Consider the following 55,053-nt stretch of genomic DNA (forward strand, 5'->3'; position numbering starts at 1 on the left):
CATGTTGAGATAGACCTGGCGCCAGACGTTGTCCAGTTGCGCCGCGAACAGCGAGCCGCTCAGGTTGTCGCTGGCCGCTAGGCTGGCGCCGGCGAAGCCGATGGCGCTGCCGGCGGTGCTCGCGCCGTAGCCGTCGAAGTCGCCATGGCCGGAGCTGGAGGCCTGTTCCTTGAAGGCGGTGAAGCGCCCGGCCTGGATCCGCACGCGGTCGAGGTCGTCGCTCTGCAGGAAGAAGCCCCTGGCGTACTGGGGTTGCAGGCGCTTGTCGCTGGTATCGAAGACCGGGGTCTCGACGGTCATCTCGCCGACCTTGAGCAGGCTCTCGCCGAGCCGCAGCTTGAGTGCGGCTCCGGCGTCGGAATACTCGCTGGCGTTATCGCCGGATGAGTCCAGCGGCAACAGGCCGGTGCCGGCATGGCCACGTCCGCCGTCGAGCTTGAAGCCGGCGAAGCCGTGGAGATCGAGGCCGAAACCGACGCGGCCGGGAGTATAGGCCGACTCCAGGTCGGCGATCAGGCCGTGTGCCCATTCCTTGCGGTAGCCGCGCCCGGCGTCCGCGCGGCGATAGTCGTTGTAGAGGAAGTAGTTGCGGTTGAGCAGGCGCCACTCCAGGTAGTCGGGCGCCTTGGCTTCCTGTGTCGCGGCGTGGCACGGCGAGGTGCCGCCCAGCGCCAGGAAAAGGGCCAGGCGGCCGACCGGTCGAACGCGGATCATCGGGAAAACTCCGGGCGAGGCGGGCCGCGAAGGGCCCGCCCGGGTACGTCAGAAAGCGAAGCAGGAACAGCCGAATGCGCCCCAGAAACCCTGGAAGTCGCTCACCGGTACGTTGGAGTGGCGCGCGCGGTTGTGCTCGTGGGCGTGTACCGCGCAGGCACCGACGCACTGGTGGACCTGGGCGGTCAGCGGCGCGCCTTGCCGCCAGTGGCCGGGTACCTTGGCCACCGGCGACCAGTCCGGCAGCACCGGCGGCGCCGGCGGACCGAGCTTGTCGAACTCGGCGGCGGCATAGACGACCTTGCCGTCGACCACCGTGAGCACCGACTCGATCCACTTGATGGCCTCTTCCTCGACGCCGAAGAAGTCCGCCGACAGCGCCGCCAGGTCGGCGAGCTGGCCAACCTTGATCTGTCCTTTCTTGCCCTGCTCGCTGGAGAACCAGGCGCTGCCGTGGGTGAACAGCTGCAACGCGGTTTCCCGCGGCAGGCCCTGCGGATACAGGGCCATGCCGCCGACGGTGCGACCGCTGACCAGCCAGTACAGCGAGGTCCAGGGGTTGTAGCTGGAGACCCGGGTGGCGTCGGTGCCGGCACCCACCGGCACGCCCTCGGCGAGCATGCGCTGGATCGGCGGCGTGGCCTCGGCGGCCTTGGCACCGTAGCGGTCGACGAAGTACTCGCCCTGGAAGGCCATGCGGTCCTGGATCGCGATGCCGCCGCCGAGTGCCCGCACCCGCTCGATGTTGCACGGGGTGATGGTCTCGGCGTGGTCGAAGAACCAGGGCAGGCCGTTGAACGGAATGTCGCGGTCGACCTTCTCGAACACGTCGAGCATCCGCGAGATCGATTCATCGTAGGTGGCGTGCAGGCGGAACGGCCAGCGCTGCTCCACCAGGTGGCGGACCACCGGCTCCAGCTCCTGCTCCATGGTCTGCGGCAGGTCAGGGCGCGGTTCGAGGAAGTCCTCGAAGTCGGCGGCGGAGAACACCAGCATCTCGCCGGCGCCGTTGTGGCGGAAGAAATCGCTGCCCTGGCCGTACTTGACGCTGCCGGTCCAGTTCTTGAAGTCGGCGAGTTCTTCCTTCGGTTTCTGGGTGAACAGGTTGTAGGCGATGCGTACGGTGAGCTGGCCCTGGTCGGCCAGTTCGCGAATCACCTGGTAGTCGTCCGGGTAGTTCTGGAAGCCGCCGCCGGCGTCGATCGCGCTGGTCAGGCCGAGGCGGTTGAGTTCGCGCATGAACTGGCGGGTGGAGTTGACCTGGTACTCCAGCGGCAGCTTCGGTCCCTTGGCCAGGGTGGCGTAGAGAATCATCGCGTTGGGCCGGGCGATCAGCATGCCGGTGGGTTCGCCGCTGCTGTCGCGGACGATCTCGCCGCCGGGCGGGTTGGGCGTGTCCTTGGTGTAGCCGACCACGCGCAGGGCGGCGCGGTTGAGCAGGGCGCGATCGTACAGGTGGAGGACGAACACCGGGGTGTCCGGCGCGGCCTTGTTCAATTCCTCCAGGGTCGGCATGCGCTTCTCGGCGAACTGGAACTCGTTCCAGCCGCCGACCACCCGCACCCACTGGGGGCTGGGCGTGCGTTCGGCCTGGTTCTTGAGCATGCGCAAGGCGTCGGCCAGGGAGGGCACGCCTTCCCAGCGCAGCTCCAGGTTGTAGTTGAGGCCACCGCGGATCAGGTGCAGGTGCGAGTCGTTGAGACCGGGGATCACGGTGCGCTTCTGCAGGTCGATCACCTGGGTGGCGCTGCCGCGATGGAGCATCGCCTCGGCGTCGTTGCCGACGGCAAGGAACTTGCCGTCCTTGATCGCCACGGCGGTGGCGGTGGGGTTGTCGCGGTCCACGGTGTGGAAACGGCCGTTGTGCAGGATCAGGTCGGCGGTCATGGAACCTCCTGGGTTGCTTGCGGGAGAAAGGCTGGCGGCGTTGGCGAAGGGCAGGGCGGACCACAGGACTCCGGCGGCGCCCAGCACCGAACTGGTAGTGAGGAAATGGCGGCGGTCCTTGCTCGGCGGATCGTGGCTCATGGCGTGCTCCTGGCAGCGGGGCGGAATCGGTCAGCGAGGGCGGCGGCGAGAGAGGCCACCGGACAGGATAGGTGCGGCGGAAAACGTACGGGACGAAAGAGCGGTTTTCCCGAATGACGCATCCTCCTGCAAGCGCAACTTGCTGGTGGTCGATAGCAAGTAAGGCGCGAGACATGTCCTGAACTTCATGGGGGCTTTTTCTTATAGGGCGGACTGTCGATTCTGCTAGCTGGTAATCCTTCTTTTATTGTCTCTGTGTGCGCTTTTTGTATGGATGTGTCGAATATTTTGAATATCGCCGTTCAACTTTATCCGGGGCCGCAGTTCAGTGATTTATTTTCTCGAAAAGTTTGTTTTTTCCAATATTCATGCTTCATAGTCTGGCCGGCCACGGGAAATTATCTGTTGGCCCGCGTGCTGTTGTGCGCAACAGCTGGAATTCATCGTTCGTTGTCAGGAAACAATCATGAGCCACTATCTCGAAGTTCTAACTCCGCAGAACAGCCAGATCATCTTCATCGACCAGCAGCCACAGATGGCATTCGGCGTACAGTCCATCGATCGCCAGACGCTGAAGAACAACGTAGTGGGCCTGGCCAAGGCGGCGAAGGTATTCGACATCCCGGTCACCATCACCACGGTGGAAACCGACAGCTTCTCCGGCCCGACCTATCCGGAGCTGCTGGCGGTGTTCCCCGAGCAGAAGATCCTCGAACGCACCTCGATGAACTCCTGGGACGACCAGAACGTGCGCGACTCGCTGGCCGCCGCGGGCCGCAAGAAGGTCGTGGTCGCCGGGCTGTGGACCGAGGTCTGCAACACCACCTTCGCCCTCTGCGCCATGCTCGAGGGCGGCTACGAGATCTACATGGTGGCCGATGCCTCGGGCGGCACCTCCAGCGACGCCCACAAGTACGCCATGGACCGCATGGTCCAGGCCGGCGTGGTACCGGTGACCTGGCAGCAGGTCCTGCTGGAGTGGCAGCGCGACTGGGCCCGCCGGGATACCTACGACGCCGTGATGGCCATCGCCAAGGAGCATTCCGGGGCCTACGGCATGGGCGTGGACTACGCCTACACCATGGTGCACAAGGCGCCCGAGCGGGTGACCCACGGCGAACGCATCGGCCCGAATCCGGCCAAGTGAATGCCGGCCGTGCCGCTCCGGTCCGCCGGGCGGCACGGCCGCGAAGGAGAACGAAGATGAAGCTCTACGTATTGTCGCTGGGCGCCGGACTGTTGGTGGGGATCGTCTACAGCCTGCTGCAGGTGCGTTCGCCGGCTCCGCCGCTGGTGGCGCTGGTGGGGTTGCTCGGCATCCTGCTCGGCGAGCAGGTCATCCCGGTCGGCAAGCAATTGCTCGGCGGTTGCGCGTTCGCCTCGGCCTGCGACAAGGCGGGTTCGGTCGGCCATGTGCTGGGGCAACTACCGGGTCGGCATCGCCTCGACCAGGCCGCTGGCCCGTCGGAAAAGGAAAAGGGTTGAGCGTTATATCATCGAGTAACAGCGCAGTAATCTGGTAGTTATCTTCGTCGGTTAGATTTCCCCGGAACGGCTCCCTCGGATTAATCTCTGGGGGAGCTTTCGTGCGTCGTTTTTCGCGTCGAGAGAAAAGTGTCACGAGATCATCAGGCGCATGGAATCAGGGGGAGTCATGACTGTTGCCATAGACAGAACAAAGGGCGACCAATCCACGCCAGGGAACATCATAAGGGGAGAAGGGTACGCCTTGATTCGCAATAGTGAGGCGACTCCCGATCCGGACAAGGTGATCCATATTCCTTGTGCCGATTCGTTTTCCGTCATCGTGCAGTTGCGCGATTTCAATTCCCATCGTCTCTGGAATGGAAACAAACTGGTTTTCGATGGCGGACATCCACGGAAAAGTATCTCCATCGCCTATCTTGGCGATGAAATAAAGTGCCAGCACCGGACAACTTACGACAATGTCCGCTTCATGTTGCCGCGCGCTTCGATAAAGGAGTTTCTCTACGAAGAAGGGCAACGCGCGTCCGCCGAGCCGGAGCGGATCATCGGTGTCGACGATCCGGTGGTCTATCACCTGGCGCTGGCGCTGCTGCCCAGCTTCGCCAGGGCGGGCGAGCGCAACGAACTGTTCATCGAGCAGGTCATGCTGGCGCTGTTGACCCACGTTCAGGATCGCTTCGCTTCGACCCAGGTCCCGGTCTGCACCGGCAAGGGCCTGGCGCCCTGGCAATTGCGCAGGGCCAAGGAGCTGATCGCCGGGCATCTGGCCGAGGGCGTGTCGGTGGCGCGCCTGGCCGAGGAGTGCGGGCTCTCGCGCAGCTATTTCACCAAGGCCTTCAAGTGCAGCACCGGTGTTTCGCCCCACGAATGGCTGATGCGCATGCGCGTCGACCGGGCCAAGGAGCTGATGCTGGGCAGCGACGAACCGCTTTCGCAGATCGGCGTCGCCTGCGGCTTTTCCGACCAGCCGCATTTCTCGCGGATCTTTCTCCGGCTGGCCGGTGCCTCGCCCTCGACCTGGCGTCGGGTCAAGCGGCAGCGCACCGACGCAGCGCTGTGAACCGCGACCGTGCGTGACGGACGGTACGGAAGCCGCCGGATGCTCGGCTAGAATGCCCTGGCTTCGGCGGTCGCCATCGGCCGCCCACTTCGCAACGGAACAGGGAATCGCAGATGAAAGCAGTACGCCAGGGTCGCGGCGTAACGGGGTTGCTCATGCTCCTGGCGCTGGCCGGGTGCAGTTCGCGGTCGGCGGAGCCGCCGCCGCCCAACCCCGACGAAGTACGGGCGAAGATCGTCCGCCTGATGCCGGCCACGGTGCGCGATCGCCAAGGGTGGGCCAGCGATATCTACGCGGCCTTTTCCGCCCAGCAGATCTACCCCAGCGACGAGAATCTCTGTGCGGTGCTGGCGGTGACCGAGCAGGAGTCCACCTACCAGGTCGACCCGCCGGTGGCCGGCCTGGGCAGGATCGCCACCCGCGAGGTCGAGCGTCGTGCCGGCAAGCTGCACGTGCCGGCGTTCCTGGTCAGCTCAGCGCTGAATATCAAGTCGCCCGATGGCCGCACCTACAGCCAGCGCCTGGCCGCGGCGCGCACGGAGAAGGAACTGAGCGAGACATTCGACGATTTCATCGCCATCGTGCCCATGGGCGGCAAGCTGTTCGGCGGCTTCAACCCGGTACACACCGGCGGGCCGATGCAGGTCAGCATCGCTTTCGCCGAGCAGCACGCGGACGGCTATCCCTATCCGCTGGACGGCAGCATCCGCCGCGAGGTGTTCAGCCGGCGCGGCGGCATGTATTTCGGCATCGCCCACCTGCTTGGCTATCCGGCGGACTACCCGGCGCCGCTGTACCGCTTCGCCGACTTCAACGCCGGCTGGTATGCCAGTCGCAACGCCGCGTTCCAGAGCGCGGTGAGTCGCGTCTCGGGGATTCCGCTGGCGCTGGATGGCGATCTGATCCGCTACGGCACGCGCACGCCGGGCTCCACCGAACTGGCCGTGCGCAGCCTCGGCAAGCGCCTGGACATGAGCGACGCGGCGATCCGCCGGGCGCTGGAGCAGGGCGACAGCCCGGAGTTCGCCGACAGCGCGCTGTACCGCAAGGTCTTCGCCCTGGCCGAAAGCGCCACCGGCAAGACATTGCCCCGCGCCGTGCTGCCGGGGATCGCCCTGGAGAGCCCGAAGATCACCCGCAAGCTGACCACCGCCTGGTTCGCCAAGCGCGTCGACGAACGCTACCAGCGCTGCATGGCGCGCGTGCGGAAACGCTGAGTCCATCGTCGCGCGGGTCGAACCTGGCGCCGCCGCGGGAGTCTGCCGTCCTGTCAGCCAAGCTCATGGAGAAGCAGCGTATGAAGACCCGATACAGCGCCGAGGCACCGGCGCGCGACGAACTGGACCGGCTCGCCGGTCCGACGCTGGTGGAGTTCGGTACCGACTGGTGCGGCCATTGCCAGGCCGCCCAGCCGCTGCTGGCGGAAGTATTCAGCGACTACCCGGAGGTCGGCCACCTGAAGGTCGAGGACGGTCCCGGGCGCCGCCTGGGGCGCTCGTTCCAGGTCAAGCTGTGGCCGACCTTCGTCTTTCTTCGCGACGGCCGGGAGGTGGCGCGGGTGGTCCGCCCCGGCAGCGCCAGCGTGCTGGAAGAAGCGTTCGAGAGCCTGGTCGGCGAGGGCTGAGGACCCGGCCCGCGGGCCGGGCGGCGTTCAGGCCGGCATCGCGTGATCCACCTGTTCGCGGATCTCCTGGTAGCGCAGTTCCATCAGCTTGCGCTGCTCGCGCCGGGCCAGGGCCTGGGCGTAGCGGCGTTTCTCGATCGCGGTCTCCGGTTCCAGCGGACGCACCGCCACCGGCCGGCGCTGGTCGTCCATCGCCACCATGGTGAAGAAGCAACTGTTGGTATGGCGCACGGTGCGCTCGTGGATGTTCTCGGTCATCACCTTCACCCCGACCTCCATCGAAGTGCGCCCGGTGTAGTTCACCGAGGCGAGGAAGGTCACCAGTTCGCCGACATGGATCGGCTCGCGGAAGATCACCTGATCCACCGACAGGGTCACCACGTAGCGTCCGGCGTAGCGCTTGGCGCAGGCAAAGGCCACTTCGTCGAGGAGCTTGAGCAGCGCGCCGCCGTGGACGTTGCCGGAGAAGTTCGCCTTGTCGGGGGTCATGAGCACGCTCATGGTCAGTTGGTAGCTGCCAGGTTCCATCGTTCACCTATCACGCAAGTTGGTCACGGGCCATTGCAGTGGGCCGGCGGCCGCTCTGCGGCGGCCTCTGGCGATAGGGTAGGGAGAAACGCCGGCGCGATTAGCACCGCAGTCGACAATGGTGTTTTCCGCGAAACGGGCTTGCGGCGCCGCTCCGTATGCGCCAAGGGCTAGTCGCGGGAGCCGCCGCGTCCTTCCCGGCTGGCATCCATCCAGCGCAGCACTTCTTCGCCGAACTCCGGTGGCGCGATACGCCCCACCCGGCGTACCAGGTCGAGGATGGTCTGCTGGGCCAGCGCTTCTTCCATGCGCTTCTGCGCGGTGAGCATCACCGCGTGGATCGAGCAGGTGTTGCGGGTCGCCCAGGAAGGCGGGTTGCCTTCGAAGATCGCGCAGCGCTCGCGGACCTCGCGGCATTCGAAGATCGATTTGTCGCCGTCGATGGCGCGGACCACGTCGAGCACGCTGATTTCGTTGGCCGGCCGTGCCAGGCGGAAGCCACCGCGCACGCCTTCGGTGGCAGCCACCAGGCCGGCCTTGGCCAGGCGGGTGAAGACCTTGGCCAGCAGTTCCGGCGGCACGCCCTGCAACTCGGCGAGGGTGCGTACGCTGGACTCGCGGCTGTCGCCTTTCTCGTCGGCGAGGAACAACAGGCAGTGGATGCCGTATTCGACGCCGGCGCTATAGAGAGCCATCACTAACTCCGATAGAAATATTCGCAATATTCTGCGCGGTTTTCAGGTCGCTCACAAGGACAGGTCGTTCGCTGTCTTCCGCCTCGAAGCGCTCTATCTCCGATCCTTTTCGTATGTTTTCGACGTCTTTTCCTCTCTTTCACGGCGAGGGGCGATTGCCTGTCGGAACGCTTTTCGGGGATTGATCTTCTTAACTACGACAAATATAGTCGTAGTTACGGAGAGGCTTTTCTCCGGATATCCCGTCCTTTCCCTCCAGGAGCCCCCAATGAAACAACGTATCCTGATCGTCGGTGCCGGATTCGCCGGCATGTGGAGCGCGCTGAGCGCAGTGCGCCAGCTCGACCGCCAGGGCCGCGACGACGTCGAGGTCGCGGTGCTCGCGCCGCAGCCCGAGCTGCGCATCCGCCCGCGTTTCTACGAGCCTGACGTGCAGCGCATGGCGGCGCCGCTGGGCGAATTGTTCGCCGCGGTCGGCGTGCGTTTCGTGCAGGGCAGCGCGCAGCGCATCGACGTGGCCGGCAAGTGGGTGGAGTACCGCGATGCCGAGGGCACGCTGGCGCAACTGGACTACGACCGCCTGGTGCTGGCGGCCGGCAGCGGCGTGTGGCGTCCGGCGAGTGTCGTCGGCATCGACGCTGCCTTCGATGTCGACCAGTTGGAAGACGCCCTGCGCCTAGAGGCACACCTGCATGCCCTGCGCGACTTGCCGGATTCACCGGCACGCAACACCGTGGTGGTCGCCGGCGGCGGCTTCACCGGCATCGAGACCGCCACCGAGATGCCGGCGCGCCTGCGGGCGATCCTCGGCGAGAAAGCGGCGCTGCGAGTGATCGTGGTCGACCGCGGCGCCGCCATCGGCGCATCGATGGGCGCGGACCTGAGCGGCTTGATCGCCGAGGCCTCGGCGGAACTGGGCGTGGAGTGGTGCCTGGGGCGTTCGGTGGCGGCGGTGGATGCCGAGGGCGTGACGCTCGACGACGGCCAGCGGATCGAGGCGAAGACCGTGGTCTGGACCGTGGGCGTGCGGGCCAGCACCCTGACCGGGCAGATTCCGGGCGAGCGCGATGCCCAGGGTCGCCTGCATGTCGACCGCAACCTCAAGGTGCTCGGTCTCGACGATGTCTACGCCACCGGCGACGTGGCCCGCGCGGCTACCGACGACCTCGGCAACCATGCCCTGATGACCTGCCAGCACGCCATCGCCCTGGGTCGCTCGGCCGGCAATAACGTGGCCGCCGACCTGCTCGGCGTCGAGCCGATTCCCTACAGCCAGGTGAAGTACGTGACCTGTCTCGACCTCGGCGGCTGGGGCGCGGTGTTCACCGAGGGCTGGGACCGCCAGGTACGGTTCGTGCGCGAGGAGGGCAAGAAGATCAAGACCGAGATCAATGGCGTGTGGATCTACCCGCCGGCGGCGGACCGCGCCGTGGCGCTGGCGGCGGCCGACCCGCTGATTCCGGTGGTGGCGTAGGGCGATTTTCCCTCACCCCAACCCTCTCCCGCAGGCGGGAGAGGATGCCGTGCAGCGTAGAGGGATGCAGCGGCGCGCGGATGCCTGGCTTCCGGTAGGGCGAATAACCGCGAAGCGGTTATCCGCCGTTGCCTCGGTTCTCTTGGGAGCGTGCGTCTTCAGCGCTGGCGTTCCACCGCCGGACGGGCGAGCAGAAGGCGCAACGAGGCCCCCAGCGTTTCGCCATGACCCAGGCCGTCGAGCGGCTGGAAGTCCAGCGTGAGCCCGGCAACCCGGCGCAGGTCATCTACCAGCCGCGCCATCGCCTGGCCCGGCTCGGCTTTCAGCGAGCCGCGCGGGCTGGCCGGTTCGGCGCTGCCGCGCCAGAGCAGGAGTTCCGCGCGCTTTCCGCGCAGGCGCTGTTCGAGCCCCGCTCGTTCGCCGAGGATCGCCCCGTCGCGCCACCACAGCGACGGGCTGGCCGCGGCGTAGCGGGCGAACTCGCCGGGACGGGTGAACAGTGCGTGGAGCACCAGCAAGCCGCCGTAGGAGTGTCCCCAGAGGGTTTGTCGCGCAGTGTCCAGGGGCGCCTGCGCCGCCACGGCCGGGCGCATGCCGTCGCGCAGCAGGTCGAGGAAGGCGTCGGCGCCACCGCTGGGCAGGCCGTTGAGCGGGTCGCGCTGATCGGCCTGGCCGGGACTCGCGGGGGTGTAGTCGAAGGTACGCCCGGCGCGGTCGATGCGCAGCGGCGTGCGGTAGCCGATGGCGACCAGCAGCGGTGCGTCGCCGTCGGCCAGGCGTCTCAGGGTTGACTCGTCGAGGGCGCCGACGGCGGCGTTGCCGTCGAGCATCCAGACCACCGGGTAGCCGGCGGCGGGCGGTGCCTGCAGCGGTCGGCCGAGCCACAGCCGGTAATGCCGCTGGCCATCGACGGAGTCCAGGTCCACGGCGCTGAAGCGATAGGGCAGGTCCTGGCGTTGCAGCAGGCTGCGGTCCATGGTCGCCTCGGGGTCCGGTTGCGCCAGCGGCGCGCCGCCGGGCAGGGCCGCCGCCAGGGCGAGGCCCAGGGCGGCGACGAGCAGGGAGGTTCTCATCAGGCTTTCTCGTTATGGCTCAGAACGACGCGGTCAGGCTGGTATAGAAGGTCCGTCCGGGCTCGTTGTAGGTCGCCGCGCCGGCCCCGTCGATGCCGACCACGCCCTGGGCATTGCCGGCGCGGAACAGGCGCTTGTCGAACAGGTTGTCGACGCCGGCGCCGAGGCTCAGGTTCTTGCTCAACCGATAGGTGCCGCCGAGGCCGGCGATGGCGTAGGGCGAGAGCTGGTCGTTGGCGCTGCCGGTGACACGGTCGCCGTGATAGTCGTATTTCTTCGGCTTCTGCTTGCCGTACCAGGTGACCGTGGCTTGCAGCGAGAGGTCGTCGGTGGCCTGCCAGTCGAGCATCGAGTTGAGGGTGTAGCGCGGCGTCACCGAGAGCACGTCGCCGGTTTCCTTGTTCTTCGATTGCAGCATGTAGGTGAAGTTGTTGCTCCACTTCAGGCCGTCGGCCAGGGGCAGGGTCAGGGTGCCTTCGAGGCCCTCGACCACCGCCTTGGGCACGTTCTCCCACTGGTAGATCGCCGCGTTGGCGTAGTCGCCCTTGCCGCCGCTGGCGTGGTCGACCGGTGACAGGCCGGATTCGATCTTGTTCTTGTAGTCGTTGCGGAAGTAGGTCAGCCCCGCTACCAGGCCGTCGTGGCTGTACTCGATGCCCAGTTCCTTGTTCACGCTGGTCTCGGCCTTGAGGCCGTCGTTGCCGCGCAGGTAGCAACTGGTGCTTTGCCCGTAGCAACCCTGGCCACGGCTGTAGAGCAGGTAGTCGGGGTTCAGCTGGTACAGGTTGGGGGCCTTGTAGGCGCGGGCGATACCGGCCTTCAGGGTGACCCGCTCGGTGAGCGCGTGGGACAGGTTCAGCGATGGGCTCCAGTTGTCGCCGACGATGTCGTGGTGGTCCCAGCGCAGGCCTGGGGTGAGCATGGTGCCGGGCATCAGCTCGATGTTGTCCTCGGCGAACAGCGAGAAGATCCGCGCTGAGGAACTGCTGCTGCGGTTCTTTCCGGCGAGACCGGGGATCGAGCCGCCTTCCTCGGTGTTCTGGGTGTTGGAGCTGGGGTCGTCGAGCTTCTGCTCGGTCCACTCGCTGCCGAGGGTCAGGGTCTGCTCGTAGCCCAGGTGCAGCGGCAGGTTGACCTCGCCGTGGGCGGTCAGGTCGCGCAGGGTGGCGGTGTAGAAGCCGGCGTTGTTGGGGTCGAAGATACCTTCGGTGCCGCCGGCCAGGCCTTCGTTGATCCGGCTGTTGCGGGTCTTCTCGTACTGCAGGTAGGCCAGCGAGCTGCCGAAGTCCCATTCGCCGCGATGGGTGACCGAGTAGGTCTCGCGGTACATGCGGTTGGTCTCGTGGCCGAGCATCTGCTTCACGTAGTTGTTGCTGTTGGTGTTCTGCGTGTCGCCGGTGTAGATGTTGCCCTGGCGGCTGAAGCCGGCCTCGAACTCGAGGGTCTGCTCGGGCGTCAGGCGCCAGCTGAGCAGCCCGTCGATGTCCTTGTTGCGCACGCCTTCGCGACCGGCGGGGAGGGTGCCGGCCTGCTTGCCGGTGCGATTGGATTCGTGGCCGGCGTTGATGTCCCAGTCGTCCGAGTCGGTCTTGGCGATGTTGCCGTAGACGCGGTAGCTGAGGTTTTCCGTGAGCGGCCCGTTGAGACCGAAGCTCATCCGTTCGCTGGCGCCTTCGGCCTTGTGTTGCGGGAAATTGCTGTAGACGCTGAGATTACCGTGGGTTTCCGCGCCGGCCTGCTTGGTGATGATGTTCACCACGCCGCCCGCCGCGCCGTTGCCGTAGCGCGCCGCCGCCGGGCCGCGGATCACTTCGATGCGCTCGACCTGGTCGGCCGGCACCCAGTTGGTGTCGCCGCGGCTGTCGCGCTCGCCGCGCCAGCCGTAGCGCACCGAGTTGCGCGAGCTGACCGGCTTGCCGTCGACCAGGATCAGGGTGTTCTCCGGGCCCATGCCGCGGATGTCGATCTGCCGGTTGTTTCCACGCTGGCCGCTGGAGCTGTTGCCGGTCAGGTTGACCCCCGGCATGGTCCGGATGATCTGCGACAGGTCGTTGCTCGGCGGTCGCTTGGCGATGTCCTCGGCGGTGATGATGGAAACCCCCGGCGCCTGCTTGGTTTCCTCCTGGGCGGTGGCGACCACGGTCTGCTCGCCCAGCTCGATGACGGAGCCGTCGCCCTGGCCGGCGGCGTGTACGGCGTTGGCGAGCAGGCAACTGGACAGCAGCAGGAAGGGAACGGCGGGAAGGGCGCGTGAGGACATCGGTGATCTCCGGGCAATGCAGCGAAATGCAAGAGATCACAAATGATATTGATTGTTATTTGAGAGTAAAGCGCATTAACTTTCTAAACACTTCGCCCTCAGGCGGCCGCCGGCAGCCACAGGTGCAGGCACAATCCGGGCTTGCCGTTGCTGGCCCAGAGCCGGCCGCCCTGTAGCTCGATGGCGCGCCGGGCGATCGCCAGGCCGAGGCCGAAACCTTCGCTGGCGCTATCGTCCAGGCGCTGGTAGGGGAGGAAGATGCGTTCCAACTGGTCTTCCGCCACGCCAGGGCCCTGGTCCTGCAGGCGCAGGTGCCAGAAGTCGCCCTCGCGCTCGCCGTCGAGGCTGACCGTGCCGTCCTCGGGCGAGTGACGGATGGCGTTGCGCAGGAGGTTTTCCATGGCCTGGGCCAGGCTGTCCAGGTGTACCTCGACGCGACAGTCGACGCCCAAGCGGCAGGGTAGCCGCGCCGGGTCCCAGCCGCTTTCGAAACAGGCGTCATCGCGCAGCGCTTCCCACACCGACAGCGCCAGCACCGGCTCGGTGGGCAGTTGCGGGCGCTCGGTGTCCATCCAGGCGAGGTCGAGGGTGTCTTCCAGCAGTCGTTGCATGTCGCCGATTTCGCGATCCAGGCGCTGGCGCAACTGTTCCGGCGGTAGCTCGCTGTCGTGGGCGATGCGCAGGCGCGCCAGCGGCGTGCGCAGTTCGTGGGACAGGGTGCGCAGCAGCAGGCGCTGCTGGGCGAGACTCAGGCGCAGGCGCTCGGCCATGTGCTCCAGGGCCTGGGCCAGCTCGCCCAGTTCGTCGCGGCGGGCCGCCAGCGGTGCGGCGAGGGGAGTGCTTTCCAGTTCGTCGGCGCGCAGGGCGTCGGCGCGATCGCGCAAGCGGTTCAGCGGCACCACCAGGTGGCGATAGAGCAGCAGGCCGAGCAGGGCGGCCAGCAGGGTCGGGACTATGCCGTGGGTGACCAGGTGGGTCCAGGGGGTCAGCCCGCCGGGCAGCAGGCGCTCCGGTAACTGGATTACCAGCCGGCCCTGCTCGGGATGTCCGGGGAACTCGATGCTGACGTACGGCAGTTCGTCCTGCAGGCGCCGGCTCATCGGCCAGTCGAGCTTGCGCATGAAGGTCAGGTGGCTCGACTCCTCGGCGCTTAGCGGCGTGCTGCCGAGGCTTTCCAGGTGCGGTCCGACCAGCGCCACCCAGGTATCTTCCTTCGCCGACAGTTCCTTGCGGAAGCGTTCGGCGCCCGCGGCACCCTCGCTGCGCCAGGCATCCTCCGCCTGCCGCGCGTAGTCCGCCAGGTAGCTGCGGTCGGCCGGGGCGAGGAAGTAGGTGCTGCGCTCCACCGACAGGCCCCAGGTGTAGATCAGCCAGGTCAGCAGCAGGCAGAAGCCGACCTGCAGCAGCGCCAGTTTCCATAACAGCGGGTGCCTGCGCATCAGGGGTGTTCCGTCTCCACCAGCAGGTAGCCCTGGCCGCGTACCGCCTGGATCTGCAGGTGACGGACGGCGACCGCGGCGAGTTTGCGCCGCAGGTTGCAGACGTGCACGTCGAGACCGCGGTCGAGGCGCGTGTAGCTGCGGTGCAGCACGCTCCGGTAGAGGAACGGCTTGCTCAGCGCCTCGCCAGCGTGTTCGCGGAGCGTCGCCAGGAGGCGGTACTCGGATGGCGTCAGCCCCGCCGGAAGGCCCTGATGGAGCACATCCTGGGCCTGGTCGTCGAACACCAGCCGGGTATCCCGCCGCTGCGCCGACGGCAGGCGGTCCAGTCGTACGCGGCGCAGCAGGGCGTCGGTGCGGGCATCCAGCTCGGCCAGGCTGAACGGCTTCGGCAGGTAGTCGTCGGCGCCGCGGGTGAAGCCGCTGATGCGATCCTGTTCGGCGCCCAGGGCCGACATCAGCATCACCGGCGTGGCCTGCTCGCGGCGCAGCGACTCCAGCAGCGCCAGGCCGTCGAGGCCGGGTAGCATGATGTCCAGCAACACCAGGTCGAACGCTTCGCGCCCGGCGGCTTCCAGTCCGTGCGAGCCATCGCCGCAGACGGTTACGCGGAAGCCGCGCCGGCGGAAATGCGCGTCGAGATCCTCGCGTAGGCGCGGGTCGTCTTCGACCAGCAGCAGGCGGGGAGATGGGATTGAAATATGAGAATGATTCACGTTCGTGAATATCTCATTTTTGCCGGGTATCGGGCAATGGGCCAATGCGCCGCAGCGTGCTCGGAGCGGAAATACTTTTCGACAAAGCCGTCGTTGCTTCGGCTTTGGTTCTGGCTTAGGGTCGGCGGGTCCGCAGGAGGCGGGCAGGAGTGTCGTGGCTATTGGCCAGCCTTTCGCGACGGCACTGGGTTGTACGATCATCTGGCGCGCTGCTGGCGCGTTGTTCGGGCCGCCCGCCGCAGGTGACTATCAAGGAAGATTCCCCATGCTGTTCTCCCAACACACCCGCCTGGTACACGTGGACTCCCCGCTGGGACCCGAGGTCCTGCAACTGCAACGGCTGGAGGGTCGCGAAGAGCTGGGCCGGCTGTTCAGCCACGAGCTCGAACTGGTCTCGAGCAATCCCGCCTTGCCTCTGGATGCCCTGTTGGGCAAGCCGATGAGCCTCGCGCTGGAACTCCCCGGCGGCAGCCGGCGGTATTTCCACGGCATCGTCGCGCGCTGTAGCCAGGGCGCCGGCGCCGGCCAGTTCGCCAGCTACCAGGTCACCCTGCGGCCCTGGCTGTGGCTGCTGACGCGCACCTCCGACTGCCGCATCTTCCAGAACCAGAAGGTCCCGGACATCATCAAGCAGGTGTTCCGCGACCTTGGCTTCTCCGACTTCGAGGACGCCCTGAGCCGCTCCTACCGCGAGTGGGAATACTGTGTGCAATACCGCGAGACCAGCTTCGATTTCGTCAGCCGGCTGATGGAGCAGGAAGGCATCTACTACTGGTTCCGCCACGAAAAGAAGCGCCACATCCTGGTGCTCTCCGATGCCTACGGCGCGCACCACAGCCCGGCCGGCTACACCAGCGTGCCCTATTACCCGCCGAGCCTCGGCCATCGCGAGCGCGACCACTTCTTCGACTGGCACATGGCGCGCGAGGTCCAGCCCGGCTCGCTGAGCCTCAACGACTACGACTTCCAGCGTCCCGGCACCCGCCTGGAAGTGCGCTCCAATGTCGGGCGCGCCCATGCCGCGGCCGACTACCCGCTCTACGACTACCCTGGCGAGTATGTGCAGAGTCAGGACGGCGAACACTATGCACGGACCCGCATCGAGGCGATCCAGACCCAGTACGAGCGAGTTCGCCTGCGGGGATGCGCCAGGGGTATCGGGGCGGGCCATCTGTTCCACCTGAGCAACTACCCGCGCCTGGACCAGAACCGCGAATACCTGGTGGTTGGCGCCGAGTACCGGGTAGTCCAGGAACTCTACGAGACCGGTAATGGCGGGGGCGGCGCGCAGTTCGAGAGCGAGCTGGACTGTATCGACGCCGGCCAGGCTTTCCGCCCCTTGCCGTCGACCCCGGTGCCGGTGGTGCGCGGCCCGCAGACCGCGGTGGTGGTCGGGCCCAAGGGCGAGGAGATCTGGACCGACCAGTATGGCCGGGTCAAGGTGCATTTCCACTGGGACCGCCACGACCAGTCCAACGAGAACAGCTCCTGCTGGATGCGCGTCTCGCAGGCCTGGGCCGGGAAGAACTGGGGCTCGATCCAGATCCCGCGGATCGGCCAGGAAGTGATCGTCAGCTTCCTCGAAGGCGACCCGGACCGGCCGATCATCACCGGGCGGGTCTACAACGCCGAGCAGACGGTGCCCTACGAGCTGCCGGCGAACGCTACCCAGAGCGGCACCAAGAGCCGTTCGAGCAAGGGCGGCACGCCGGCCAACTTCAACGAGATCCGCATGGAGGACAAGAAGGGCGCCGAGCAGTTGTTCATCCATGCCGAGAGGAACCAGGACATCGAGGTCGAGAACGACGAGACCCACTGGGTCGGCCACGACCGGACCAAGACCATCGACCACGACGAGACGGTGCATGTGAAGCACGATCGCACCGAGACCGTGGACAACAACGAGACCATCACCGTGCATGCCAACCGCAGCAAGACGGTCGACCGCAACGAGACGGTCAGGATCGGCATGAACAAGACGGAAACCATCCTCATGGCCTCGTTGCAGAACGTCGGCATGGGGCGCATGGAAAACGTCGGGCTCGGCTACAGCCTGAACGTCGGCATGATGATGAACACCGTGGTCGGGCTGAACCAGAGCACCCAGGTGATGAAGAAGAAGACCTTGTCGGTGGGCGATAGCTACGAAGTGAGCGTGGGCGGCAGCGACGATGGCTCTAAGATCACCCTGGACGGTCAGAGCATCACCCTCGGCAGCCAGCGCATCGAGCTGACCGCCGACCGCGAGATCCTCTTGCGCTGCGGCCAGAGCACGATCCGCCTGACGCCGGGGGAGATCGAGATCCTCTCGCCCAATGTCGATATCAACTGTTGAGCGGCGGGCGGATGTCCTGTCGCGGCTTTTCCCAAGGAAGGATGGATAGATGAGCGGCCTACCGGTTTCCCATGTCGGCGAGAAAGTCTCGGGAGGGGTTATCTCCACCGGCTCGCCCACCGTGCACGTCGGCAGCAGCGCGGTCGGCCTGGCCGACCGGGTGTCCGCCTGCGTGCCGTTGGTGGGCAAGCCGGTCAACCCGATGCTCGGCAGCAAGCTGCTGCCGGAAGAGGTCGATTTCGCCCTGGCGGCGCCGGACACCTTCACCTTCGCCCGTGGCTACCTGTCGAGCAACCCCCGTATCGGCCGGCTCGGCCGGGGCTGGTGGCTGCCGGGCGAGAGCATGCACCTGGAACTGAGCGAAGACGCCTGCGTGCTGGTCGACGCCCAGGGCCGCCGGATCGGCTTTCCTGCGCTGGCTCCCGGCGCCCAGCATTATTCCGGCAGCGAGGAGCTGTGGCTGCGCCGCGGCGGTTCGAGCGGCGGCGAAGCGCAGGCCTGGCGCGGGCGCTGGGCGGCGGTGCCGGCCGAACTGCAGACGCAGGAGGGCTCCGTGCTGGTGCTGTCCGGCCACAGCTACCTGCATTTCCAGCGTTGCCCCGACGGTATCTGGCGCCTGCAGGCCAGCTTCGGCCGCGCCGGCTACCGCACCGAGTTCCGCTGGAGCGGACGTGGCCTGCTCACCGGCGTGCGCGACAGCGCCGGGCGCAGCTATGCGCTGGTCTACCAGCAAGCCTGCGAGCCGAGCGAGGGCGACGACGGCCTGCGTCTGTTCGGCGTGATCCTGGCCAGCCACGACGGACCGCCTCCGGACTACATCGATCCGCAGAGCCCGGGGCTCGACTGGCTGGTGCGCTACCAGTTCAGCGACAGCGGCGATCTGATCGCCGTGCGCGACCGTCTTGGCCAGGTGGTCCGGGTATTCGCCTGGCGCGAGCACATGCTGGTCGCCCACGGCGAACCGGGCGGGCTGGAGGTTCGCTACGAGTGGGATGTCCATGCTCCGCACGGGCGGGTCGTGAAGCAGATCGAGGCGGGCGGCCTGACCCGTACCTTCCGCTACCTGCGCGATGCCACCGAGGTCAGCGACAGCCTCGGCCGCGTCGAACGCTACGAGTTCGCCGGCGAGGGCGGGCAGCGGCGCTGGACCGCGCTGGTCAGGGCCGACGGCAGCCGTAGCGAGTTCGACTACGACCTGTTCGGCCGCCTGGTCGCCATGCGCGATCCGCTGGGACGGGAGACGCGGCGCCGGCGCGATGGCCAGGGGCGGATGCTCGAGGAGGAGTCGCCGGGCAAGGCGCGCTATCGCAAGCGCGTCGACGAAGAGACCGGGCTGCTGGTCGAGCTGGAGGACGCGATGCAGCGCCGCTGGACCTTCGAGCGCGACGAACGGGGCAATGCGACGACGGTGCGCGGCCCGGCCGGCAGCACCCGCTACGCCTACGAAGACCCGCGCCTGCCCGACCGGCCGACGCGAATCGTCGACCCGCGCGGCGGCGAGCGGCGCCTGGAGTGGAACCGCTTCGGCCTGTTGGCCGCGTTGACCGATTGTTCCGGCCAGGTCTGGCGTTACGACTACGACAACGAAGGACGTTTGGTCGCCAGCAGCGACCCGCTGGGACAACTGACCCGGCGCCGCTACGACCCGCTGGGGCAACTGATCGGCCTGGAATTGGCCGACGGCAGCGCCCTGAGCTATGAATACGACGCCCTTGGGCGGCAGATCCGTATCGCCGATGCCGAGGGGCACGCCACGCTGTTTTCCTGGGGGCACGGCGATCTGCTGGCGCGGGTTTCCGACGCCGGCGGCGGCGAATTGTCCTACCTGCACGACGAAGCCGGCAGGCTGGTCGCCCTGACCAACGAGAACGGCGTCCAGGCGCAGTTCCGCTACGACCTGCTGGACCGTCTGGTGGAAGAGACCGGCTTCGACGGTCGTCGCCAACGCTATCGCTACAACGCCGCTGACGAACTGATCGCCCGCGAGGATGCCGACGGTCGCGAGACCACCTATGCCTACGACCGCGACGGCCGCCTGGCGAGCATCCGGGTTCCCGCCACCGAGCACGCACCGGCCCTGGTCGAGCGTTACCGCTGGTTGGCCGACGGCCGCCTGGCCAGCGCCGGCGGGGCGGATTGCGAGGTGCGCTACACGTACGACGAGGTCGGTAACCTGCGCCTGGAAAGCCAGGTACATGCCGACGGTTGGGTCTACAGCGTCGAGCACAGCCACGACGCGCTAGGCGTGCGCCAGACCAGCCGCTACGGCGACGCGCCGCCGGTCGCCTGGCTGACCTATGGCCCGGGTCATCTGCACGGCGCGCTGGTCGGTGCGGTCGAGCTGGCCTTCGAGCGCGATGCCCTGCACCGTGAGGTGCGTCGCGACGCCCGCCGCGACGGGCAGGATGACGCGTTGTTCACCCAGGAGCGCCAGCACGCGCCGCTGGGACGCCTGCAGCGCAGCCGCCTGCGTCTGGCCGGCGGTTTCGACTGGCAGCGCGGCTATCGCTACGACGGACTTGGACAACTGGTCGGCATCGACGACAACCAGTATCCGTCGGTGCGCTACGAATACGACCTCGGCGGTCGCCTGCTGGCCAGCCGGCGCGCTGGCGCGGCGGCCAGCACCTACCGCTACGATGCCGCCGGCAACCGCCTGGAGGGCGTCGGCGAGTACGCGCGCGAGGACGCTCGCCAGGCATTCGCCGAGAACGAACTGTACCGCTCCGGTTTCAGTCGCTCCGAGGCGCGCGCGAGCCAGGCCGGCGAAGGCCCGGCGCGCTGGGCCGGCAACCGCGTGGAGAGGATCGCCGGCAACCGCTATCGCTTCGATGCGCTGGGCAACCTGGTCGAGCGTATCGGCGCCGACGGCGAGCGCCTGCGCCTGGCCTACGACGGCGCGCAGCGCCTGGTCCATCTGACGCGCGATTACGCCGACGGCACGCGGCTGGAGGCGCGCTACCGCTACGACGCGCTGTCGCGACGGATCGCCAAGGTGGTGCTGCGCGACGGTGTCGAGCAGCAGGTGCGCTTCGGCTGGGACGGCGATCGCCAATGCGCCGAAGCCTTTGCGCGGGAACTGCGCACCACCGTTCACGAACCGGGCGGTTTCGTCCCGTTGCTGCGCCTGGAGCAGGCCTGTGAGCCCGATCCCCCGGAGCTGCTGCAACTGCGCCAGGCGTTCGCCGCCGAAGGCCAGCCGCTGCCGGCGCAATGCGTGCCGGCGCTGGGCGAGGCGCGGATCGCTTTCTTCCACACCGATCACCTCGGTACCCCCCTGCAGCTGAGCGACGAACGTGGCCAACTGCGTTGGCAGGGCGTTCCGGACGACTGGCGGGCGGTAGCGCCGGAACGACAGCCGGGTGCGCAGCCGATCCGCTTCCAGGGGCAGTACCACGATGAGGAAAGCGGCCTCTACTACAACCGCTACCGTTACTACCTGCCGGAAGCCGGGCGCTATGCCAGCCAGGACCCGCTCGGCCTGGGCGGTGGCCCCAACCCCTATGCCTACGCGCTGAACGCGCCCACGCTGGCCTACGATCCCACCGGCCTGATCATCCCGCTGGTGGTGATCGGCGCCTTCGCCGCCCGCGCCGCGATCGGAGCGGCGCTGGGCGCCGGCATCGAGCTGGGGATGCAGACCGGCAAGCAGGTGCTGGGGCAGATGAAGGACAACTGGGACAGCGATCGCGACCTCACCGATATCAAGTGGAAGTGCATCGACATCAACTGGAAACACGTCGGCGCCTCGGCGGCCATCGGCACCGTGGCGCCGGGCATGCTCAGCACCGGCAAGACCGTGGTGCAGTCCGCCAAGGCGATCAGGACCCTTTCCGGACAGGCGGCCAACACCGCCAACCGCGCGGCCAAGCTGGCCGCGCGCAAGGCCGCCCATGCCGATACCATCAAGAAGGCCGTGGCCACCCAGGCCGCCTGGCAGACGGGCAAGCAGATCGTCAAATGCCCGCTGAAGGACGAAGAAGAGGAGTGCCCGCCGCAATGATCAAGCATTACCTGCTGATGACCCTCGTCTGCATACCGCTGGCGTTGCTCTACGTCTGCCTGGAATGGTTCTTCGGCAACACCTGGGTGACCGTCGGGGTGTTCTTCGGCGTGCTCGTCGTGCTGCGCCTCGGGCTCTACCTCTACCGCCGCTCGAAGGGCATCAGGGACGGCTACCTGGACGAGTGAGGCCGACCCGGCATCCCGGAGCATCGACCCATGCAGGGCCTCTTCGTCAATGGCTCCGCCAGTCTTCCGCCGCCGATGCTGTCGCGCAGGCGCTGCTGGCGGCGTTCGCCTGGTAACCTGGCGACCTGCCTGTCTTCTTTGCCAAGGTCCGAGGAGCCGACCATGCACGACCTGCCTACCTACGACGATGTGATCGCCGCCGCCGCGCGGATCGCCGGGCATGCCAACCGCACGCCGGTGATGTCCTCGCGTACCCTCGACGAAGAACTCGGCGCGGAAGTCTTCTTCAAATGCGAAAACCTGCAGCGCATGGGAGCGTTCAAGTTCCGCGGCGCCTTCAACGCGCTGTCGCGGTTTTCCGCCGAGCAGCGTGCCGCCGGGGTGGTGGCGTTCTCCTCCGGCAACCACGCCCAGGCCATCGCCCTCTCGGCGCGCTTGCTGGGGATCCCGGCGACCATCGTGATGCCGGCCGACGCGCCGGCGGTGAAGATCGAGGCGACCCGTGGCTACGGCGGGCAGGTAGTGCTCTATGACCGCTATACGGAAGATCGCGAGCAGATCGGCCGCGACCTGGCGCAGCGCCATGGCCTGACCCTGATCCCGCCCTACGATCACCCCGACGTGCTGGCCGGGCAGGGCACCGCGGCCAAGGAACTGTTCGAAGAAGTCGGTCCGCTGGACGCTTTCTTCGCGCCCCTCGGCGGCGGCGGCTTGCTCTCCGGCTGCGCCCTGGCGATCCGCGCGCTGGCGCCGGCCTGCCGGATCTACGGGGTGGAGCCGGAGGCCGGCAACGATGGCCAGCGTTCGCTGCGCAGCGGCGCCATCGTGCATATCGATACGCCGCAGACCCTCGCCGATGGCGCCCAGACCCAGCATTTGGGCAATCTCACCTTCCCGCTGATCCAGCGCAACGTCGATGACATCCTCACCGCCAGCGACGCCGAACTGGTGGATGGCATGCGCTTCCTCGCCGCGCGGATGAAGCTGCTGGTCGAGCCCACCGGTTGCCTCGGCCTGGCCGCCGCCCGCCAGCGCAAGGACGAATTGCGCGGCAAGCGGGTCGGGATCCTGCTCAGCGGCGGTAACGTCGACCTGACGCGTTTCTGCGCCTTGCTCGGCGGCTAGCCGGCCGCTAGAGGCCGAGTCCTTCGCTGGCTGCCCAGCGCGCCATCAGGCGGTTCGACGGCAGGCTTTCGTCGAGCAGCTTGCGCGCGCTTTCCACCCCCGCGACCGGCAGGCCCTGCGGGTCGAGCAGGCCGATCTGCACCAGCACGCCGGCCTGGTCCCAATAGATGTGCTCGTGGTAAAGGCGGTCGCCGCGAAAGCGCACCACGCCGAGCATGGGGATTTCCACGAAGCGCCCGGTGGGTGGGACGCCGGGCAGCAGCCAGTCGATCTCGCAGCTGTGGGTGAAGCGCATGACGAACTCGTCGACCACCTGCAGCGCCCCCACCGTCCGCGAAATCGGCGTGAGGGTCATGTCCGGCGGGTTGCCGTGGATGAAGTGATGGCGGTAGAAGCGGCTCAGTTCGCGCTGGCCGACGCCGCCGGTGAGGGTCGGGACATGGTTGACGTAGGGCTCGGCGACCATGGTCGCCATGGTCGCGGCGACGTCGCGGGTATCGAACTCGTGGCGCACATGCTCGTCCCACAGCGCGGAGAGGTCGAAGTTCGGCCCGATCTCCCGCTTCAGGGCGGCGATGCTGCGTTCGTGAGCCATCAGGTAGGCCGGTTTGTCGAAGTGCATGCCGCCGACGCGGGCGAAGGCGTGATCGACGCCGGGGTAGAGGTACAACTCGGTCTTGGGCAGGTTGCGCAGGCAGGGCAGGATCGCGTCGCGGGCCTGCTGCGGGCAGTAGGCGTCCTGTTCGGCGAAATGCAGCACCAGCCGGCCCTTGATCTGTTTCGCCTCGTCGAGCAGCGCCTCGATGCCCATGCCGTAGTAGCCCACCGAGCAGGAGACGTCGGTGCGCGTCGCGGCGAGGTAGGCCAGCTTGCCGCCCATGCAGAAGCCGACGAAGCCGATCCCGGCGTGGACCACCTCCTTGCGTTGGCGCAGGTGCTCGATACAGGCGGCGATGTCGTCCACCGCGGCGTCCAGATCGATGCGCTGGAACAGCTCGATGGCCTTGGCGAAGGCCGCTTCGTCGTAGCCCAGGTCGACCCCCGGCTGCAGCCGCCAGAACAGGTCGGGGACCAGGGCCACGTAGCCCTCTTCGGCGTACAGGTCGGCCACCGCGCGCATGTTCGCGTTGACGCCGAAGATTTCCTGACCGATCACCACGCCCGGCCCCTTGCCGCTGGCGGGGAGCGCGAGATACGCGTCGAACCGGCCGCTGCCGTCGGACGCGGCGATGCTGACGTACTGTCCCATGCCTGGATTCCTCATCGGGTTGTTGTTGGAGTGGGAAAACGGGAAAGCGAAGCGAACCAGCCTAGTAGGAACCGGTCGGCGGGTCATTGGCTATCCGCATGCTGGCGGGAGGGTATCCGGATTGTCCGGGAGCGAGGGGCGGGAGGCGGCGCGCTCCTCGGCGAGCCGCTCGCGGATACCGCTCAGGCCCGCTGGCGCTGCCAGGGCGGGCCAGCGGCGAACCGCGCTTCCACCCATTGGCGGAACGCGCTGGCCGCTGCCGTGGCGTAGCGCGCCGAGGGGCGCACCAGGTAGACGCCGGCGTCGGCGTCCAGTTGCCACTCCGGCAGCACCCGTACCAGCCTGCCGGCTTCGAGGTCGCGGCTCATCAGCCACTCGCCGGCGGCGAAGATACCCAGGCCCTGGCGTGCGGCGCAGAGCAGGGCCTCGTTGTCGTTGCTGACCATCGAGCCGCGTACCCGCACGGGCTGCTGTTCGTCCTGGCGGGTCAGCTTCCATTCCGGGTACGAGTGCAGTCCGCTGAAGCCGAGGCAGTTGTGTGCCGCCAGGTCGGCCGGGATACGCGGTACCCCATGCCGCTCCAGGTAGTCGGGAGCGGCACCGAGGATGCGCCGATGGGCGCACAGCCGCCTGGCCACCAGGCGGCTGTCGGCCAGTTCGCCGACCCGGATCGCGAGGTCGAAGCCTTCCGCGATGATGTCGACGAAGCGCTCCGAATAGTCGGTTTCCAGCACCACCTGCGGATGCGCCAGGGCGAACTCCGCCAGCAGCGGACCGAGCCAGAGCCGGCCCATCGCCGACGGCAGGGCGATGCGCAGGCGTCCGCGCAGTTGCGCGGCGCCCAGGCTGGCTTCGTGCTCGGCCTCGTCGAGCAGGTCGACGGCCTGGCGGAAGCGGCTCGCCAGGCGCTCGCCTTCATCGGTGAAGCGCAGTTGCCGGGTGGTGCGTTCGACCAGGCGGATGCCGAGGCGACGCTCCAGTGCGCCGAGCCGCTTCGAGAGCACCGAGGGATGTCGTTGCAGGGCGCGGCCGGCGGCGGCGAACGAACCGTGCTCGGCCAGGGCCAGGAGCGTGGCGACTTCATCGGCCTGCCGGCTGTCGAACGGTTGCATGCATGCGCCTCTTGCGGGTGGGTCAGGGCAAGAGTACCAGCGCGCCTTGCGAGCGTCCCTCCAGCAGATCGGTATGCGCCACGGCCGCCTCGGCCAGCGGGTAGCGCCGCCAGACCCGGGGCTGGATGACACCGTCTGCATGGGCGCGCAGCACAGCCTGCGCGCGTAGCCGGTATTCCTCCGGGTTGGCGGTGTGGGCGGCGAGCGAGGGACGGGTGAGGAACAGCGAACCCTTGGCGTTGAGGGTGGCGACTTCGACGGCTGGCGGCACGCCGGAGGTAGCGCCGAAGGACACCAGCAGGCCGCGCGGACGCAAGCTGTTCAGGGATGCCTCGAAGGTAGCGCGACCGATGGGGTCGTAGACCACATCGACCTTGCGCCCGGCGGTCAGCTCGGCGACCTGGGCGGCGAGACTGGCCGCGTCGAACACCAGCACCTCGTCGCAGCCGGCAGCCCTGGCCCGCTCGACGCTTTCCGCCTTCGACACCACGCCGATCACCCAGGCGCCCAGGTGCCGGGCCCAGGCCGCCATCAACTGGCCGACGGCGCCCGCCGCGCCGTACAGCAGGATGCGTGTGCCGGGCCCGACGGGGTAGGTGGCGTGCAGCAGGTAGTGCGCGGTGATGCCCTTGAACAGCAGCGCCGCCGCGTCCTCGAAAGCGAGTGTGTCGGGCAGCTTCAGCAAGCGCTCGGCGGGGTAGAGCCGGGCGCTGGCATAGGCGCCCAGCGGGCCGGTGGCATAGGCGACGCGGTCGCCCGGCGCCAGTCCGGAGACTCCCGGACCCAGCGCGGCGACCACTCCGGCGCCTTCCAGGCCGAGGCCGGACGGCAGCGGAATCGGTACCGCTCCCGAGCGCTGGCCGAGGTCCAGCGGATTGACGCCGATGGCGGCCTGCTCCAGCCAGACCTCGCCGGGGCCCGGTTGCTGCGCCTGGACTTGCTCCAGGCGCAGGACCTCGGGGCCTCCGTTTGCGTTGAGGGTGATGCGACTGGGCATGGCGGTCTCCTTGGCTGCGTTCGTCGTTCCGGCAGTCTAATGAAGCATCCGGGGATGACCAGGTAGGTTCTTTGCAGTTGATTGCTGCACCGCATGCAGTAGTGAGACGGTGCTCCAAGGTGACCGAAAGTCGTGTTTCCGTATCGACAGGATTCGCCTAGTGTAAGGCGGCAGCCTGGACGGCCATGGTCCCTGTGGTCGCCGGGATCATTTCGGGAGAGTCCCATGACGGCACCTTTCAAGGATCATTTCTCCACGGGTTCGGCGAACTACGCCGCACATCGTCCGACCTACCCGGCGCAGTTGGTCGACGAGCTGGCCGCGCTCTGCCCCGGCACCCGCCTGGCCCTGGACTGCGGCTGCGGCACCGGACAGCTCACGGTGCTGTTGGCCGAGCGTTTCGAACGGGTGGTCGGTACCGACGCCAGCGCCGCGCAGATCGACAAGGCGCAGGCTCGCGAGCGGGTCGAGTATCGCGTGGCCCTGGCCGAGGACAGCGGACTGGCGGCGGCCAGCGCCGACCTGGTGACGGTCGCCCAGGCCGCCCACTGGCTGGAGCTGCCGCGCTTCTACGAGGAAGTCCGGCGTGTGGCCCGCGCGGACGCCATCCTGGCCCTGGTTACCTATGGCGTATTGCATGTCGACGGACCCATGGAACCGCTGGTCCAGCACTTCTACCACCAGGTCGTCGGCCCCTACTGGCCTGCCGAGCGGCGCCACGTGGAGGAGGGCTACCGCAGTCTGCCGTTCCCCTTCGAGGAGCGTCGCCTGCCGGACCTGGCCATCGAGGTGGCCTGGACCCTGGACGAACTGCTGGGCTATGTCGGTACCTGGTCGGCGGTGAAGGAGGCCGGCAAGGCCCTTGGCCAGGATCCGGGCGCCGCGTTCGTCGATGAGCTGCGCGAAGCCTGGGGCGACCCGCAGACGCGCTATCGGGTCAGTTGGCCGCTGACGGTGCGCGCCGGGGTGATCCGCTGAGCCATCGGACGCAATCCGAAACTCAACCATGACGGCGGGGAGAGCGCCGATCGCGTCCGCCTGCCGTCTACGCAGGTCGCTGCAACCCCCTGGCAGCCGCGGCGTCGCTTGAGCGCGGGCACAGGGGGCAGGTGGTGCGCCGAGTCGTATTCGTCGAACTCGCCATGCCGCCCCAGGCCGGGTCGGCGTGCAGGTTGCCAGTTCCTGGCGTACGGGGCGCTCAGTGCGTGCTTTCGTTTCACTGAGCGAGGTTTTCCAGCGCTATGAAGAAATCGCCCCGATTGCAGGATGAGTCTTGCTTTCGTCCCGGTTTCCCTGCCGCTGGCTGCTGAATCGAGGGTGCACTCCGCGCAGTCCGGCCCCTCACCTTGAGAGCCGTTGCCATTGTCGGGGTTACCCACGTGCTTTCCAGCAGGTACGGAGCCGATGGGAGATCGAGTTGGCGAGAGTGCCGGCTTGCTCCGGCCTTCTGAAGGCTCTTCTTGAATCAGAAAAACCTTACGCCAGAAGTAGTGGGGGCTGATGGCCCCGCTCGCTTCGATCCTTCATGGTTAGCGGGTTCTGTTCTTCTTCGCCGTGGAGAGTTTTTCTGTGAGTGGTTCCCTCTTGGTACCGGCCAGTCTCGCCAGTCGCATCAGGCTCCTGCTGGTCATGACCCGGCGCGAGGTCGAACTGCGTTATCGCGACGCCATGTTGGGCCGCATCTGGATCATCGTCTCGCCGTTCCTGCTCTTGCTGATCTATACGTTTGTCTTCGGCTTCGTGCTGAAGTCGCGCTGGGGTGGAAGCCAGAGCACGCTCTCCTTCGCCTTGACCCTGTTTTCCGGACTCCTGCTGAACGGGATCCTCGCTGAAAGCCTGTCCAGGGCCCCGACTATCATCCAGGCCAACGCCAACTACGTGAAGAAGCTGGTTTTTCCCCTGGAGATACTCCCCCTCACACCGCTGCTGGCCGCTTTCTTCAACGCCATGCTCGGCTACCTGGTGCTCTGTATCTTTCTTCTCTTCAGCGGCGTCGAGCCAGGCTGGCAACTGGTTCTGCTACCGCTTGCCCTGCTCCCCTTCCTGCTCTGCGTGACGGGGCTGGCGTGGTTCCTCGCGGGACTCGGGGTCTATGTTCGCGACATAGGGCAGTTCGTCCAGTTTCTCCTGGTGCTTCTGCTATTCATCAGCCCGGTGTTCTATCCGCTGTCATCCTTGCCACCGGTAATGCAGCCCTACCTGTACCTCAATCCGCTGACGATCCCGGTGGAAATGGTCAGGGCGATCCTTTTCGATGCTCCCTATCCGACCCTTGGGGTCTTCAGCGTTTATTGCGTTGCGTCTCTGCTGGTCTGTTCATCGGGCTTCCTCTGGTTCCGTCGGGTTCAGGAAGGTTTTGCAGATGTCCTCTGAGGCCGTTTCCCCGGGCCCGCAGATGACGGCCGAGTGGATACCGCTGGGGCAGCGTTTGCTCGAACGCGGGTTGGTGAGCGGCCAGGAACTCGAGCGGGCGCTCGACCTGCAACGCCGGCTTGGCGGCCGTCTGGGAGGCATTTTCGTGCGTTCCGGAGCCATCTCGGAAAATACCCTCATGCAGGTGCTGGCGGAGCAACTGCGGTTGCCGCTGGTGGGGGACGACCTGCGGAAGCCGAGCGAAGAGTCCATCGCCGCATTCCTGCTCAGTACCCCGATCAATACCGACTGGTTCGTCGAAGAGCAACTGGTGGTCTGGGAGGAGGGCGAGCAACTGCTGTTCGCGGCGCGTGATCCGTTATCTCCTTCGATACGCGAAACCCTGGGCTATTTCTATCCGGAGCGCTCGATTCAAGCAGTGCTGTGCCGCTCCCAGGATCTGGACGGCTGGTTGGAGCACTCCCTGGACCTGGCCCGGCAAGGTGCGGATCGGCACGCCTACGGCAGCGAAGACATCCGCTACCTGCGGGAGTTGGCGGAGGAGGCGCCGGTAGTCGAACTCGTCAACAACGTGATGAGCCAGGCCATGGAAAAGCGTTCTTCGGATATTCACATCGAACCCCGGGAGTTCGACTTCCGTATCCGCTTCCGCGTCGACGGCGTCCTGCACGACCAACTGAGCCTTCCCCGCGAGCGATTCGCGGCGGTCGTCTCGCGGATCAAGCTGATCTCCGCCATCGACATCGCGGAGCGACGGTTGCCGCAGGATGGACGCATGAGCATCCGGGTCAGCGGTACGGAGCTCGACGTGCGGGTCTCCACCTTGCCAGGGGTGCATGGCGAATCGGTGGTCATGCGCCTGTTGCCGAAGGAGCGCGAGGGGTTGCGCCTGGACCGGCTCGGGATGCTCCCGGACCACTTGCGGAGGATGCGTGCATGGGTATCGGAACCCCACGGCATCATCCTGGTGACCGGCCCCACCGGATCGGGCAAGTCCACCACGCTCTATGGCGCGCTGGAGGAAATCAATGATGGCGTGCGCAAGCTCATCAGCGTGGAAGATCCCGTGGAATACCAGGTGCCCAATATCACCCAGGTCCAGGTCCATGCCGACATCGGCCTGACCTTCGCTGCCGCCTTGCGCTCGATCCTGCGGCAGGATCCCGATGTGATCATGATCGGGGAGATACGCGACCTGGAGACGGCGGAGATCGCCGTACAGTCCTCGCTCACCGGTCACCTGGTGCTTTCGACCCTGCATACCAACGATGCGGTGAGCGCCTTCACGCGTTTGATCGACATGGGCGTGGAACCCTTCCTGGTGGCTTCGCCGGTGCGCGGTGTCCAGGCCCAGCGACTGGTGCGCAGGTTGTGCGCCCACTGCGCGGAACCTTGCGAGCCAACCCTTGCTGCGGCCGATCTGGCAGCGACCCAGGCGGCCACCGCGCGGCTGTTCCCGGGGCAGGCAGCGCAATGGCGCGTGGCGCGAGGCTGCGGCCGCTGCGAAGGTACCGGCTACAGCGGCCGTGTGGGCATCTACGAACTCGTCGATCTGTCTTCCGAGATGCGCGACCTGATCGTGCAGAGAGCTTCCCTCGAACAGATGCATCGGCTTGCCGCCAGCCAGGGACAGCGCAATCTGCGTGAAGATGGCTTGATCAAGGCCTGGTTGGGTATGACCAGTCTTGACGAGGTGCATCGCGTGACCAGCGGCTAAGCCCATGAATTTCATCTACCAGGCCGTCGATCGCAAGGGCAGGCGCGTTCGTGGCGAACTCTGCCTCCCCACGCGCCAGGATGCGCTGCGGCAGTTGCAGCGCCAGGGGCTCACCCCGCTCAGCCTGGAGGTGAAACGCCGCAACCTGGGCTCGCGACGTCGGCTCAAGGCCGAGGAATTGAACATGGCCATCCACGAACTGGCCACCATGCTCGCGGCGGGAGTGAGCATGGCCGACGCGGTGGAGGCTCAGGAGCGAGGCGCGCGCCACCCGAAGTTGATTACCGCCCTGCAGGCGATGGCCAATGGCCTGCGCCAGGGGCAATCCTTTCCCGTGGTGCTGGAGAGCGCCGGCCTCGACTTGCCGCGCTATGTATATCAACTGGTGGCGGCCGGCGAGATGACCGGAAACCTCGCAGGAGCCTTGAGGGACTGTGCCACGCAGATGGAATACGAACGGCGAACCCGCGCCGAGTTGCAAGGGGCGCTGATCTACCCTGCGATTCTGGTGCTCAGCGGGGTGCTCGCCGTGGCGACCCTGTTCGTCTTCGTCGTTCCGAAATTCGCCAATCTCCTGAACGAGACTGCCCAGCTCCCGTGGCTTGCCTGGGCAGTGCTGAGCATCGGGGTATGGAGCAACGAGAGTTCCGGCTTGCTGGCGTTCGCCGTCCTGCTGCTTGCTGGCGGCATCGCCGTGGCGCTGCGCAATCCGGCGCTCCGCGCCCATGCGCTCGACCAGTTGGTGCGCCTGCCCGTAGTCGGGGAATGGTTGATGCAGGCGGAAATAGCGCAATGGTCGAAGGTGCTTGGAACCCTGCTGGGAAATCGTGTGCCGCTGGTGGAGGCCCTGCTGCTTTCCGCCGCTGGCGTCCGCATTGCCCGGCAGCGCCGGACCCTGGAGCGAGTCACCCAGGATGTGCGGGCCGGCATCGCCTTGTCGGCAGCGTTGGAGGAGCGCCAGGCGGTCACGTCCATCGGTTCGAGCCTGGTGCGGGTTGGAGAGGCTTCCGGGCAGCTCGCGGAGATGCTGCAGAGCCTGGCGACGCTCTATGGAGAGGCCGGGCAGGCGCGAATGAAAAAGGCCCTGGTACTGATCGAGCCTTTGGCGATCCTGCTGATCGGCTCTGTGTTCGGCCTGATCATTACCGGCGTGGTACTGGCGATTACCAGCGCCAACGACATGGTGCTTTGAATGCCGGGTATCGATGCCGCGGCTGGTTGGATGAGACGTGAAGTGGAAACCGTATGAACAGAGCTGCACAACAGGGCTTCACCCTGCTCGAGATGATTGTGGTGTTGGTGATTATCGGCATGCTGATGGGGCTCGTCGGGCCGCGACTGTTCAATCAGGCCGACAAGGCGAAGGCGCAGACGGCGGATACCCAGGTGAAGATGCTCAAGGGCGCGTTGCTCACCATGCGCCTGGACATCGGCCGGCTGCCGACCGAAGAAGAAGGCCTGGCGCTACTCAACACGCCGCCTTCCGATGAACGTCTCGGGGCCTTCTGGCACGGGCCCTACCTCGAGGGCGGCGTACCGCTGGACCCCTGGAACCGGCCTTACCTGTACAGCGACAGGCCGAGTGCCGAACAACCCTTCACTCTCTACAGTCAGGGCGCGGATGGGCAGCCCGGTGGGAAAGGCCTGGATGCCGATGTCGGTTACGCGCCCAAACGTTGACCAGGCCGCGTTCACCTTGCTCGAACTGCTGGTGGTGCTGGTGATCGTCGGGGCCATTGCTGCGGTGGCGTTGCCCGGCCTGGTGAGGATGCAGGAGACCTGGGCGCGCAGGACCGCGCTGGACGATCCGTTCAATCAATTGCAGACCTTGGGCTATCGCGTGCGCAGCGATGGGCGGGAGCTGCTCATTGGTGAGAGCGGGGCGGTTCCCGAGCAGTTGCTGCGACTGCCCGATGGCTGGACGGTTACTGCTCGGCCGCCGATACGTTACATGGCAAACGGAGTTTGCCTGGGCGGAAAGTTGCAGGTCCATCATGGGCGCGCGACACATACGCTGCTGCTTCAGCCACCCCTCTGCGCGCCCGGGACGATCCGCTGATGCCGGCGCGGCAGGAAGGCTTCACGCTCCTGGAGGCGGTGGTTGCGCTGACGCTCCTGGCAGTGGTCGGCGGTGCGCTATTCGCCTGGCTCAACAGTGCCTTTCGGAGCATGCAGCGGGTCGAGGCGGCCGAGCTGCGCATCGAGACGGCCCGGGTGGCGATGGCTTATCTGGAGCGCATGAACCCTGCGCTCGAACCCGCAGGCAGGGCCCGGCTGGGGCATTACCGGCTGGAGTGGCGAAGTTCGCCGCTGTCCGCGTCGAAAGCGGCGGTGGGCCGCCATAGCGGCAGTCCGGGCATCTACGACGTGACCTTGTTCAGGGTCGTCGCCAGCATCCGGGCCGGCGATGGAACGCCGCAGACGCTGCAACTGGAGCTTCCCGGGTACGTGGTCATCCCAGCGCGACTGGGTGATGGACCATGATCCGCTCGCGACGAAAACAGGGTGCATTCACCCTGCTCGAGATGATCGTGGTGCTGCTGGTCGTTTCCTTCATCGGCACGTTGCTCATGCAAGGGTTGAGCTATGCCAGCAAGGCCAACCAGTCCTTGCACCAGAGCCTGGGGCGCGGACAGGTCCGGGCGCTGACCTTCGATTGGTTCCGTGATGCGGTGGAGAACCTGGTCGCTCCCGAGGCTGGCGAGGTCCGCTGGCGTCTGCGAGGGGACGAACTCAGTTTCGAGGCCATGTCTGCCGCGGCCCTGGATCGCCGTGCGGGCATCCCGACGCCCTTGGCCTTCCGGCTTGAGCGGCGGGCAGGAGAGGACCGGACCGAGTTGATCTATGTGCGAAGGCTGGAGGACAGTCGCTGGCCCCTCCTGCATCTGCGCGGCGAAGCTCGCTTCCGCTATCTGGACGGTCACGGCCAGTGGCACCGGGACTGGCCGCCGAGCGCGCAACTGGCCGATACCCTTCCCGAGGCGATGGCACTGGCGGCTCCCGAGGAGCGCCTGTTTGTCCTTGTCGCGGTCGTACTGCCCAGAGCGAGGCCCGCCGAACATGATTTCTGATGGCGCACGCCGACATGCGGCGTCTGCCCGCTCGTCTGGCTTCGTTCTGGTCGGAGTGGTCTGGTTCCTGGCCATCATGACCCTGCTGGCCAGTGCCGCTGTACTCTGGGTCGGGCGCTCGCTGGATGCCACGGAAAACCGGCGCAAGGCGCTGCTTCGTGAGCTGGAGGAGCATGCCTTGCTGGCGCGGGTCCAATGGCTGGTGGCTACCCAGCGCTATACCGTCGCGGGCCTGAGCGTACCGGGAAATGCTGGCGCCGCGCCGAGCAAGGTGGACATGGACACTTCGATCCTGCCCATTGGCGGGGAGCTGCCTCTGGATGGCCGGGAGTTCTGCATGGCCAATGGCTGGTGCGTTGCGCTGCTCGATCGCTCCGCGCGCCTCAGTCTTTCCGGCATCGATCCGCGGGTACTGTCCAGGCTGCTGGCGGGGTTGGGGGTTCCCGCCGAGCAGGTGCAGGTCATGGTCGCCCAATGGTTCAGCTATCTCTATCCCGGCGCCGCTCCACGACTGGGTAGTGCCGCGCAAGCCAGCGACAGGTCCTCTCCGGGCCAGGCCCGGCGCCGTCCGTTGCGCTCGGTGATGGAAGTCTTCCGGCTGGAGGCCTGGCGCCCCTGGGAAGCGCATTTGCTCGACGCCGGTTGGCGCGATCTGGTCGCGGCGGACGAGGCGGCGCTGAACATCAACACCGCGGATGCCCGAATCCTGTCTCTTGCCTGGGGACTACCGGAGGACGCTGTCGGCCGACTGCTGCAAGCCCGCTGGCAGCGTCCGTTCACCCGGATGTCGGACCTGCATGACGTCCTCGGGGGTCATGCGAGGCTGGTTCCCGAGGATGGATGGGCGCGCCTGGCCAGTCCGGTCCTGTCGATTCGGCTCTACCCGCCAGGAGCCGAGCAGGGGACGGAATACGAGGTCCGCTTCAACTCAGAGCACCGCCTGCTGCCACCCTGGCAGCTTCTCTCGAAGAGGTCCGTGAAGATAAATGATCGCTACTCGAATCCTCCGTTGCATCCCGATATCGCCCCCGGGGTTCTTGCCGCCCCGCTTGTGGCAAGGCCGTGGTAAGGATGGCCGGGCGCAGCTTGAGTGGGTACGTAGAGGTACAGGGTTGGCGCGGCGCGCCCCAGCGCAGTGGATCGTGGATCGGGCGTGGTGTGTCTATCGCTGTCTCGATCTCAATCATGTGCCGCGCTCTGACCGGTATCAGGCACTGGCGTTGAAGCTTGCCGCCCTGGCGCCTTTTCGCCGCGCAGGCCATTACGTAGCCTGGCGGGGTGGCCATGCTCTGGTCTGGTTCTGGGATGAGGAGGTCCGGGAGGCCGTTGCCGAAGACTGCGTCGACCAACCTCGGCGTTATCGCTGTATCCCCGAATCCCTGCTGCAGGCTCCCCCTCGGTCGATCGCGGAAGGCGAGACGGTTCGGCTGCTTCGGGTTCGCTCCGGGCTGGATCTCCAGGTCTGGAGAGATGACTGCCTTGTCCTGAGCCATTTCTTTCCCAGCCCACCCCAGCCAGAACAATGGGTTCGGTTGCTCCGGGGGCTGGCGGGAATACGCATCCCGGAGAGCCTGGTTGCCGAGCCTGGAGAGTCACTGGGCCGTCCCTGGGCCGTTCCGGCGGCGGAAGCAACGCTGCTGCGATGGGAGCGTTGGTTGCCGCATGGGCTCATAGCCACCCTGTTGCTGGGATGCGGATTCAATCTGGGGGAAGGTTTGTCCTGGTGGTGGGCCGAGCGTGCGCTGCGAACGCAGTACGACCAGCTGAGCGGCCAGGTCTCGCCGATCCTCAGCGCACGCAACCAGGCCTTGCAGACCAATCGGATGGCCACGGAGCTGGGGCGCGCTTTGCAGCATCGCTCGCAGGTGGCGCTGCTGGGACAGGTAGCGGAACTGTTGCCGAAGGACAGTCGGTTGCTCGCCTGGCGCTATCGAGGCTCCGAGCTGGAGTTGCGGATTGCCACCGACAGTGTCGACCCGCGTCTCTATGTGAGGCGTTTCATGGAGTCGGGGAGTTTCGAAGATGTCAGGGTGGAACCTTCGCAGAGCGAGGGGCTATCGCTGAGCCTGGTCCTGCGTACGCCGGGGGAGGGTGCCTGATGTCGGACTTCCAGCGATCACTGCAGTTCCAGGGGCGGAACCTGCAACGACAATGGCAGGAAAAACCACTCTTGCGCATGGCCATCTGGAGCCTGTGCCTGCTGCTGGTTGTGCATCTGGTCATGCTCAGCATGGATTGGAGGGAGGAACGAGGGGAGGAATATCGTCGTCTGGCCGGGGAATGGCTCAAGCTCCAGGACGTTTCCCGGCAGACCGCCTGGCCGGAGCGGGCGATGCAGGCGGAGCAGGTACTGAACCTTCAGCGAGAGCGCTTCTGGCAGGCGCCGAATGCGTCGCAGGCGAGGGCCGATGTGCAGGCCTGGCTGACCGAGCGGGTTCGCCTGGCGGGCGTCCCTGACGCGGAAGTGAGCGTACTGCTTCCTCGCGGCTTCGAGAAGCAAGGGACGATCGCGCGTATCGAGGCCCAGGTTCGCGGGCAGTTGCAGCCAGCCTCGTTCAGTCGGTTGTTGCAGGATATAGAAGCGGAGCAGCGGCAAGTATCGGTGGAGTTTCTGGAACTGAACAATATGTTGTCGCCCATGCTCAATCTACAATTGTCGTTCCTGTTCGTAGCGGCCTATTGAAGCGGATGTGGATCGGGCAGCACCCGTTTGCTGGAAGAGTTCGGCGGAGGGCGGTGCCCTTCGATGGAGCGAGTTGCCGCCAGGCGGCCGGGAAACCGAATCCGCTCGGGACGCCTGCGATTCGGCTCTCCGGCCCGCCATTGTCGCATTCGCGCAGCGAAGAACGGCCAGTCTGGTCCGGCCTGTAAACAAGTGCAAAATTTTACTTCATGGTCGGCTTGGCACTCCGAGCCGGCTCGTCCATGCTGGAGCACAACTTTCCCATGGATACCATTGCCATGAAGTTCCTGCTGCCCCTGCTGCTGTTATTCCCGCTTTCCGCTCTCGCCGACGACAAGGACTACGACCAATGCATACTCGACTACCAACGCACGGCGAAGAGCGGGGTGGCGGTTCACTTCATCACCCAGGCCTGCGACAAGTTGTATAACGACGGCTCCTTCCTGCTGTCGCGGGAAAAGGCTTATTACGAGTGTCTGCTGGAGAACCTGCCGGGGGTGGAGAACAACCTGGCGGCGCAGAAGATCAGGAGCGCTTGCGAATCGAAGTCGCAGAATTGATCTGGCGAGGAGGGAGCGAAAGTAGCCAGTGGGGTTTCCGACGGCATCGGCAGGATGCCGTCGGGAAAACCGGCTTAGCGTTGCAGCCAGGATTCGACGGTTTCGGAACCGTACTGTTCTTTCCAGGCTTTCAGAACCTTGTGGTTGCCGCCCTTGGTTTCGACGACTTCACCGTTGTTCGGGTTCTTGTAGACCTTCAGGGCGCGGGCACGGCGCTGCGGAGCGGCGCTGACGGTGACCGGAGCCTTGGGGTCGAGGATGGCGATGATGTTGTGCAGGGTCATGCCGTACTTGTCCATCAACGCCTGCAACTTGTCCTTGAATTCCAGTTCCTGCTTCAGGCTGCTGTCGCTTTTCAGCTTTTCCAGCAGGGCCAGTTGCTCCTGAAGTTTGCGCTCTGCCTCGCGGAACTCGGCAAGTTTGGACATTCGTTTCACTCCCGTTCTAAAAATATGGTGCTGGGTTTTGGTGCATTTATAGTGGCTTTACGGACTTTCCGTGTCCGCGGCAAAGGATAAGTCTTTATCTACTGGAAGAACAATATAGTTGCACGGTTTTATTGACTAACGGACTGTAGGGACAGCTTGCCGGATGTTTCCCGGAAGAATATGAAACCTTTATGTCCGTGGGGATAATGCTTCGTACAACCCATGGGAGAGAGACGGCAGAACGGGCCCGTTGTGTGGAGGCCCGTTTTAGAGCAGATGGCGAAGCGCCAGGGGAGAGTCGGGCGAATCAATCGCCCCGATATTCGCAACCGCTGGTGCAAGTTTCGTGGACGCGGACCTTGGAGAGTTCCGGCAACAGCGGCTTGAGTTGTTGCCAGATCCAGCGGCAGAGGTTTTCGCTGGTGGGGTTTTCCAGGCCTGGAATATCGTTCAGATAATTGTGGTCGAGTTGCTCGTAGATCGGCTTGAAGATCGCCTTGATTTCCGCGAAGTCGCGGATCCAGCCGGTATGCGGATCGACCTCGCCTTCGATGTGGATGGCGACACGGAACGAGTGGCCGTGCAGGCGCCCGCATTTGTGGCCTTCGGGGACGTGGGGCAGGCGATGGGCAGATTCGAAGGTGAATTCTTTGAAGAGTTCCACTGTAGTGCGCTCTGGATCGGGGTTATCGGACAACCGGAATGGGGGCGCCATGGTAGCAGGTTTGCGCGCCGGACCCGGTCTGCTCCGACCGGGCGGTCGTTTACCTGAGTTGCAGGCGGCGCGCCAGGCGCGCCAGGTTGGCGCGATCCAGGCCCAGCTCGCGTGCAGCCGAGGCCCAGCTTCCCTGGTGGCGGGCCAGGCAGTCCTGGATCAGGCGGCGTTGGTAGGCGTCGGTGGCCGCGCGCAACGAGTGACCGGTCGTTGGCGCGGCGGGCGCGGGCTCGACCACGCTGCGAGGTGGCGCGGGGGTTTCCGCGGGCAGGTCGAGATCCTGCCGATGCAGGGTGACGATCCGCGACCGCTCCGGATTGTGGCCGAGGGCCTTGAGCGAGGCGCGGCCGACCAGGTGCTCGAGTTCGCGCACGTTGCCCGGCCAGCGATAGTCGAGGAGCGCGGCCTGGGCCTCGTGGTCCAGGCGCAGGCTGCGCAGTCCCAGGCGCGGTCGGTTTTCCTCGAGGAAGTAGCCGGCCAGCAGGAGGATATCGCGGCCGCGCTCGCGCAGCGGCGGCACGCGCAAGGGATAGACGCTGAGGCGATGGTAGAGATCGGCGCGGAAGCGCCCGGCACGCACTTCCTCGGCCAGGTCGCGGTTGGTGGCTGCGATCAGGCGTACGTCGACGCGGTGCTCGCGATCGGAGCCGACCCGCTGCAACTGCCCGCTCTGCAGCACGCGGAGTAGCTTGGCCTGCACCGCCAGCGGCAACTCGCCGACCTCGTCGAGGAACAGGCTGCCGCCGTCGGCCAGTTCGAACTTGCCGCGCCGTTCGTTGACCGCGCCGGAGAAGGCGCCGCGCACATGGCCGAACAATTCGCTTTCCACCAGGGTCTCGGGCAGCGCGGCGCAGTTGAGACTGATCATCGGCTTGCCGCTGCGCATGGAATGCCGGTGGATGGATTGCGCCACCAGTTCCTTGCCGACCCCGGTCTCGCCGGTGATCAGTACGCTCAGGTCGCTGTTGGCGACCAGGCGGATTTCTTCCAGCAGCGCCTTGTGCGCGGCGCTCTGGCCGATCATTTCCCGTGGCCGCTCGCCAGCGGCTTCGAGATAGGCCTCGGCGCGCTGGTGCTCGTCCTCGGCGCGGCGGGTCAGGTCGCGCATCCGCTCGCTGGCCTTGACCGTGGCGGCGGCGAGGCTGGCGAAGGCCTCCAGGGTATCCAGGTCGGCGCTGGCGAAGCGCGACGGATCGAGGGTATCCAGGGTCAGCAAGCCCCAGGGCTGGTCGTCGAGGTACAGCGGACAGCCCAGGCAATCATGGATTTCCAGGTGGCCGTGGAGGCCTTCCACCAGACCGTCGTAGGGATCGGGCAGGCCGCAGTCGGCGGGGAAGCGGGTCGGCCCGCGGCGCTCCAGGAGGGCCTCGAGGCGCGGATGTTCGCCGACCCGGAAGCGCCGGCCGAGGGTGTCCGGGCTGAGGCCGTCCACCGCCAGCGGGATCAGGTATTCGCCGTCCAGGCGCAGCAGCGCGGTGGCGTCGCAGGGCAGCAGGTCGCGCAGGGCCTGGAGCAGGCGGCGGTAGCGTTCGTCTTCCGGCAGGTCGCGGGACAGGTCGGCAACCAGCGGGATCAGGGTGGCAAGCAAGGGGTTGGTGGTCATTTCGACCTCTTTGCAGTCCTAATGACTCTGAATGGTTGCAGTCATTATGACCTATGCCGGCCTGCAAGGCCCGTGAATTCTGGTAGTTTGCCTTGGCACGCTTCCTGAAATGCTTCGAGGTGAAACAAAACCTTGCATGCGTCAGGAGTCATCTATGTTGTCCAATGCCCAACGTGCCCTCATCAAAGCCACCGTACCGCTGCTGGAGACCGGCGGTGAAGCGCTGATCACCCATTTCTACCGCACCATGCTCGGCGAGTACCCCGAGGTTCGCCCGCTGTTCAACCAGGCCCACCAGGCCAGCGGCGACCAGCCGCGGGCGCTGGCCAATGGCGTGCTGATGTACGCCAGGCACATCGACCAGTTGCAGGAACTCGGCCCGCTGGTGGCCAAGGTGGTGAACAAGCATGTCTCCCTGCAGGTGCTGCCCGAACACTATCCGATCGTCGGCACTTGCCTGTTGCGGGCGATCCGCGAGGTCCTCGGCGAACAGATCGCCACCGACGAAGTCCTCGAAGCCTGGGGCGCGGCCTACCAGCAACTGGCCGACCTGCTGATCGAGGCCGAGGAGTCGGTGTATGCCGCCAGCGCCCAGGCCGATGGCGGCTGGCGCGGCGTGCGGCGCTTCCGCGTGGCACGCAAGCAGGCGGAGAGCGAGGAAATCACCTCGTTCTACCTGGAGCCGGTGGACGGCCAGCCGCTGCTGGCGTTCCAGCCGGGACAGTACATCGGCCTGCGGCTGGACATCGACGGCGAGGAAGTGCGCCGCAACTATTCGCTTTCCGCTGCCAGCAACGGCCGCGAATACCGCATCAGCGTCAAGCGCGAGGCGGGTGGACGGGTCTCCAATTACCTGCATGACCGGGTCGCCGAGGGCGACGAGCTGGATCTGTTTCCGCCGGCTGGCGATTTCGTCCTGCGTGACAGCGACAAGCCGCTGGTGCTGATCACCGCCGGCGTCGGCATCACCCCGGCCCTGGCCATGTTGCAGGAAGCGCTGCCGCAGGCGCGGCCGATCCGCTTCATCCATTGCGCCCGGCATGGCGGCGTGCATGCCTTCCGCGACTGGATCGAAGACGTGTCGGCGCAGCACGAGCAGGTCGAGCACTTCTTCTGCTACAGCGAACCGCGCGCCGGCGACAGTGCCGACGCCGAGGGATTGCTGAGCCGCGAGAAACTGGCCGACTGGTTGCCGCAGGAGCGCGACCTGGACGCCTACTTCCTCGGACCCCGGCCTTTCATGGCGCAGGTCAAGCGCCACCTGGCCGACCTCGGCGTACCCTCGCAGCAATGCCACTACGAGTTCTTCGGTCCGGCCGCCGCGCTGGACGCCTGAAGCGACGGGCCGGCGCGAGGTGCGTCGGCCCTTTTTCGGAAAAAGGAGATCGAGATGAACGCTCTGTTCGATTGTCCACGGCGGGTGCTGCGGATCGGTCACGGGCTGCTGGCGGCCGGCCTGGCGCTGCTCGTCGCCGGCGTGATCGCCGCCTATTTCCTCGACCGCTACCTGAACATGCCGGCGCTGGTGTTTTCCCATGCGCTGGTGATCCTCGGCCCGACCCTGTTGAAGATCGGCTACGTGATGCGCCTGAGCGCGCTGTTCCGCATGCGTCGACCCGGTTGGGAGGTCTGCTGTGCAAGTGCTTGATCGTTCCAGGCTGATGGCCATACCGCCGATCTGGCGCCTGGGCTTCCGCCCGTTCTTCCTCGGCGGCGCGCTGTTCGCGGTCCTCGCCATCGCGCTCTGGCTGGCGGCGCTGGCCGGGCTCTGGAGCGGCTGGCAACCGGTCGGTGGCTGGCTGGCCTGGCATCGTCACGAAATGCTATTCGGTTTCGGCGTGGCGATCATCGCCGGCTTCCTGTTGACCGCCGTGCAGACATGGACCGGCGTACCCGGCCTGCAGGGCAAACCCCTGGCCCTGCTCGCCGGGCTCTGGCTGGCGGCGCGCCTGGCCTGGCTATTCGATGCGCCGCTGGCGCTGCTGCTGGTGCTGCAACTGAGCTTCCTGCCGCTATTGGCCTGGGCTATCGGTCGCAGCCTGTGGCGGGTGCGGCAGAAGCGCAATTACCCGGTGGTGGGCCTGTTGCTGCTGTTGACCCTGGCCGACGCCCTGGTCCTGCTCGGCCTGTTCGAGGGCAACGACGACTGGCAACGGCGTGCCTCCATCGCCGCGCTATGGCTGATCGCCGGGATGATGAACCTGATCGGCGGGCGGGTGATCCCGTTCTTCACCCAGCGCGGTCTCGGCCGTCAGCAGCAGGTGCCGGCGATCGCCTGGCTGGACAATGGCATCCTGCTGGGCTGCGTGCTGGTGGCGCTGCTCACCGCCGCGGGCGTCACGACGCAGCCGACGCCCTGGCTTGCAGGACTGTTCGCCGCCCTCGGTGGTGCGCAACTGTGGCGCCTGTGGCGTTGGCGCGATCGCGGCATCTGGCAGGTGCCGCTGCTCTGGTCTCTGCACCTGGCATATTTCTGGATCGCCGTGGCGCCGCTTGGCATGGCGCTCTGGAGCCTGGGCCTGGCGCTGGCGCCGAGCCAGGCGCTGCACGCGCTGGCGGTGGGCGGCATGGGCGGGTTGATCCTGGCGATGCTGGCACGGGTCACTCTCGGCCATACCGGTCGCGCGCTGCAACCGCCGGCAGCGATGCCCTGGGCTTTCGCTCTGCTCAATCTCGGCTGCGCGGCGCGGGTGTTCCTGCCCAGCCTGTTGCCGGCGAACTGGGCGCTGCCCCTGGCAGGCGGACTGTGGGCTTTGGCGTTCCTGCTGTTCGCCTGGTTCTATGCGCCGATGCTGTGTCGTCCGCGGGTCGACGGCCATCCTGGTTGATCAGGGGGCTTGCCGCAGACGCCGCAGCTCCTGGTTCAGCCAGTCGGCGGAGTTGCGCGTCTGCGTGGCGCAGCGCACCTGGTAGGGCTTGCCGCTGAGGCTGCTCTGGGTCGCGGCGCGCTCGATGAAGTCCTCGCTGCTGGCGACCAGATCCTTGCGCTCCAGGTAGTCGAGCTTCTTCTGCAGGTGGGCGCGGGCTTCCGCGGCCGGGTATTCGCTGCCGTTGCGGATGAAGGTGCAGCCGCTGTCTTCAACAAAGCTCAGCAAGCGGCCGATCTCCTGGCTCGCCTGCGGGGAGGGCGCGGCCAGCGCCGGCAGGCTCGAGGCCAGCAGCCAACAGGCGGCGCAGGTAGTCCGCCAGGTAATCGTGAAAGCGCGCATCGTTCCAGTACTCCATGTGGCTCAACGGGGTGTGCCGCTTGTACCAGGGACCGACCGGCAGGGCGAGGTCCTCGTGGACGACCGCGGCGTAGTTCTGCAACGGCCGCAGCGGATAGCCGAGCGGATCGGCCGGCGCGTAGACGTTCAGCCAGCGTGCCTGCTGGCGGATGGCCGGGGGCAGGCAGTGGCCGGGAAAGCGGATCGGACAGACCTTCTCGTAGGCGAAGGTGAACAGCGGGATGTTGCAACCGAAGGTGACCAGCCCGGCCAGGGTTTCCAGGCCGAGGAAGGGGTCGATCGAGCAACTCGGCGTGCGGTTGAGTTTCTGCTGGTCCCAGATGAAATTGGACACGATGTGCCCGCCCAGGGAGTGGGCGAGGATCACCAGCGGCGTCTGCGGCCCGACTTTCGCGCGCAGGGCCATGATCCCGCTGCGCACGTGCTGGTGGACCTGCTGGTAGGTGGTGTCGTAGGCGGCGCTGACCTTGCGGTAGCCGCTGGCGTCGCCGAGGAATAGCGTCACCGCCCGGCGCAGCCAGCGCCAGCCCAGCGGCTCGCGCTCGATGCGCTTGAGGTAGTCCAGCTCGCGGGCGTCCAGTACGCTGGCCCAGTACAGGCTCTGGAAGGCCACCTCGCCGGCTTCCGCGCCGAGACGTCGGCGCAGCGCCGCCACCAGTTCGCGGGCGTAGCTGTGCAGACCGTCCTCGTCGCGGCTATCGGGCTGGTCGCCGATGCCGTGGATCAGCGCTACGGCCAGTTTCATGCAGGATCCTTCTCGTCGGTGGCGGCTCAGTCCAGCGCTTGCAGGCGTTCGCCGAGCCGGCCGCCGTCGACCAGTTCGAGGAATTCGTCGCCGAGCCTGCGGCTTTCCGCCATCGCCTGGCGCCAGTAGCGCTCGCGGCCGTCGTCGTCGCCGAGGTAGCGGGTGAAGTCCTTGCGGTCCGGCAGCTTGGCGTGCGGCAGGCGCGCCAGGTACTCGCGCGACGGCGCCAGCAGCAGCACGTCCTGCAGGCGCCCGGCGTCGCCACGGCGCCAGGGCAAGCCCTTGTCGAACCAGCCGGGGATCACCTTGTCGGTGAAGTGCGGGTAGAGCACCACGCCGCGGTCCTCGTAGGGCAGGTCGAGATGGTAGTCGAGCAGGCCGCCGTCGCGGTAGGTGCCGGGGCCGGCGCCAGGCAGGTCGCGGACGCCTTCCATGACCATCGGGATCGAGCCGGAGGCGAGCAGCGCCTGGCGCAGGTTGCCGCCGTCCAGGTGCAGGTAGCGCGACGGGAAGTCGGTCAGCGCGGCCAGCGGCGGCGCCTGGCGGGCGTCATGCAGGATCACCCGTTCGAAGTGGCGGTGCAGATGGCGGCGGCCGATCAGGTTGTCGCGGATCACCGAGGACAGCCCCAGGCCGAGGCTGGCCTTGTGGTCGTGGGCGAGGCGCCCGTGGCTCTTCACCACCACCACGTTGAGGCGGTACAGCGGGTTGTCGAGGATCCGCGCGTCCTGGCCGGCGAGCAGGTCGTCGAGCATCGCCGCGCACTTGCGCGAGACTTCGGCGATGCTCACGCCCTTGGGAAAACGCTGCCGGGTGTACAGCTCGCCGAGGCGGGTGAGGCCGGCCACGGCGTCGGGCAGGCAGGCACTGGCGAAGCGCCAGGAACCGATGGAGGCGCCGATCAGCGAGCGTTCACGCGGGGCGCGCGGCAGCCACTCGCCGAAGATCGCCAGGTCCAGTCCCTGGATGCCCAGCGCCTTTGGCCCGCCGGCGGCACCGGGGACGATGCCGACGTCGGCCGGCTGCAGGCCGCGCTCGCGGATGCGGGCGAGGGCGCGGCGACCGGCCTTGAGGGTCAGTGCGGGGGACTTGATCTGGATGGCTGGCATGCTGGTCTTCTCCCTTGCGGACCGGCGATTATAGGACGAGTTGTCGCAGGACCAAGCGCTTTCGAACGCCGGCGAGCCCCATCGCAGAGGCTTTCCGTTACCCTATGGCGCGCCCCGGCCATGTCCTTGCGGCAAATTCAGCTTCAATTAAGAGCGCCCGGTTAATCTGCAAACCGTCGAAAGCAACACGATTGATTCCCACGGAGAGATTCCCATGAAGAAACTGACTGCCCTGTTCGCCGCCACCGCCATCGCCCTGACTGCCGGCCTGGCCCAGGCCCGCGACCTCGGCCCGGACGAGGCGCTGAAGCTGCGTGACGCCGGGACCATCAAGTCCTTCGAAGAGCTGAACAAGAACGCCATCGCCAAGCATCCCGGCTCGAGCGTCCACGATACCGAGCTGGAAGAGGAATACGGCCGCTACATCTACCAGGTCGAGTTGCGCGACCCGCAGGGCGTGAAATGGGACCTGGAGCTGGATGCCGCTACCGGCGCCGTGCTCAAGGACCACCAGGACGACTGATGAAGTGGCTCATGCGCTACGCCGGGATCGTCGCACTGGTCCTGGCGGTCATCAGCCTCGAAGCGATGGCGCGCGACCTGGACCAGGACGAGGTCCTGCGCCTGCGCCAGGACGGTGTGATACAGCCGCTCGAATCCCTCATGCAGGAAGCCCTGGGGCGTTACCCCGGGGCGCGCCTGCTGGAGGTCGAGCTGGAAGAGGAAGACGACGTGTATGTCTACGAGGTGGAGCTGCTCACCCGCGACGGCGTCGTGCGTGAACTGGAACTGGATGCCCGCAACGGCCGCATCCTGAAGGACGAGGAAGACGACTGATGCGGTTGCTGCTGGTTGAGGATCACGTTCCCCTGGCCGATGAACTGATGGCCAGCCTGACCCGCCAGGGCTACGCGGTGGACTGGCTGGCCGACGGCCGCGACGCGGCGGTGCAGGGCGCCAGCGAGCCCTACGATCTGATCATCCTCGACCTCGGCCTGCCCGGGCGTCCCGGCCTGGAGATACTCCAGGAGTGGCGTGGGCTGGGACTCGCGACTCCGGTGCTGATCCTCACCGCGCGCGGTTCCTGGGCCGAACGCATCGATGGGCTCAAGGCCGGTGCCGACGACTACCTGACCAAGCCGTTCCATCCGGAAGAGCTGGCCTTGCGCATCCAGGCCCTGTTGCGCCGCGCCCATGGGCTGGCCAACCAGAGCCAGCTGGAGGCCGCCGGGCTGCGCCTGGACGAGCAGCGCCAGTGCGTGTGCCTGAACGGCGCCGACGTCGACCTGACCGCCGCCGAATTCCGCCTGCTGCGCTATTTCATGCTGCACCCCGGCCAGGTCCTGTCCAAGGGGCACCTGGCCGAGCATCTGTACGACGGCGAGACCGAACGCGATTCCAACGTCATCGAGGTCCACGTCAACCACCTGCGGCGCAAGCTCGGCCGCGAGGTGATCGAGACCCGCCGTGGCCAGGGCTACCGCTACGCCGGGGTGGCCGCCGGATGAGGTCGATCCAGCGGCGCCTGAGCGTCGGCCTGTTCGCGGTGCTGCTGGTGGTCGGGCTGGTCCTCGCGCAGACCGGCCTGTGGCTGTTCGACCAGGGCCTGCGGCGCTATTTCGCCGGCAATCTGCGCGAGGAGGCGGAGAACCTGCTGGTGGCCATGGTGCGCGGGCCGAACGGCATGCAACTGGACGAGCAACGCCTCAACCCGGCGTTCCAGCGCCCGTATTCCGGGCGCTATTTCGTCATCGAGCTGGAAAAGGACACCTGGCGCTCACGCTCCCTGTGGGACAGCGAGCTGGAAGTGCCGCACAAGAAAGGGCTGGTGCAGGGCCTGGTCGATGGGCCCGAGGAGCAGCGACTGCTGGTGTTCCGCGGCCACTACAAGCGCATGGGCCAGAAGCTGCGGATCGTGGTGGCGCAGGACTATACGCCGATCCTGGAAAGCTTCGCCCGTGTGCAGTGGATGGGTCTGGGCGCCGGCGCCCTGGCGCTGCTCCTGGTATTGCTGTTGCAGCGCCTGACCGTGCGTCGTTCGCTGCGTCCGCTGGAGGAGGTGCGCCTGCAGATCGCCCAGCTGCAGCAGGGCCAGCGTAGCCAACTGGACAACCAGGCTCCCGAGGAACTGGAGCCGCTGGTGGAGCAGATCAACCACCTGCTGGCGCACACCGAGGAGACCCTGAAGCGTTCGCGCAACGCCCTGGGCAACCTCGGTCACGCCCTGAAGACGCCGCTGGCGGTGCTGGTCAGCCTCGCCGAGCGCGAGGAGATGGCGCGCCAGCCGGAGTTGCAACAGGTCCTGCGCGAACAGCTGGAACAGATCCAGCAGCGCCTCGGTCGCGAGTTGGGCAAGGCGCGCCTGGTCGGCGAAGCGCTGCCTGGCGCACATTTCGATTGCGCCGAGGAGTTGCCGTCGCTGTGCGACACCCTGCGCCTGATCCACGGCCCGCACCTGCAGGTGAGCTGGAGCGCGCCACCGGGGCTGCGCCTGCCATGGGACCGCGAGGACCTGCTGGAGATGCTCGGCAATCTGCTGGACAACGCCTGCAAGTGGGCCGATAGCGAAGTCCGCCTGACTGTCGCGCAGGGCGAGGGCATGGTCCGCCTGAAGGTCGACGATGACGGCCCCGGCATCCTCCCCGACCAGCGCCAGGCGGTGCTCGAGCGGGGTACCCGGCTCGACGAGCAGGTCAGCGGCCATGGCCTGGGCCTGGGCATCGCGCGCGACATCGCCGAGGCCTGCGGTGGCCGCCTGAGTCTCGAGGACAGCCCGCTGGGCGGCCTGCGGGTGAGCGTCGAGTTGCCGTTGCAGAAGAGCGGCCGCGCCGCCAGGGCTTAACAGTTCTTCACCATTTGCCGACAGTCCCGGCAAGATTTCCTCCTGCGCTTTCCCTAGCATCCCGGGCTTCTTGCAAGGAGGTCTTGGACGATGAAACGGCGGACGAGTACGGGCCGCTGGCGCTGGGCGCTGATGCTGCCGGTGCTGGTGTTCCTGTTGGGCGAGTCCAGTGGACAGCGAGAGGAGGGGCGGTCGCCGCGGTTACTCGCGCAGGCTCGCTACGAGCAGGCCGTGGAAAACGCGTTGCGCAGCGAGCGCGGCGAGCCGCGACAGGCCGGGACAGCGGCAGCGAAGGTGGCCGAGGCGGGAGCCCCGGCGCGTCTGCGTGGCTGGCTGCGCTCGCTGGCCCGCCTGGCGATCTGGGGGACCTACGGCCCCCCGGCGCTATTCAGGCCGTGAACGGTCAGGCCTTGAACTGTTCCATCAGGCCCTGCTGGTGGTTGGCCAGGCGGTTCAGCGACTGACTGACCTGGGCCGATTCCTCGGCCTGGCTCGACAGCGACTCGGTGACGTCACGGATCGCCGCGACATTGCGGTTGATCTCCTCGGCTACCGAGCTCTGTTCCTCGGCGGCGCTGGCAATCTGTAGATTCATGTCGTTGATCACCGTCACCGCCTCGCCGATCCGTTGCAGCGCGGCCACCGCTTCATCCACCTGCTCGACGCTGCCCTGGGCCTGGCGATGGCTGCCATGCATGGCGTCGACCACGTCGCGGGTGCCCTGTTGCAGGCCTTCGATCACCCCGCGGATCTGTTCCACCGAGTCCTGGGTGCGCCGGGCGAGGTTGCGCACTTCGTCGGCGACCACCGCGAAGCCGCGGCCGGCGTCGCCGGCGCGGGCCGCCTCGATGGCCGCGTTGAGCGCCAGCAGGTTGGTCTGCTCGGCGATGGCGCGGATCACTTCCAGCACCGAACCGATTTCCTCGCTGCTGCTGGCCAGTTGCTCGACCTGGCCCATGGCGCTGGTCAGGTTGGCGGCCAGGCTGTCGATGCTCTGTGTGGTGCGGTCGATCAGCGCCAGGCCGTCGCGGGTCGCCTGGTCGGCACCGCGCGCGGCGTCGGCGGCCTGGGCGGCGCTACGGGCGACGTCCTGGGCAGTGGCGGTCATCTCGTGGGATGCGGTGGCGACCTGGTCGATCTCGCGGAACTGCTGCTGCATGCCGGCGCTGGTCTGGCTGGAAATCGCCGCCGACTGGTCGGCGGTACTGCGCGCATCGCGCACCGAGACCTTCACGTCGCGGATGATCGGCTGCAGCTTGTCGAGAAAACGGTTGAACCAACCGGCCAGTTCGCCCAGCTCGTCGCGCCCGGTGTGCGGCAGACGCTGGGTCAGGTCGCCTTCGCCGCTGGCGATGTCGCGCAGCATGTGGGCGACGCCGAGGATCGGCCGGGTCACGCCGCGGGCGCTCAGCCACAGCACCAGCAGGCCGAGCACCGCGGCGCCGAGGCCGAGGCCCAGTTCGACCCAGGTGCCTTCGCGACGCATGTCGTCCAGTTGCCGCTCCAGCGCCAGGGCCGGGCCGAGCAGGGCGCTCTTCGGCACTTCGAGGAGCACGCCCCAGGGCTTGGCGCCGGGAATCGGCTGCAACGGTTGCAGCACCTTGAGGTCGTCGTTCTCGTTGAACAACCGGCTCTTGCCGGCGGCCAGCAGTTGCAGGAGTTCGCCGGCGTGCTGCGGATCCGCCTTGACCAGGTTCTTGCCGAGCAGGCCGGCGTCGCGGCTGTTGCCGGCGAACAGCCCGGCCGGGCTGAGGATGCCGACCTGGCCGACGCCGTCGTAGAGTTCGCGGTTGCCCTGTTCGCTGAGCGCCTGCAGGTTGCTCAGGTTGATGTCCAGGCCCATCACGCCGATCACCTTGCCATCCAGTTCGAGGGGAAAGGCGATGCTGGTCATCAGCAGTTGGCGTTCGCCGACCTTGTCGAAGTAAGGATCGAGCACGCAGGGTTGCCCGCTTTCCTTCGGGCAGGTGTACCAGGCGTTGTAGGCCGCGCCGCTGGGCCCGCTGCTGGTGTCGGCGAGTTCGGACTCGATCATCGACTCGGATTCCAGCTGTCCCGGCGTGGCCTGCGCCCAGTACAGGGAGAAGCGTCCCTTGTCGTTGCTGCCCAGGGCGGGCTGGTCGACGAACAGTTCGTCCTTGCCGTCCAGCGCATTGGGTTCGAAGACCACGTACAGGCCGAGCACCTCGGGATTGGCGGCGAGCGCGGTGCGCACCTGGCGGGTCAGGTCTTCGCGCAGGTCGTAGGCATCGAGGAAGCGCTTCTGCGCCTGGTCGCGGAGGAACAGGATCTGCCGGGAGAAGCCCTTGCCGTACTGGAAGGCATCCATGAAATAGCGCTGGATGCGTAACGCCTGCAATTCCCCGCGGGCTTCCAGGCGCAGGCGCGCCGATTCGTCGAGCATCTGCGTACTGGCGCTTTTCACCAGCACGCTGCTGTGCTGCATGCGGTAGACCGAAAGGCCGACCAGCAAGGCGACCACGCCGAGCAGGCAGAGGCCTGCCAGCAGGGTGATCTTCCATTGGATGGACAGGCGGCGAAGGAACATGGGAGGGGTCCTTGTACGAAGAAACTGCGGGGGCCCAAGGCTTATCGGCAGGGCTCGCCCATTCTTGACGACGGTCCGTTCGCTGGCGCCGGATTGCCGTCGTTCGGCGAATCGCACGCAAGAACCGTGCACAACGGTTTATAACCAGGCGACATTCGCCCATGCGCGGCTTTGACAGGCGGGGATGGCTGTAGCAGAGTACGCCCCTTTTTTCGGTCGCAGGCGGCCGGGTTCGTTTCATTTGCAAGGAGTTCAACGATGAACGCAGTGGTGCTGGCGGTCGCACTGATGCTCGTCCTCAGCCTTTGCCGTGTGCATGTCGTGCTGGCGCTGATCATCGGCGCGGTGGTCGGCGGACTGTTCGGTGGCCTAGGCCTGGAGGGGACTCTCAAGGCCTTCAACGGCGGCCTCGGCGGCGGCGCCACGGTGGCCCTGTCGTACGCCATGCTCGGCGCCTTCGCCGTGGCCATCGCTCGCTCCGGCGTGGCCCATGCGCTGGCCGACAAGGTCCTGGCGCTGCTCGGCCGGCACGACGAGCAGGGCAAGGGCGCCGGTGCGTTCAAGTGGATCCTGGTCGGCCTGCTGCTCTGCGTGGCGGTATCCTCGCAGAATATCCTGCCGATCCATATCGCCTTCATCCCGCTGCTGGTGCCGCCGCTGCTCTATGTGCTGAGCAAGCTGCAGATCGACCGGCGATTGATCGCCTGCGTCATCACCTTCGGCCTGATCACCCCGTACATGTTCCTGCCGGTGGGCTTCGGCAACATCTTCCTCAATGAAATCCTGCTGGCCAACGTGGCGCGCAACGGCGTCGACGTCAGCGGGATCAACGTCACCCACGCCATGTTCATCCCAGCCCTGGGCATGCTCGCCGGGTTGCTCATCGCGGTGCTGTTCAGCTACCGCCGCAAGCGCGTCTACGACTTGCAGCGGATCGAGCAGGCCGAACGCGTCGATGTCAGCTACAACCCGAAGAGCCTGGCGGTGGCCGGGGTATCCATCGTCGCCGCGTTCGTCGCACAGCTGTGGCTGGACTCGATGATCATCGGCGCGCTGGTCGGTTTCGTGGTCTTCTCGCTGTCCGGCGTGGTGCGCTGGAAGGAGACCGACGACCTGTTCACCGAAGGCATGAAGATGATGGCCACCATCGGTTTCATCATGATCGCCGCGGCCGGTTTCGCCGAGGTGATGAAGGCCACCGGCGAGGTGCAGAGCCTGGTCGACGCCTCGGTGGCCTGGATCGGCAACAGCAAGGCGGTCGGCGCCATGCTGATGCTGCTGGTCGGCCTGCTGGTCACCATGGGCATCGGCTCGTCGTTCTCCACCGTGCCGATCATCGCCGCGATCTTCGTCCCGCTGGCGGTGCAACTGGGCTTCAGCCCGCTGGCCATCGTCAGCATCGTCGGCACCGCCGGCGCGCTGGGGGATGCAGGTTCTCCGGCGTCGGACTCGACCCTTGGGCCGACCTCCGGGCTCAACGTCGACGGCCAGCACAATCACATCTGGGACACCGTGGTGCCGACCTTCCTGCACTACAACCTGCCGTTGCTGGTGTTCGGCTGGGCCGCCGCGATGTTGCTCTGAGTTCCATCTCGGGCGGTCGCCTGACGGAATGTCGGGCCGGCCGCTTAAGCTTCCGACGGGATTGCCGATGAAACGGGAATCCCGTTTTTTATTGGGCGTCATGCTAGGAGTTGATGATGCGTCTGACCCTGAAATCCAAAGTCCTCCTGCTGGCCATGGTGCCGGTGCTGCTCTTCGCCCTGGTGCTCAGCGGCGGAGCGGTGCTGATCCTGAAAAAACAGGCTGATGCCGAAGTCAAGGATACCCGCGAGCGCCTGCTCGGCGACCGTCGTGCCGAACTCGAGCACTACGTGCAGATCGCCATGGGCAGTATCCAGGCCGAGTACGACCGCTCGGCCAACGGCGACCTGAATGCCCGCGCCGAGGCCATCGCGCGCCTGTCGAAGATCAAGTACGGCAAGGACGGCTATATCTTCGGCTACGACTCCCAGGTGGTGCGCCTGTTTCGCGGCGACAGCCCGGTGGACGTCGGCAAGAGCTTCCGCGACCGCCGCGATCCCAGCGGCGTCTACCTCAACCGCGAACTGGTGGAGGCCGGCCGCAACGGCAGCCACTACGTGACCTATACCTCGCCGCTGCCGGGCAACGAGAGCGTCATGGTGCCCAAGCTGTCCTACACCCTGTACCTGCCGAAGTGGGACATGGTTATCGGCTCGGCGATCAACCTCGACGGCGTCGAGGCCCAGTTGGTGGAAATCAAGCAGGACATCGACGAGCGTATCGGCACCCTGATCGCCAGTATCGTGGGGATCGCCGGCGTCCTTCTGGTGGTCCTGCTGGTGATCGGCCTGGCGGTGGCCAACGCGATGCTGCGGCCGTTGCACCAGATCCGCCAGAACCTCGATGACATCGCCGCCGGCGAAGGCGACCTGACCCGTCGCCTACCGGTGACCAGCTACGACGAGCTGGGCGAGCTGGCCGGTTCCTTCAACCGCTTCGTCGAGAAGATCCACGGTCTGGTGCGGCAGATCGCCGGGATGACCGGCGACCTCAAGCAACTGGTGGAGCAGATGTCGGCCCAGGCCGAGCGTTCCGAGCAGGCCATGGAGCGCCAGCGCCACGAGACCGACCAGGTCGCCACCGCGATCAACGAGATGTCCGCCGCCGCCCATGAAGTGGCGCAGAGCGCCCAGCGCGCCGCCGAGGCCGCGCAGCAGACCGACCACGAAGGCCAGGCGGCCAAGCGAGTGGTGGACGGCAGCATCGAGCGCATCCACGCGCTGGTGGACGAGATCCGCGACAGCGGGACTTCTCTGGATAGCCTGCAGCAGGACGTGCAATCCATCGTCAGTGTGCTCGGGGTGATCCGCTCCATTGCCGAACAGACCAACCTGCTGGCGCTCAACGCGGCCATCGAGGCGGCCCGTGCCGGCGAGGCCGGACGTGGCTTTGCGGTGGTCGCCGACGAAGTGCGGGCGCTGGCCAGCCGCACCCAGCAGAGTACCCAGGAAATCCAGGGCATGATCGATCGCCTGCAGCAGGGCACCAACGCCGCGGTCGACGCCATGCGCCGTTCCGGCGAGGCCGGCGAGGGCACCAGCAACCAGGCCAACCAGGCCGGCGATTCGCTGGATGCCATCGCCCAGCTGATCGCCACCATCAACGCGATGAACGCGCAGATCGCCAGCGCCGCCGAGGAACAGACCGCGGTGGCCGAGGAGATCAACCGCAGCGTGCACCAGATCGCCGGCGCGGTGGACAGCGTCGCCGACGAGGCCCAGCAGGGCGCGCAGACCGCCCGCAGCCTGGCGCAACTGGGCCAGGGCCTGGGCCGACTGGTCGGTCAGTTCCGCATCTGACCCTTCCCCCGCGCGACCGCTGCCGGCAAAAGAGCCAGCCGGCAGTGGTGCGCCACAGAGCCTTCCTGTCATTATTCGGCGGAGTCGGCCGGCAGTCGTGAACGATCCACGTCCGCCGGCTGACTAATGCTTTGCTTCCCACTGCCAGATGGATTGGACATGCTCGACACGAAACTGGAATCCCGGACTTTTCTCCTGTTGCTGGCGGTGGTCACGCTCGCCTTCGGCTGGCTCTTGCTGCCGTTCTACGGCGCGGTGTTCTGGGGCACCATCCTGGCGATCATCTTCGCCCCGGTGCAACGCCGCCTGCAGGTGCGCCTGAGGGATCGGAAGAACCTCGCCGCGCTGATCACCCTGCTGATCTGCGTGCTGATCGTGATCATCCCGGTGATCTTCATCGCCGGTTCGCTGGTGCAGGAAGGCGCGAGCGTCTACCAGCGGGTCAAGTCCGGCGAACTGAACTTCGCCGCCTACCTGCAGCAGGCGGTGGCCGCCTTGCCGCCATCGGTGCACCAGTGGCTGGAGCGCTTCGACCTGGCCAATCTCTCGAGCCTGCAGGAGAAGCTCTCCTCGGTAGCGATGCAGGCCAGCCAGGTGGTGGCGACCAAGGCGTTCAGCATCGGCCAGAACACCCTCGACTTCGTCATCAGCTTCGGCATCATGCTCTACCTGCTGTTCTTCCTCCTCCGCGACGGTCGCGTGCTCGGCCGGCGGATCAAGCAGGCGGTGCCGCTGAGCCAGGAACACAAGCACCACCTGTTCGCCAAGTTCACCACGGTGATCCGCGCCACGGTGAAGGGCAACATCGCCGTGGCTGCCACCCAGGGCGCTCTCGGCGGCCTGATCTTCTGGCTGCTGGGCATCGAGGGCGCCTTGCTCTGGGGCACCCTGATGGCCTTCCTGTCGCTGCTGCCGGCCATCGGCGCGGCGCTGATCTGGGCGCCGGTGGCGGCCTATTTCCTGCTCACCGGGGCGATCTGGCAGGGCGTAGTGCTGATCCTGTTCTGCGTGGTGGTGATCGGCCTGGTGGACAACATCCTGCGCCCGATCCTGGTCGGCAAGGACACCAAGATGCCGGACTACGTGGTGCTGATCTCCACCCTCGGTGGCATGGCCCTGTTCGGCCTCAACGGCTTCGTCATCGGCCCGCTGATCGCTGCGCTGTTCATGGCCAGCTGGGACCTGTTCACTGGCCGCGAGGAAGAACCGCAGGCCTGAGTCGCGCCCGTGGCAGACAAGCCCCGCGAATGCGGGGCTTGTTCGTTTCAGGCCTTGAAGGTCAGCCACGGACGCAAGCGTGCCAGCGGCCGGATCAGCCCGGCACGCTCCTGGGCATCGATCACCGGCCCCACCGGCTTGTAGGCGCCCGGGGCCTCTTCGATGCGGCGCTCCTCACGGAGGGTCACGCAGTGCCAGGGCAGCGCGCTGTCGCCCGGGCCTTTCAGCGCTCGTAGCGCCTGCCGGCGGATGCTGCGGCCGGCCCCATGGCTGCAGGACCATAGCCAGTCCGGGTGTCCCAGGCCGCTGGCGATGTACGAGTAATCGCCCATCGAGCCGGGAATCAGCAGCAGATCGCCCTGGCGGGCCGGCGTGGCGCCCTTGCGGTGGAGATTCAGGCCCTGTTCCTGGAGCACCACGTTGTGCGGGACGTCCACCAGCAGGGCGCTGTCGTCGCGCTGGAAGGTCTCGCGCAAGACCTTGCGCACCAGCTCCGCCAGCACCACCCGGTTCAGCCAGGCATAGCGCGCAGCGCCACCCATGGCCTGGAGGTATTCTCCGGCCAGCTCGCCGCCCAGCGCGTAGAGGCCGGACGCGGGGTGGCGCCGGCCGCGCGGCCAGGCGGTGCGGGCACGGTCCATCCAGCGCTGGCCGACGTGGAAGCCGACATCGCGCGAGCCGCTGTGGATCATCACCACCAGTTCGTCGGCCCTGAGGCCCAGG

Annotated in this window: 51 protein-coding genes and 2 pseudogenes (2 of these 53 cut by a window edge); 33 read left to right on the forward strand and 20 right to left on the reverse strand. The window is 66.7% G+C overall.

Annotated elements, in window-relative coordinates; all coding sequences use genetic code 11:
• Nucleotides 1-714 carry the 5' portion of an OprD family porin gene (locus tag ACYAF3_RS22870; protein WP_023116922.1) on the reverse strand. The gene continues 594 nt to the left of window position 1, outside the view, so 714 of the gene's 1,308 nt are visible here — the first part of the coding sequence; its start codon is at nt 712-714; its stop codon lies beyond the left edge, outside the window.
• Between the two features lie 48 nt (nt 715-762).
• Nucleotides 763-2,601 carry an amidohydrolase gene (locus ACYAF3_RS22875; protein WP_003119472.1) on the reverse strand — a complete coding sequence of 613 codons (1,839 nt, stop codon included), beginning with the start codon at nt 2,599-2,601 and terminating at the stop codon, nt 763-765.
• A 607-nt stretch (nt 2,602-3,208) separates the two neighbouring features.
• Here ACYAF3_RS22875 and ACYAF3_RS22880 point away from each other — a divergent pair.
• The 5 genes from ACYAF3_RS22880 (at nt 3,209) to ACYAF3_RS22900 (ending at nt 6,914) form a co-directional block, all read left to right on the forward strand.
• Nucleotides 3,209-3,889, forward strand: a complete 681-nt coding sequence (locus ACYAF3_RS22880; RefSeq protein WP_003090561.1) for a hydrolase — start codon at nt 3,209-3,211, stop codon at nt 3,887-3,889.
• Between the two features lie 56 nt (nt 3,890-3,945).
• The gene (locus ACYAF3_RS22885; RefSeq protein WP_003101509.1) at nt 3,946-4,227 is read left to right on the forward strand and encodes a XapX domain-containing protein; all 282 of its coding nucleotides are present in this window, start codon (nt 3,946-3,948) and stop codon (nt 4,225-4,227) included.
• Between the two features lie 169 nt (nt 4,228-4,396).
• Nucleotides 4,397-5,290 carry a helix-turn-helix domain-containing protein gene (locus ACYAF3_RS22890; RefSeq protein ID WP_003119473.1) on the forward strand — a complete coding sequence of 298 codons (894 nt, stop codon included), beginning with the start codon at nt 4,397-4,399 and terminating at the stop codon, nt 5,288-5,290.
• Nucleotides 5,291-5,403: 113 nt separating this feature from the next.
• A complete protein-coding gene (locus ACYAF3_RS22895; protein ID WP_003119474.1) occupies nt 5,404-6,507 on the forward strand; it encodes a DUF1615 domain-containing protein in 1,104 nt (367 codons plus the stop codon).
• An 80-nt stretch (nt 6,508-6,587) separates the two neighbouring features.
• A complete protein-coding gene (locus tag ACYAF3_RS22900) occupies nt 6,588-6,914 on the forward strand; it encodes a thioredoxin family protein (RefSeq protein WP_003101499.1) in 327 nt (108 codons plus the stop codon).
• 27 nt (nt 6,915-6,941) lie between these two features.
• On the opposite strand, the gene ACYAF3_RS22905 is transcribed toward ACYAF3_RS22900, so the two are convergent.
• Nucleotides 6,942-7,442, reverse strand: coding sequence for an acyl-CoA thioesterase (locus ACYAF3_RS22905; protein WP_003090555.1), 501 nt, complete (start codon nt 7,440-7,442; stop codon nt 6,942-6,944).
• A 170-nt stretch (nt 7,443-7,612) separates the two neighbouring features.
• Entirely contained in the window at nt 7,613-8,137 is a 525-nt protein-coding gene (locus tag ACYAF3_RS22910) for an RrF2 family transcriptional regulator (RefSeq protein ID WP_003090553.1), read from the reverse strand.
• 268 nt (nt 8,138-8,405) lie between these two features.
• Here ACYAF3_RS22910 and ACYAF3_RS22915 point away from each other — a divergent pair, with 268 nt between their 5' ends.
• Nucleotides 8,406-9,611 carry an NAD(P)/FAD-dependent oxidoreductase gene (locus ACYAF3_RS22915; protein ID WP_003122579.1) on the forward strand — a complete coding sequence of 402 codons (1,206 nt, stop codon included), beginning with the start codon at nt 8,406-8,408 and terminating at the stop codon, nt 9,609-9,611.
• 158 nt (nt 9,612-9,769) lie between these two features.
• On the opposite strand, the gene pfeE is transcribed toward ACYAF3_RS22915, so the two are convergent.
• The 4 genes from pfeE to ACYAF3_RS22935 form a co-directional block, all read right to left on the reverse strand.
• Nucleotides 9,770-10,684 (reverse strand): ferric enterobactin esterase PfeE, encoded by a 915-nt coding sequence (gene pfeE, locus ACYAF3_RS22920; RefSeq protein WP_003090549.1) that lies wholly within the window; start codon nt 10,682-10,684, stop codon nt 9,770-9,772.
• 19 nt (nt 10,685-10,703) lie between these two features.
• Entirely contained in the window at nt 10,704-12,944 is a 2,241-nt protein-coding gene (gene pfeA, locus ACYAF3_RS22925) for a siderophore enterobactin receptor PfeA (protein WP_003090548.1), read from the reverse strand.
• 98 nt (nt 12,945-13,042) lie between these two features.
• A complete protein-coding gene (gene pfeS / locus ACYAF3_RS22930) occupies nt 13,043-14,383 on the reverse strand; it encodes a two-component system sensor histidine kinase PfeS (RefSeq protein WP_096067435.1) in 1,341 nt (446 codons plus the stop codon).
• A complete protein-coding gene (locus ACYAF3_RS22935; RefSeq protein ID WP_003101494.1) occupies nt 14,383-15,099 on the reverse strand; it encodes a response regulator transcription factor in 717 nt (238 codons plus the stop codon). The genes pfeS and ACYAF3_RS22935 overlap by 1 nt, the downstream gene beginning before the upstream one ends.
• A 265-nt stretch (nt 15,100-15,364) precedes the next feature.
• Here ACYAF3_RS22935 and ACYAF3_RS22940 point away from each other — a divergent pair, with 265 nt between their 5' ends.
• The 4 genes from ACYAF3_RS22940 (at nt 15,365) to ACYAF3_RS22955 (ending at nt 22,750) form a co-directional block, all read left to right on the forward strand.
• Nucleotides 15,365-17,434, forward strand: a complete 2,070-nt coding sequence (locus ACYAF3_RS22940) for a type VI secretion system tip protein TssI/VgrG (RefSeq protein ID WP_003158481.1) — start codon at nt 15,365-15,367, stop codon at nt 17,432-17,434.
• A 49-nt stretch (nt 17,435-17,483) separates the two neighbouring features.
• A complete protein-coding gene (tse5, locus tag ACYAF3_RS22945) occupies nt 17,484-21,437 on the forward strand; it encodes a type VI secretion system effector Tse5 (RefSeq protein ID WP_017001979.1) in 3,954 nt (1,317 codons plus the stop codon).
• Nucleotides 21,434-21,625 (forward strand): hypothetical protein, encoded by a 192-nt coding sequence (locus tag ACYAF3_RS22950; RefSeq protein ID WP_003090543.1) that lies wholly within the window; start codon nt 21,434-21,436, stop codon nt 21,623-21,625. The genes tse5 and ACYAF3_RS22950 overlap by 4 nt, the downstream gene beginning before the upstream one ends.
• A gap of 162 nt (nt 21,626-21,787) precedes the next feature.
• Complete coding sequence (locus ACYAF3_RS22955; protein WP_105579341.1) at nt 21,788-22,750, forward strand: threo-3-hydroxy-L-aspartate ammonia-lyase; 963 nt, start codon at nt 21,788-21,790, stop codon at nt 22,748-22,750.
• A 7-nt stretch (nt 22,751-22,757) separates the two neighbouring features.
• On the opposite strand, the gene ACYAF3_RS22960 is transcribed toward ACYAF3_RS22955, so the two are convergent.
• The 3 genes from ACYAF3_RS22960 to ACYAF3_RS22970 all read right to left on the reverse strand — a co-directional run bounded on the left by ACYAF3_RS22960 (nt 22,758) and on the right by ACYAF3_RS22970 (nt 26,108).
• Complete coding sequence (locus ACYAF3_RS22960; RefSeq protein WP_016562022.1) at nt 22,758-23,999, reverse strand: dienelactone hydrolase family protein; 1,242 nt, start codon at nt 23,997-23,999, stop codon at nt 22,758-22,760.
• Between the two features lie 182 nt (nt 24,000-24,181).
• A complete protein-coding gene (locus tag ACYAF3_RS22965; RefSeq protein WP_003160458.1) occupies nt 24,182-25,111 on the reverse strand; it encodes a LysR family transcriptional regulator in 930 nt (309 codons plus the stop codon).
• A gap of 22 nt (nt 25,112-25,133) precedes the next feature.
• Nucleotides 25,134-26,108: a quinone oxidoreductase family protein gene (locus ACYAF3_RS22970; RefSeq protein ID WP_003097735.1), complete on the reverse strand. Its 975-nt coding sequence runs from the start codon at nt 26,106-26,108 to the stop codon at nt 25,134-25,136.
• A 225-nt stretch (nt 26,109-26,333) separates the two neighbouring features.
• On the opposite strand from ACYAF3_RS22970, the gene ACYAF3_RS22975 reads away from it, so the two are divergent.
• From ACYAF3_RS22975 to ACYAF3_RS23030, 12 genes are all read left to right on the forward strand, one after another.
• Entirely contained in the window at nt 26,334-27,086 is a 753-nt protein-coding gene (locus tag ACYAF3_RS22975) for a class I SAM-dependent methyltransferase (RefSeq protein WP_016562021.1), read from the forward strand.
• A gap of 591 nt (nt 27,087-27,677) precedes the next feature.
• Nucleotides 27,678-28,481, forward strand: coding sequence for an ABC transporter permease (locus ACYAF3_RS22980; protein WP_003097732.1), 804 nt, complete (start codon nt 27,678-27,680; stop codon nt 28,479-28,481).
• Nucleotides 28,471-30,198, forward strand: a complete 1,728-nt coding sequence (locus tag ACYAF3_RS22985; protein WP_105579342.1) for a GspE/PulE family protein — start codon at nt 28,471-28,473, stop codon at nt 30,196-30,198. Before ACYAF3_RS22980 ends, ACYAF3_RS22985 begins: the two co-directional genes overlap by 11 nt.
• A 4-nt stretch (nt 30,199-30,202) precedes the next feature.
• Entirely contained in the window at nt 30,203-31,390 is a 1,188-nt protein-coding gene (locus tag ACYAF3_RS22990; protein ID WP_003097729.1) for a type II secretion system F family protein, read from the forward strand.
• A gap of 53 nt (nt 31,391-31,443) precedes the next feature.
• Complete coding sequence (gspG, locus tag ACYAF3_RS22995; RefSeq protein WP_003110089.1) at nt 31,444-31,878, forward strand: type II secretion system major pseudopilin GspG; 435 nt, start codon at nt 31,444-31,446, stop codon at nt 31,876-31,878.
• On the forward strand, nt 31,847-32,257 hold the full coding sequence (locus tag ACYAF3_RS23000) for a prepilin-type N-terminal cleavage/methylation domain-containing protein (RefSeq protein WP_128669702.1): 411 nt from the start codon (nt 31,847-31,849) through the stop codon (nt 32,255-32,257). The genes gspG and ACYAF3_RS23000 overlap by 32 nt, the downstream gene beginning before the upstream one ends.
• On the forward strand, nt 32,257-32,682 hold the full coding sequence (locus tag ACYAF3_RS23005; protein ID WP_003116709.1) for a PulJ/GspJ family protein: 426 nt from the start codon (nt 32,257-32,259) through the stop codon (nt 32,680-32,682). Before ACYAF3_RS23000 ends, ACYAF3_RS23005 begins: the two co-directional genes overlap by 1 nt.
• Nucleotides 32,679-33,269 (forward strand): PulJ/GspJ family protein, encoded by a 591-nt coding sequence (locus tag ACYAF3_RS23010; protein WP_003119954.1) that lies wholly within the window; start codon nt 32,679-32,681, stop codon nt 33,267-33,269. Before ACYAF3_RS23005 ends, ACYAF3_RS23010 begins: the two co-directional genes overlap by 4 nt.
• Entirely contained in the window at nt 33,259-34,338 is a 1,080-nt protein-coding gene (locus ACYAF3_RS23015) for a type II secretion system minor pseudopilin (protein WP_003160453.1), read from the forward strand. Before ACYAF3_RS23010 ends, ACYAF3_RS23015 begins: the two co-directional genes overlap by 11 nt.
• A gap of 646 nt (nt 34,339-34,984) precedes the next feature.
• Nucleotides 34,985-35,368, forward strand: a complete 384-nt coding sequence (locus tag ACYAF3_RS23020; RefSeq protein ID WP_024099895.1) for a hypothetical protein — start codon at nt 34,985-34,987, stop codon at nt 35,366-35,368.
• Entirely contained in the window at nt 35,368-35,952 is a 585-nt protein-coding gene (locus ACYAF3_RS23025; RefSeq protein ID WP_003097715.1) for a GspMb/PilO family protein, read from the forward strand. Before ACYAF3_RS23020 ends, ACYAF3_RS23025 begins: the two co-directional genes overlap by 1 nt.
• Before the next feature lie 263 nt (nt 35,953-36,215).
• Nucleotides 36,216-36,512 (forward strand): VF_A0006 family four-cysteine protein, encoded by a 297-nt coding sequence (locus ACYAF3_RS23030; protein ID WP_003097713.1) that lies wholly within the window; start codon nt 36,216-36,218, stop codon nt 36,510-36,512.
• 74 nt (nt 36,513-36,586) lie between these two features.
• Here ACYAF3_RS23030 and mvaU read toward each other — a convergent pair whose 3' ends face one another.
• From mvaU to norR, 3 genes are all read right to left on the reverse strand, one after another.
• Nucleotides 36,587-36,940 carry a histone-like nucleoid-structuring protein MvaU gene (gene mvaU, locus ACYAF3_RS23035; RefSeq protein WP_003090506.1) on the reverse strand — a complete coding sequence of 118 codons (354 nt, stop codon included), beginning with the start codon at nt 36,938-36,940 and terminating at the stop codon, nt 36,587-36,589.
• A 307-nt stretch (nt 36,941-37,247) separates the two neighbouring features.
• A complete protein-coding gene (gene queD / locus ACYAF3_RS23040; RefSeq protein WP_003090505.1) occupies nt 37,248-37,604 on the reverse strand; it encodes a 6-carboxytetrahydropterin synthase QueD in 357 nt (118 codons plus the stop codon).
• Between the two features lie 100 nt (nt 37,605-37,704).
• Nucleotides 37,705-39,258 (reverse strand): nitric oxide reductase transcriptional regulator NorR, encoded by a 1,554-nt coding sequence (gene norR, locus ACYAF3_RS23045; protein ID WP_003113388.1) that lies wholly within the window; start codon nt 39,256-39,258, stop codon nt 37,705-37,707.
• A 154-nt stretch (nt 39,259-39,412) separates the two neighbouring features.
• Between norR and hmpA the strand changes: the two genes are divergently transcribed.
• From hmpA to ACYAF3_RS23060, 3 genes are read left to right on the forward strand one after another with little or no spacing between them, the layout of a single operon-like run.
• Nucleotides 39,413-40,594, forward strand: a complete 1,182-nt coding sequence (gene hmpA / locus ACYAF3_RS23050; RefSeq protein WP_003113387.1) for an NO-inducible flavohemoprotein — start codon at nt 39,413-39,415, stop codon at nt 40,592-40,594.
• 54 nt (nt 40,595-40,648) lie between these two features.
• Nucleotides 40,649-40,906, forward strand: coding sequence for a psl/pyoverdine operon transcriptional regulator PpyR (ppyR, locus tag ACYAF3_RS23055; protein ID WP_003090502.1), 258 nt, complete (start codon nt 40,649-40,651; stop codon nt 40,904-40,906).
• On the forward strand, nt 40,893-42,086 hold the full coding sequence (locus ACYAF3_RS23060; protein ID WP_003122598.1) for an NnrS family protein: 1,194 nt from the start codon (nt 40,893-40,895) through the stop codon (nt 42,084-42,086). The genes ppyR and ACYAF3_RS23060 overlap by 14 nt, the downstream gene beginning before the upstream one ends.
• Here the strand turns inward: ACYAF3_RS23060 and ACYAF3_RS23065 are convergent, their stop codons facing one another.
• The 3 genes from ACYAF3_RS23065 to ACYAF3_RS23075 are packed head-to-tail and all read right to left on the reverse strand — an operon-like array spanning nt 42,087 to nt 44,339.
• Nucleotides 42,087-42,353 (reverse strand): YfeK family protein, encoded by a 267-nt coding sequence (locus tag ACYAF3_RS23065; RefSeq protein ID WP_003115326.1) that lies wholly within the window; start codon nt 42,351-42,353, stop codon nt 42,087-42,089.
• Nucleotides 42,337-43,230 (reverse strand): hypothetical protein, encoded by an 894-nt coding sequence (locus ACYAF3_RS23070; protein WP_003116712.1) that lies wholly within the window; start codon nt 43,228-43,230, stop codon nt 42,337-42,339. The genes ACYAF3_RS23065 and ACYAF3_RS23070 overlap by 17 nt, the downstream gene beginning before the upstream one ends.
• Before the next feature lie 26 nt (nt 43,231-43,256).
• A complete protein-coding gene (locus ACYAF3_RS23075; RefSeq protein WP_003113385.1) occupies nt 43,257-44,339 on the reverse strand; it encodes a patatin-like phospholipase domain-containing protein in 1,083 nt (360 codons plus the stop codon).
• Between the two features lie 214 nt (nt 44,340-44,553).
• On the opposite strand from ACYAF3_RS23075, the gene ACYAF3_RS23080 reads away from it, so the two are divergent.
• The 5 genes from ACYAF3_RS23080 to ACYAF3_RS23100 all read left to right on the forward strand — a co-directional run bounded on the left by ACYAF3_RS23080 (nt 44,554) and on the right by ACYAF3_RS23100 (nt 47,580).
• A complete protein-coding gene (locus ACYAF3_RS23080) occupies nt 44,554-44,862 on the forward strand; it encodes a PepSY domain-containing protein (RefSeq protein WP_003090497.1) in 309 nt (102 codons plus the stop codon).
• Nucleotides 44,862-45,176 carry a PepSY domain-containing protein gene (locus tag ACYAF3_RS23085; RefSeq protein ID WP_003097704.1) on the forward strand — a complete coding sequence of 105 codons (315 nt, stop codon included), beginning with the start codon at nt 44,862-44,864 and terminating at the stop codon, nt 45,174-45,176. Before ACYAF3_RS23080 ends, ACYAF3_RS23085 begins: the two co-directional genes overlap by 1 nt.
• Entirely contained in the window at nt 45,176-45,847 is a 672-nt protein-coding gene (gene carR / locus ACYAF3_RS23090) for a two-component system response regulator CarR (protein ID WP_003090494.1), read from the forward strand. The genes ACYAF3_RS23085 and carR overlap by 1 nt, the downstream gene beginning before the upstream one ends.
• Nucleotides 45,844-47,181, forward strand: coding sequence for a two-component system sensor histidine kinase CarS (gene carS, locus ACYAF3_RS23095; RefSeq protein ID WP_003090493.1), 1,338 nt, complete (start codon nt 45,844-45,846; stop codon nt 47,179-47,181). Before carR ends, carS begins: the two co-directional genes overlap by 4 nt.
• 90 nt (nt 47,182-47,271) lie before the next feature.
• Nucleotides 47,272-47,580, forward strand: coding sequence for a hypothetical protein (locus ACYAF3_RS23100; RefSeq protein WP_003116713.1), 309 nt, complete (start codon nt 47,272-47,274; stop codon nt 47,578-47,580).
• Nucleotides 47,581-47,584: 4 nt separating this feature from the next.
• Here the strand turns inward: ACYAF3_RS23100 and ACYAF3_RS23105 are convergent.
• Nucleotides 47,585-48,121: pseudogene (locus ACYAF3_RS23105) on the reverse strand (methyl-accepting chemotaxis protein); the annotation flags it as partial.
• Nucleotides 48,122-48,490: 369 nt separating this feature from the next.
• Nucleotides 48,491-49,729: pseudogene (locus ACYAF3_RS23110) on the reverse strand (methyl-accepting chemotaxis protein); the annotation flags it as partial.
• A gap of 258 nt (nt 49,730-49,987) precedes the next feature.
• On the opposite strand from ACYAF3_RS23110, the gene ACYAF3_RS23115 reads away from it, so the two are divergent.
• The 3 genes from ACYAF3_RS23115 to ACYAF3_RS23125 all read left to right on the forward strand — a co-directional run bounded on the left by ACYAF3_RS23115 (nt 49,988) and on the right by ACYAF3_RS23125 (nt 54,330).
• The gene (locus ACYAF3_RS23115; protein WP_023084177.1) at nt 49,988-51,313 is read left to right on the forward strand and encodes a Na+/H+ antiporter family protein; all 1,326 of its coding nucleotides are present in this window, start codon (nt 49,988-49,990) and stop codon (nt 51,311-51,313) included.
• A gap of 113 nt (nt 51,314-51,426) precedes the next feature.
• Nucleotides 51,427-53,112: a methyl-accepting chemotaxis protein gene (locus ACYAF3_RS23120; protein ID WP_010895628.1), complete on the forward strand. Its 1,686-nt coding sequence runs from the start codon at nt 51,427-51,429 to the stop codon at nt 53,110-53,112.
• Nucleotides 53,113-53,271: 159 nt separating this feature from the next.
• On the forward strand, nt 53,272-54,330 hold the full coding sequence (locus tag ACYAF3_RS23125) for an AI-2E family transporter (RefSeq protein WP_003113380.1): 1,059 nt from the start codon (nt 53,272-53,274) through the stop codon (nt 54,328-54,330).
• A 47-nt stretch (nt 54,331-54,377) separates the two neighbouring features.
• Here ACYAF3_RS23125 and ACYAF3_RS23130 read toward each other — a convergent pair whose 3' ends face one another.
• Nucleotides 54,378-55,053: the end of an RtcB family protein gene (locus ACYAF3_RS23130; RefSeq protein ID WP_003116715.1), read on the reverse strand. 728 nt of this gene lie beyond the right edge of the window; 676 of the gene's 1,404 nt are visible here — the last part of the coding sequence; its start codon lies beyond the right edge, outside the window; it ends in the stop codon at nt 54,378-54,380.

This window comes from Pseudomonas sp. TZ252 (assembly GCF_056110345.1).

Excerpts from the sequence above, each read along its gene's own strand:
- mvaU (WP_003090506.1), bottom strand. The coding sequence starts at position 36,940 with ATGTCCAAACTTGCCGAGTTCCGCGAGGCAGAGCGCAAACTTCAGGAG.
- ACYAF3_RS22880 (WP_003090561.1), top strand. The coding sequence starts at position 3,209 with ATGAGCCACTATCTCGAAGTTCTAACTCCGCAGAACAGCCAGATCATC.
- ACYAF3_RS22900 (WP_003101499.1), top strand. The coding sequence starts at position 6,588 with ATGAAGACCCGATACAGCGCCGAGGCACCGGCGCGCGACGAACTGGAC.
- ACYAF3_RS23005 (WP_003116709.1), top strand. The coding sequence starts at position 32,257 with ATGCCGGCGCGGCAGGAAGGCTTCACGCTCCTGGAGGCGGTGGTTGCG.
- ACYAF3_RS22885 (WP_003101509.1), top strand. The coding sequence starts at position 3,946 with ATGAAGCTCTACGTATTGTCGCTGGGCGCCGGACTGTTGGTGGGGATC.
- ACYAF3_RS22875 (WP_003119472.1), bottom strand. The coding sequence starts at position 2,601 with ATGACCGCCGACCTGATCCTGCACAACGGCCGTTTCCACACCGTGGAC.
- ACYAF3_RS22985 (WP_105579342.1), top strand. The coding sequence starts at position 28,471 with ATGTCCTCTGAGGCCGTTTCCCCGGGCCCGCAGATGACGGCCGAGTGG.
- ACYAF3_RS22960 (WP_016562022.1), bottom strand. The coding sequence starts at position 23,999 with ATGGGACAGTACGTCAGCATCGCCGCGTCCGACGGCAGCGGCCGGTTC.
- hmpA (WP_003113387.1), top strand. The coding sequence starts at position 39,413 with ATGTTGTCCAATGCCCAACGTGCCCTCATCAAAGCCACCGTACCGCTG.
- ACYAF3_RS22940 (WP_003158481.1), top strand. The coding sequence starts at position 15,365 with ATGCTGTTCTCCCAACACACCCGCCTGGTACACGTGGACTCCCCGCTG.
- carS (WP_003090493.1), top strand. The coding sequence starts at position 45,844 with ATGAGGTCGATCCAGCGGCGCCTGAGCGTCGGCCTGTTCGCGGTGCTG.
- ACYAF3_RS22890 (WP_003119473.1), top strand. The coding sequence starts at position 4,397 with ATGACTGTTGCCATAGACAGAACAAAGGGCGACCAATCCACGCCAGGG.
- ACYAF3_RS23070 (WP_003116712.1), bottom strand. The coding sequence starts at position 43,230 with ATGAAACTGGCCGTAGCGCTGATCCACGGCATCGGCGACCAGCCCGAT.
- ACYAF3_RS23015 (WP_003160453.1), top strand. The coding sequence starts at position 33,259 with ATGATTTCTGATGGCGCACGCCGACATGCGGCGTCTGCCCGCTCGTCT.
- ACYAF3_RS23030 (WP_003097713.1), top strand. The coding sequence starts at position 36,216 with ATGGATACCATTGCCATGAAGTTCCTGCTGCCCCTGCTGCTGTTATTC.
- ACYAF3_RS22975 (WP_016562021.1), top strand. The coding sequence starts at position 26,334 with ATGACGGCACCTTTCAAGGATCATTTCTCCACGGGTTCGGCGAACTAC.
- ACYAF3_RS23120 (WP_010895628.1), top strand. The coding sequence starts at position 51,427 with ATGATGCGTCTGACCCTGAAATCCAAAGTCCTCCTGCTGGCCATGGTG.
- pfeE (WP_003090549.1), bottom strand. The coding sequence starts at position 10,684 with ATGAGAACCTCCCTGCTCGTCGCCGCCCTGGGCCTCGCCCTGGCGGCG.
- ACYAF3_RS23100 (WP_003116713.1), top strand. The coding sequence starts at position 47,272 with ATGAAACGGCGGACGAGTACGGGCCGCTGGCGCTGGGCGCTGATGCTG.
- ACYAF3_RS22990 (WP_003097729.1), top strand. The coding sequence starts at position 30,203 with ATGAATTTCATCTACCAGGCCGTCGATCGCAAGGGCAGGCGCGTTCGT.
- ACYAF3_RS22910 (WP_003090553.1), bottom strand. The coding sequence starts at position 8,137 with ATGGCTCTCTATAGCGCCGGCGTCGAATACGGCATCCACTGCCTGTTG.
- ACYAF3_RS22955 (WP_105579341.1), top strand. The coding sequence starts at position 21,788 with ATGCACGACCTGCCTACCTACGACGATGTGATCGCCGCCGCCGCGCGG.
- ppyR (WP_003090502.1), top strand. The coding sequence starts at position 40,649 with ATGAACGCTCTGTTCGATTGTCCACGGCGGGTGCTGCGGATCGGTCAC.
- ACYAF3_RS23115 (WP_023084177.1), top strand. The coding sequence starts at position 49,988 with ATGAACGCAGTGGTGCTGGCGGTCGCACTGATGCTCGTCCTCAGCCTT.
- ACYAF3_RS23125 (WP_003113380.1), top strand. The coding sequence starts at position 53,272 with ATGCTCGACACGAAACTGGAATCCCGGACTTTTCTCCTGTTGCTGGCG.
- ACYAF3_RS23080 (WP_003090497.1), top strand. The coding sequence starts at position 44,554 with ATGAAGAAACTGACTGCCCTGTTCGCCGCCACCGCCATCGCCCTGACT.
- ACYAF3_RS22950 (WP_003090543.1), top strand. The coding sequence starts at position 21,434 with ATGATCAAGCATTACCTGCTGATGACCCTCGTCTGCATACCGCTGGCG.
- ACYAF3_RS22965 (WP_003160458.1), bottom strand. The coding sequence starts at position 25,111 with ATGCAACCGTTCGACAGCCGGCAGGCCGATGAAGTCGCCACGCTCCTG.
- ACYAF3_RS22895 (WP_003119474.1), top strand. The coding sequence starts at position 5,404 with ATGAAAGCAGTACGCCAGGGTCGCGGCGTAACGGGGTTGCTCATGCTC.
- carR (WP_003090494.1), top strand. The coding sequence starts at position 45,176 with ATGCGGTTGCTGCTGGTTGAGGATCACGTTCCCCTGGCCGATGAACTG.
- ACYAF3_RS23000 (WP_128669702.1), top strand. The coding sequence starts at position 31,847 with ATGCCGATGTCGGTTACGCGCCCAAACGTTGACCAGGCCGCGTTCACC.
- ACYAF3_RS22970 (WP_003097735.1), bottom strand. The coding sequence starts at position 26,108 with ATGCCCAGTCGCATCACCCTCAACGCAAACGGAGGCCCCGAGGTCCTG.
- ACYAF3_RS23085 (WP_003097704.1), top strand. The coding sequence starts at position 44,862 with ATGAAGTGGCTCATGCGCTACGCCGGGATCGTCGCACTGGTCCTGGCG.
- ACYAF3_RS23025 (WP_003097715.1), top strand. The coding sequence starts at position 35,368 with ATGTCGGACTTCCAGCGATCACTGCAGTTCCAGGGGCGGAACCTGCAA.
- ACYAF3_RS23075 (WP_003113385.1), bottom strand. The coding sequence starts at position 44,339 with ATGCCAGCCATCCAGATCAAGTCCCCCGCACTGACCCTCAAGGCCGGT.
- norR (WP_003113388.1), bottom strand. The coding sequence starts at position 39,258 with ATGACCACCAACCCCTTGCTTGCCACCCTGATCCCGCTGGTTGCCGAC.
- gspG (WP_003110089.1), top strand. The coding sequence starts at position 31,444 with ATGAACAGAGCTGCACAACAGGGCTTCACCCTGCTCGAGATGATTGTG.
- pfeA (WP_003090548.1), bottom strand. The coding sequence starts at position 12,944 with ATGTCCTCACGCGCCCTTCCCGCCGTTCCCTTCCTGCTGCTGTCCAGT.
- ACYAF3_RS23010 (WP_003119954.1), top strand. The coding sequence starts at position 32,679 with ATGATCCGCTCGCGACGAAAACAGGGTGCATTCACCCTGCTCGAGATG.
- ACYAF3_RS22905 (WP_003090555.1), bottom strand. The coding sequence starts at position 7,442 with ATGGAACCTGGCAGCTACCAACTGACCATGAGCGTGCTCATGACCCCC.
- tse5 (WP_017001979.1), top strand. The coding sequence starts at position 17,484 with ATGAGCGGCCTACCGGTTTCCCATGTCGGCGAGAAAGTCTCGGGAGGG.
- ACYAF3_RS22915 (WP_003122579.1), top strand. The coding sequence starts at position 8,406 with ATGAAACAACGTATCCTGATCGTCGGTGCCGGATTCGCCGGCATGTGG.
- pfeS (WP_096067435.1), bottom strand. The coding sequence starts at position 14,383 with ATGCGCAGGCACCCGCTGTTATGGAAACTGGCGCTGCTGCAGGTCGGC.